Below are 55,505 nucleotides of genomic sequence, written 5' to 3' on the forward strand. Positions count from 1 at the left end.
AGCCCATAGGCAATGTGCCGCCCGCAGAAGCCGAAGCCGCATTCCACGCTGCGCTGGAAACGCGCGATGTGGCCGCGTAGCTAACGAACATCGGCCTCCGGCAGACCCGGAGCGGTTCAGTCCGACCCGGCACGTCCTTCTCAGCAGTTCCCCCGGTGTCGGTCATCGCGGCCTCCTGTCGGAAGGGGTAAGGGGATGTTTCACATCATGTCTGGTCTAGGTCGGCGACAGCTGTCGGAGACGGTGTCGCGACACTGTCCGTCACTGTCGTGACGACAGTTCTCAGCGCGCTTCCCGGCGCCTCCGTTCCTCTTCGATGTCGGTGATTTCGGCGCCGATCATCTCGGCGTAGCCCAGGAAGATCAGCGCTGAGCGTACCGCCTTCCGGGTGATGTCGCTGCCGTTGCCCTGCACATGCTCCAGCACGCGCATCTGGAGGCCCTGGTCGGCGATGACGCGACCCGGCAGTTTGTTCCAAGCCATCTGCTTGCGGACGCGCTCCAGGTGCTTGGAAAGAACCCCTTCCTGAGCGCGGCTCTTCCGCTTCTCGATCCCCTCGACCGCCGCGACCACCGCCGCGGTGAGCTTCGGGTGATGGAGACGCACCTCCCAGCCCAGGTCGATGAAGCCGGGGTCCGCGCAGCACAGCACCGGCTCCCACCCGCGAAGGGCGCCCCGCTCTCGGTAGACGAGCCATGCCTCCAGCGTCGAGGCGCTGCGGGCGGGTCCGATGCCGGCGAGTTCGCCCAGTTGAGCGTCGTTGTCAGGCAGCGTGCCGGCCGTGTCCTGCGCCGCAGCCTTGCCCCAAAGCAGATGGCCGAAGAACCCGGCAGCGGGATCGACTTCGCCGCGCCAGCTCGACTCGTTCAACTCGTGGAAGTCGAACTTGATCCACGAGCCGCTGAGCCTCTGGCCGAGGGGAAGAGGGTAGACGGCCAGCCCGGGCGGCGGATCGAGGTAAGCGCCGTCATGCTCAGCCATCGGATCGGCCCTCCCGCCCCTGCAGCAGCTGCACCGCGGCGCGCGCGACCTCGACCCGCGCGCGTTCCCAGTCGCCGGTCTGGTGGGGCGAGCGGATCGCCTGCAGGACGTCGTTCGGGTGCAGGCCGGCGGAGGCCGCCCAGATCACGTGCTCGACCGCCAACGACTGCGCGCGCTGGAACAGGCCGGCGTCCGCAGGCCCGTCGAGCGCCACGGGGCGGCGCAGATGCGCCGCCGCCGATAGGGCCGTGACCTCGCTCGCCAGGGCCATCGCCGGGGCCCTCAGGCGCGCGACGCGACGCGGCCGCGGTGGATCGGCATGTCCGGCAGGTCCACGGCCACCGAGTCGACCAGCCGGTCGAACTCGGCGTCGAGCAGCTCCTCGAGGCGGATGATCTGGACGCGGAAGGTCAGCTTCCCGCCCTCGCCGATGTTGTAGGCCAGCCGCGCCGCCCATTCGACCGGATCGCAGCCGGTGAAGACCGGGGTGCGCAGCCGGATCAGCTTCGGGCAGGTGACGGCGCCCTTGGTCTGGTCCGTCTCCTCGAACTTGAACTGGCGCTCGCCCGTCGAGAGGTTCACCGCGGACTTGAACTTCACGTCGCGGATGACGTCGAAGTTCTGCGCGACCTCCATCAGGTCGGCCGCCTCCGGCTCGATCGCGTCGAAGCACCGATCCTGCAGGAACTCGGCGAACTCCCGCTGGCCCATCGGCTTGTCGTGGACGTCGTGCCAGCCGGCGAACGCGGGCGTCAGGGTGGCCGGCCAGGTCGCGCGGTGCGTGGCCCAGGAGGCGCCGCCCGCGCCGGGCCCGTGCCAGTCGATGTGCGCGACGACCTCCCGTTTCTCCAGCGACGCCATGACCCGCGTCCGGCCGGCGTCGGCGAAGTCCTTCACGTAGGCGACGAAGCTCGACGGCGTTTCATGCACGACGTCGGCGCGGACGCGCTTCGGCTGGGCGCGGAACTTCTCCAGATCCTCGAACCGGACCGTGGCGCCTTCGGGCGTGATGATCGCCAGCGCCTCGTCGGGCGCGGCGACGGTCTGCAGCTCGGCTTTCGGCAGGTGCTCCCGGGCGGCGTCCAGCAGCGTGCGGGTTTCGGTGTTCATGGGCGGGCTCCTCGGCTCGCGATGACAGGGGAACGGGAACGACGACGATCAGGCCTTCGCCATGCCGCCGGGGATCGACCGCGGGCCGAACTCCAGTTCGTCCTTCGGCGGGGTGCGGGTGAGGTCGTGATCTTCGGTCGGCCAGTAGAAGGCTTCGCCCTGGGGCCGCTTCGGCAGCGTCGCCTTGACGTCCGCCTTGACCTTGAGCGCGCTCTCGCCGTTCGGCTCGACGGTCAGGGTCACCACGACCTTGCCGGACTTGCCGTAGCGGGTGACGTCGCGCACCACCTCGCGGAGCATCTCGTCGGCGTTCTCGACCAGCGAGCCGCCGTCATGGCGGCCGAGCGCCATCAGGAAGGAACTGTTCACGGGGTCGTCTCCTCTGCTGAAACGGAAAGGGCGGCCGAGGCGGCGGCCTCGCCGGCGAGGGCGAAATAGGCGGCGCCGTCGACGAAGCTGTCGGCCCGGTGCGCGCCCTGTTGGGAGCGCACGGCCTTCAGCATCACCATGAACAGCCAGCCCTGCGTCTCGGTCAGCCGAAGGCCGGTGACGGCGGCGAAGGCCGCCACGGTCGCGGCCATCGACCGCTCGCCCTCGGGCCGGTCATAGGTGCGGGCGCGGTCGGCCATCTCGGCTGCGGCCTGGGCGAGGATGTCGGGCGCGCTCATGCCGCCGCCCTCAGTTCGGCCGCCTGCGCGATCAGCCTCTCCAGCCCTTCGTCTCCGACATGCATCCCGATCGCGAGCGCCGCCTCGGCCTCGGTGCGGGGCTCAGCCGCGACGCGCTCGCCGAGCTGCTTGGCCACTCGCGACCAGATCCACAGGCAGGGCGTCTCGTCGAAGGTGACACGCTTCGGGGTGTGGTCCGGCGCCGGCGGGGCGAGGCGTGCCGCGACGCCGGCTTTCGATTGCGCGACCAGCTTGCCCACCTGCGCCGCCCGACCGCGCTGGACGAGCGCCGCGCGCAGATCCGGGTCGAAGTGCGCCAGGACGCGCGAGACGACGCCCTCGGAGGAGCCCATCATCTTCGCCACCTCGCGGACGCCGGAAGCCTCTCGCGCGAGGTCGAGGATCATGAAGATCCGCTCCGCGGTGATGCCATGGCTGCTGCGCCCCGCGACGAAGTCCGCGACCCGCTGGGCGATGTCGCCGCCGCCGTCAGCCTTCCGCGCCAGCGCCATCCGCATGTCGGAAATGTCCGCCATCGCCAGTTCCCTCTCGGCTTCCAATGTCCGTGCCTGCCGACTCGCCTCCTCGAGCGCGGCCCGCAGCTGGGCGCGGTCGCGCTCCAGCCGCCGGCACTCGGCCGATCGGGACGCCTCCGCCTCCCGCGCCACCTCGACGGCGCGCTCCAGCTCGGCGAAGTGCTCGGCCGACGATCCATCGGTCCCAGGCGCAAGGCGCTCCTCGGCGTCCCGCGCGGCGGTCTGCGCGGCCTCGGGACCCGCAGGCCGGTCGGTCGCCGGCGCGTGTCGGCAGGAGGAACAGAAGCCGCGCCGGTCGATCTCGCCCGAGGCGAAGGTCCGCTCGCAGCGGCGACAGGTCTTCACCCAGGCCATAGCCTCACTCCGAAAGGGCCCGCCGGCGCGCGGCCGGCGGGCAGGTCAGGGAGGAAACGTCCAGGCGGTGAATCCCGACGCCGCCCGCCCGCTGCGATCCCTCGCGGCAGGCAGACCTGGTGGCCGGGGCGCGCCCGGCGACTTCGCAACGCGTGGAAGGTGTCGTCGAACTGAGAGTGCGACGAAGCCCCGAATGGGAAGGTTGGGCGGCCCGAGCCGACGCTGCACCGCTGGGACGGGCCGCCCTCAGGGCGGCGATGCCGGCCCTGCGCGGACGCGGCCATGGAGTGCGAGGGAGAGGGAGGCCACGCCGTCCCTGACGGTTGCGCAGCGCATTACCGAGAGCAATCCCGATCAATAGCCATCGGCTGAAAGACTGTCCCGCAGACCGGTGGCCGACGATGCATTGGATGCCTGCGGCCGGCGCCGCGTCCGCCGCGCGCAAGCGGCCGACCGGCGAAAGAAACCGCCAGCTGGCCCAAAGCCAGCTGGCGGCCAAGTCCAACAGGAAGTGTACCTTATCATCCCCGGGCGAGATTGCTAGCGCGTCGGGGTCAGGGCGGACCACGCCGAAAAACCGGAAAGCGCGGCCGAGCCGAGGGAGGTCGGCCCGGCCGCAGTCGCCCCGCGACCGTTTCACGAGCTTGACAGACAGGTGGATGCCGAGGCCGCGGGGATTGGAATGGATGCCGGGCGTCTCGCCCCCGGCCGGCGCCGCGTGGCCGCATTCGACGCTTGATCGCTGCCCCGCCGAGCCACCCTGCGCGCGCCGTTGATCCCGAAGGGCATGCGAACCTGCGCCGGAGCGGAACCCGGTCAAACCCGCGCAGGGATCGAAGACGCGCCCCGCCCGAGAACCGGTTCGAGATGACCGGGCGGGACGCTGGCCGGCAGGCGCCGAGGGGGAAGGCGCCGGCCGGATGGGATGGGCGAGCGGGAGGGCGATCACGACGTCGCTTCCCGGGTCAGGCGGGAACGCGCGACGGCGATGCTCTCGGCCGCGAGGTCCAGGTCGAACTGGAGGCGTCGTCGCTCGGCGGGCGTGATTTCCGCGCCGCCGGGGCCGTGGGGGTCGGTCGCCTCCAGCATGTGCGCGCCGATCTCGCCGGCAGCACGGGCGATCGCGGCGACGGCCGTCGACAGCGTCCGATCTTCGCCGGCCAGCTCCCGCACTTCGGCGCCCGCGAGCGCGGCGAAGTGCCGGGCAGCGACCAGGGCGGCGGCTGGGGAGAACCCGGCGACCTCATGCAGGGCCGAGACCGGCATCCGCCGCCCGTTCGTCTCGGAAGGGTCGCACCAGTGCGAGAGGGTAGCGGCGTCGAAGCCCAGCTCTGCCTGCACCGCCCTCCGCCGGGCGGCGTCGAGCGCGTCCGAGATCATCGCGGTGGCGGAGCCGGCCGACTGGATGCGAGGGGCGCCCATCGTCAAACCCCGGCCGAGTTGTTGCGTTGCGGCGGGACGCGACGCGCCGCAGGGTTCAGGCCACGCGCCCCGCACCAGTGTTGGGCGAGGTTGAACGAAGGGACTCGATCAATGCAGCCGAGGGGGCCACAATGCCGACGGATTTCAGAGGGGGACCTATTATGCTCCGGTTTTTGATCTGGCCGGCCGTCGCGGGAGCCTGCGCCGGTGCAAGCTTTGCCATGGCGGAAGCTGCCGACTGCGCCTCCATCAGCCAGGACCTCGACCGTCTCGCCTGCTACGATCAGGAGTCCGGGCGAACCCCGACGCCCTCGACCGCAATGGCCGGGGCATGGCGCGTCGATACGTCTGTCTCCAAGTTCGACGACCGAACCGATGTATTCCTTACAGTCGCGTCCGAAGAAATTCCGCATTGCAGCTGGAACCGCGAAGGCGAACCGGTCTTCTTGACGATTCGCTGCCTTGAGAACACCACCGCCTTGGTTGTCGATACGCCGTGCCACGTTACCGACAACCGCAACTATGGCGAAGTCGACATGCGCGCGGACGATGAGCCCACAAGCACGGTTAGGATGCGCGCCAGCACGAACAACCAGGCACTCGGCCTTTGGACCGGAGGTCGAGCGATCCCTGTGGTTAAGCGCCTCATCGGCAAGTCCACGCTTCTGGTGCGGTTCACGCCCTACAGCCACAGCGCGGAGACGCTGACCTTCAACATCTCCGGTCTGGACACCGCCATCCCGCGCCTTCGCGAGTCTTGTGGATGGTAGCGGCGCGGGATCCGGACTGGCCAACGTGACCTGCGCGATCATGCGGCCTCCGCCTCCTCGCCGTCAGCGCGGGGGAGACTTGCGAGCGCTCTTTCCGCCGTTTCATCGCGGCGCATGTGAGCCAGAAGCATCCACTCGGCCGTGATCTCGGCGAAGCCGCGTTTCTGCGCTGCGGCGACAACGGCAGCCTGATGCTGCGACGGGATCCGACCGGACCGGGCCCACTTGTGGACTGCGGCCTCCTTTGCGCCGACCTCATCCGACATCGCTCGGCGGGTAGGCCAGCGATCGATCAGGTCGCGAATATGGTTCTCGCTGCTCATGGTCAGCCACCCTAATGGAAAAAACGTCCATCGGTCAATCGTGGGAAAACCTTAGATTGGAAAAAACATCCATAGAGACATCATGCGCGCATGAAGAATGATGGCGACCGACAGCCCCAGGAGCTTGATCTCGTTGCCGAGCGCCTCGTGGCACTGCGAGAGGCGCTCGGCATGAAGAGCGCGCATTTCGCCGATGTCATCGGCGTCGATCGGTCGAGCTATTCGAAGATCGAGAGCGGCAAGAAACCGCTGCTACCGCCTGTGGCGCTCAAAATCTGGAAGCTATTTGGCGTGGATATGAACTTCATCTACCTGGGTCAGATCCGCGGCCTCCCCGAGAGCTTGTCCAGCACGGTCACCCAGAAACTCACGAAACGTAGTTGATACAGTTCGTGAACCCCGAGCCCAGATAGTCGGCTTGCGGCGAACAGCATCCGTGTGCCGAATGGGTATGCGTCCATCTAATCCCCCCAAGTTTGTTCTCTATGCGTTCATGATGGGCCGCATCGACGGCTACAGCAATGATGGAAGTTTTATCCACAATCCGAGTTGACTTTGGAAGAAATGTCCATCAACTTCTCCTCCGTCACCCCCGACGGAGGACCCCATGCCCGCCCCCAACCGCAAAGCCATCGCAACCGCCGTCACGCCGCGTATGGCCGAAGCCGGCGCCCGCGCCCTGCGCGATCTCCTGATCGACGGCGATCTCGCGCCGGCCTGCGCCGCCATCTACTCCGCGATGGAGGACGAGCGCCTCTCCGAGCATGCCTTTTCCGGGGCCCGGCCCGGTTATGACGAGGCCCCCGCGCCCGCCGCCCACGCCATCGTCGACGCGCTGGTGCGCCTCGAGGCCGCGATCCTCACGTTCATCGCCAACGACAGCGACGCCGACATCTTCGACGCCTTGGTAGAGGAGATCGCGCACGCGCGCCGCGCCCGGCTCGAGTTCGCCGCCGCGGGGGCGCGGACATGACCGACGCTGCCTCGCCCGTCACCACCACCATCTTTAAAGTGGTCGAGGCCACCGGCCTCACGCCCCGCACTCTGCGCCATTGGGAGAGCGAGGGTCTGATCACCTCAAGCCGCACCGGCCGCACGTCGCCCCGCACCTATGACGCCGACCAGGTCGCCCGAATTCGTCGGGTGATGGACGTGCGCCGCATGGGCTTCTCGATCCGCGAGGTGCGCGACCTGCTGGCGCTGGAAGCCGCCGGCGACGACGGCGCCCCGCTCGCCACCCGCATGCGGATGTTCAACGCCCGCGCCGCCGCGATCACCGAGGCGCAGGAGGAGCTTCGCCGCGCCGCGTGCATGGTTGCCGAAGAGCGTCTGACGCTGCATCGGCGGGAGGCGGCGGGCGTTTGTAAGGTTCGGTCATCGTTGTCTGCTTCGCTCGTCGGAGAGGCGCGCGCATGACCCGCTCTCCCCTATTCTCGAGGCTGACGCTGCGGCTCAGCTTGCTAGGCCTAGTGACCTCGAACGTGAGGAAACGGCATCAGCTTCGAGAGCTTGTCGACGCGCAGCGTGCTGCGACGATACAGCTCCCACTCGCGGCGAGACGCATCCCGATGCCTCGCTCGCAACGGGCGGCGCAACCGCCATTCCTCCAGCGGGCGAGGCGTGTGGTCTTGGTCGAGCCGTCGCTCGAACTCGTCGACCAAAGAAGAGGAAATGCGCTCCGGCAGCAGCACAACGTCAATCACGGCACAGAGCATCGCAAGCCGGAGACGTCCCACGGTCGGCTCGACCTCGAGCCAGGCGTCGACAACGTCAAGAATGTCGTCCGGATCTGTATCGGCCGCCGTCGTCGGGCCAAGTATCGCGCAGGCGATATCCGCCAACACATCGTAGGCAATGGTCGTGGGCAGGCTGGCGAGGAAACCCAGTATCGTGGCTTTCGCTTCGAGCCAGGCGAAATCAGCCTCGTCGGGCATGAGCTCGCCTCCTTTCTAGATTCGCGCCGCGAAATCATGCCGCGCAGATCCGTCTGCCGCACGCATTTCCGTCTGACGGATCAGGATTCCGCAGTCTCTTCATCTCGTTGGCGACGTCGCGGGTGTGGTCGCAATTTGCACCCGACCGCGGTGCAACTGCAAACGCATCTCCCGGCGCAGAGCTTTGGCTTCGACGCCTGCAGCGCGACGGAGCCGGTCCGATGAGACCAGTTGCGCGAGAGGCCGAAAGCCAAGATCCGCCGTGTGCACGGCTCCATCTCGACGATCTCCGCTTCGCCGCAACCCTGATCGCCACGCTCGCGCGCCAGGTCGAGACGGCGGCTAGCCACGCGGAACTGCGCAAGGCGCTGGAAGCGATCCCCGCCGCCCGCGACGCGCTGGAGGCCGCCATCGCCACGATCGAAGCGGGCGAGCCAATCCAACCCCGCAAGCCGACGCTCTGCGCCGAATGCTTCCGAACCGAGGGCGACGCGCATCGCCCCTGGTGCCCCCACGCCTGAGCCGAGAGAGGAGACCGCCGACATGACGAAGACGACGAACGATTTCGGTCCGCTAATCGCCCGCTTCGACGTGCGCGCGTTCCGCTTCATCACCCATTTCGTCGGGGCCGAGACGACGCGCTATTACCTCGAGGCGGTCCACGTCGAGCCGGTCGCCGCGGAGCTCGGCGGCGGCGTGGTGCTGGTCGCCACCGACGGCCACCGCCTCGGCGCCTACTGGGATGCGAACGGCAAGGCCGCGCGTCCCGTCTCGATCTCGGTCCCCAATCACGCCGGCTTCGAGCACATGGTCCACCGCTGGCGCCTGGGCGACCTCGCCATGCACGAAGGCATGGGACCTGACGCGCGGGTGTTCACCGCGCATCACTCCGCGGAGGACGCCTTCGCCGAGATCGTGCTGGGCTGCGAGAACGCAGGCTCCGAGCATTTCCCCAACTGGCGGAAGGTGGTGCCCTGGGGCCTGATGAAGGTCCAAGGCGGCACGCGCGCCGAGTTCAACTGGCGCGTGGTCGAATCCTTCGCGGCGGCCTTCGCCGACGACGTGATCGACGACTACGACGGCGGGACGATACCGGCGGCCCGCATCCCGATGATCTTCGGCGACGACCTCACGGGACCGCAGCTCGTGCTGCGCGATGACGTGCCGGACTTCGTCGGCGTGATGATGCCCGTGGGCAAGCCCAAGCTGACCAAGGACAAGCCCGCGGGGCAGCTCTCCACAAAGCAGGTCAAGCGCCTGCTGAAGCTGGCTCCCGCGCCGGAGGCCGCGGCGTGACCGGGTCCGCGCGCAGCTTCGCTCCGCCCAGCCTCGACGGCCGCGTAAGGGCCGTCGAGGCGCTTGCGGCCGATGCGAGGGGCATGGCCGCCGGCAGTTCCCCGTCGGCCGCCGAGGGGCGTCTCGCCCGCAGCAAGGCCGCCGCCGCCATGCAGGAGGCCGAGGCGGCCCTCCTGGCGCTCGACGCCCTGCGCGAGCGTCTGCTCTCCGCACATGACCTCGCTGCCGAGATCGTGCGCCAATCCGAGGAGAAGGCCGCATGAACGTCATCCCCTTCGCCGGCGCCGAGGCGAGGCTCGCCCGGCTGGCGGCCTCGGCCTACGCGGTGGCCACATGCAACGGCTCGCCGACCCTCTACGTCGAAGAGCCCACGTTCGCATCCATCCAGACGCTGCGGGACGCCTGGGCGACGCTCGTCAAGGTTCGCCGCGACCGCGAGCTCGCGCGCCGGGCGATCGAGGCCGCTCGCGCCCCGGGCGGGGGAGACGCGGCATGAACGGGATAGAGAGCATCGCCGCCGAGCGTCTTCGCCAGTTTCAGGTCGAAGGCTTCACGCGCGAGCACGACGACGAGCATGCGTCCGGAGAGATCGCCAATGCAGCGCTCTGCTACGTCTGGTCGGCGATGACGGGCGCCCACCAGATGACGCCGCCACGTCCTCCGGTCTGGTGGCCGTGGGCGCATAGGTGGTGGAAGCCCAAGGACCGGCGCGCCGACCTCGTGCGCGCCGGCGCCCTCATCGCTGCGGAGATCGATCGGCTCGACCGAGCCGCCCTCCGAGACGGAGCGGCCCGATGACCCGCCTCGCGTCCGGCTGGTGGATCGTCCCGGGCGTCCTGCTGGGCGCCGCCGGCTGGTCGTGGATCGCTTCCTTTTTCATCGCCGCATTCGGAGGCTGATCTTGAACGACCTCTCAGGCCTCTTCGACCTCGCCGCCCAGGCCGACGCCGCGCCGCAGCGCGAGCTGATCGTCGACAGCTTCGCCGGCGGCGGCGGCGCCTCGACCGGGATCGAGATGGCGCTCGGCCGCTCTCCCGACTTCGCGATCAACCACGACCCCGAGGCGCTGGCGCTGCACGCGGCCAACCACCCCCAGACGGTGCACCTTTCGAAGAACGTCTGGCAGGTGGACCCGCTGGAGGTCGTCGGCCGACGGCCGGTCGGGCTCGCCTGGTTCAGCCCGGACTGCAAGCATTTCTCGAAGGCCAAGGGCGGCCGCCCCCTGTCGAAGGGCGTTCGCGACCTCGCGTGGGTCGTGGTGCTCTGGGCGAAGCGCGTCCGGCCCCGGGTGATCATCCTCGAGAACGTCGAGGAGTTCCGCACCTGGGGGCCCCTGACCGCGGACGGGATGCCGTGTCCCGAGCGTCGCGGCCAGACGTTCGAGCGCTGGTGCGCCGAGCTGAAGCGCCTGGGCTACCGGGTCGAGTGGCGCGAGCTCCGCGCCTGCGGCTATGGCGCCCCGACGATCCGCAAGCGGTTCTTCCTGATTGCCCGGCGCGACGGCCGCCCCATCGTCTGGCCCGAGCCGACCCACGGCGCGCCCGACTCCGAAGACGTCGAGGCCGGCCGCCGGAAGCCTTGGCGCACCGCGGCCGAGATCATCGACTGGTCGCTGCCGTGCCCGTCGATCTTCGACACGGCCGAGGAGATCAAGGCGAAGCACGGCCTGCGCGCGATCCGGCCGTTGGCCGACGCGACGCTGCGCCGGATCGCGCGAGGCGTGATGCGCTACGTGGTCGAGAACCCGCGGCCCTTCATCATCCCGGTTACGCACCAGGGCGACCTGCGGACCCACGACAGCCGCGACCCGCTCCCCACGCTGACGGCAGCCAACCGGGGCGAGCACGCGCTCGTGACCCCGTTCGTCAGCTACGGCCAGCAGGGGGGGATGAACCGCTCGGCCGAGGATCCGCTCCACACGATTACCGCCAGCGCGAAGGACACCAACGGGCTGGTCGCCGCGACGCTCATCCAGACCGGGCAGGGCGAGCGCCCCGGCCAGGCGCCGCGCGTCCCGGGCATTGACAAGCCCATCGGCACCCAGGTGGCCGCCGGCGGCCGGCATGCGCTGGTCGCGGCGTTCCTCGCCAAGCACACCACCGGCGCCACCGGCGCGCCGCTGACCGACCCGGCCCCGACGATCACGGCGAACGGCTACGTGAAGCGTCCAGGCGGCGCCGCGCCGGTCGGCGTGGTCGCCGCCTACCTCGCCCAGCACAACGGCGGCGAGGTCGGGCGACCGGCCGACGCCCCCGTCTCGACGCTCACGACCGCAGGATCCCACCAGCAGCTCGTCGCCGCATCCATGGTCACTCTAAGGGGCAGCGACCGCCGCGCCGCCGCGGTCGACGCGCCCGTGCGCACGATCTCGGCCGGGGGCACGCATGCCGGCCTGATCGGGGCCTTCCTGACCAAGTATTACGGCACCGGCGACGGCGCCCAGGTCGACGGCCCCGCGCCCACCGACACGACCCGCGACCGCTTCGGGCTGGTCACCGTCGAGATCGACGGGGCGACCTACGCGATCGCCGACATCGGCATGCGGATGCTCACCCCGCGCGAGCGCTTCCGCGCCCAGGGCTTCCCCGACAGCTACCAGATCGAGATCGGCCGGGGCCCGGACGGCGAGCCGGTGAAGCTGACCAGCACCGCGCAGGGCCGAATGTGCGGAAACAGCGTCTCCCCGCCGATGGCCGAGGCGCTGGCGCGGGCAAACGTGCCGGAGATGGCCGAGGGGCGGGAGGCCGCAGCATGAGCCTTGTCCCGTCCACCCAAACGTTGCGCAAACCTGAGGTCGAGCCTCAGAAAGTAGCCCGACTGCAAATCGGCGCCGCGTCGGACGGTCGTTCTCTGGGGCGTCGAACGGATCGCTCGGCCGGGACCTGGCTCTGTTCGCCTTGGGTATCGATCCGGAGGCAACCTCGCATAAGTGAACAATTTCACGTGAAGTGGGAAAGGTTTGCTTCCTGCAGGCAACGAATTTTTGGAGCTGCACTCAAGTTCGTGGATTTCTATGTGATATCAATCGGCGGGGTTAACTGGGGAGTTGCCCTCGCTGCGCTGGAAGCCGCGATTGAGATTTTGGAGTCGCGCTTGGCGGTGACGCGTCGCCTGCTGTCCATAGCTGGGGAGAGGCTGCAGGCGACGCTGATCCACCGTCTTCTGATTGCGATCACTGAGTCTGTGGATCACGCCCTGCAGGACCGCGCCGCCTCCGGCTTCGATCGCATCGGCCTCAATCTCGACCATCTCCTGACGATCGCCCGCCTCGCCGGGACAGTGACGGTTTCGGCCAGGAGCAAGGGCGACCCCGCTCGTCTCGTCGGCGACGATCCCGACGCGTTGTGGATCGTCATGCCGATGCGGCTCTGAGGGCGCGGCGTGTCGCTCCCCGTTAGACAGGGAGCCGTCAGCGAGCCGCTGACGGGCTGGCGCGAGGATCGCGGCCTTGCGCACCCGCGGATCGCGGGGCGCGCCTACGGCTGCGCCTGGTGCGGCGAGCGCTTCCGGGCCCGTCGCGCGAACGCCCGATATTGCGGCCCCGCCTGCAGCTCGGCCGCCCGCGCTCTCGCAGCAGCGCACGGCCCGGAGCTGGTCGAGGCGCTGCTCGCGCATGTCGCCGCCCGCGGCCGCAAGGCGGGGACGCCGGAGCGGCTGCGCGCCGCCCAGGTCGCGGCCTTGCGCGCCGAACGCGAAGGGGGCGACGCCGCATGACGAGCCCGCGCCTCCCCGTTCCGCCCCTGCAGATGGACGCCGATCTCGCCGCCGCCTATGTCGGCGAGCGGTCGAGGGCGACGTTCCTTTCGCGCGTCGGCGAGGTCTATCCTCGTCCGACGGCGCGACTCGGGAGGCGGGACCTATGGCTGCGGACGGACCTGGAATCGGCGGTCGACCGTCTGCACGGACGAGGGCCCTCCCGCCTCGCCGACGAACTATGACCGGCCTGCCCCGCTACCTTCGCGAACGTCGCACGAAGTCCGGCGTCGCCTACTACTGGATCCCGCGCAGCGCGGACGTCGCCTCCGGCTGGATGATCTCCTCGGTTCCGCTCGGCCGCGACCTCGCGGCGGCGATCGTCCGCGCCGAGGCGCTGAACGGGGATCTCGACGCGTGGCGCGCCGGCCTCGACACCTCGACCACCGCGGCCGCGCGGCCCGGCTCGCTCGACTGGATGCTGACGACCTATCAGGCGTCGCCGCGCTTCCGTCAGCTCGCCGTACGCTCGCGCGACGAATACCGCCGGCACATGGCGCACGTCAGCGACCGGAAGACGAAGCGCGGCCGCCGGGTCGGCGACCTCGCCGTCGCCGACTTCGACGGCGCTGCGGCGGACACGCTCTATCTGCGGCTGCAGACGGTCGAGGAGGAGGATGGAACGATCCGCCATCGCATCCGCCAGGCGGATTTCGAGATCGTGATCCTCAAGGCCGCGTGGGACGTCGTCCAGCGGCTGCACCCGGAAGCGTTCCCGAAGGGGAACCCGTTCCGAGGCGTGACCCCGGTCAAGCGCCGCAAAGCGACCAAGACGCCGGCTACGCGCGCCCAGGCCTATGCGCTCGCCGAGGCGCTGCGCGGCCTCGGGCATCCCGGCCTGGGGGCCGCGGCGCTGATCTGTTTCGAGTGGCTGCAGCGGCCCGAGAACGTCCTCGACGGGGCGCTCGCCTGGACGGACTACAGGCCCGGCGCTTCGGTTCGGATCGACCACTGGAAGACGGGAGAGACGATCGACCTCGCGCTCGCCTCGGGCGGGGTCGCGCTGTTCCCCGAGATCGAGGCCTATCTCGCGACGGTCCCGAAGCTCGGCGCGCCGGTCGTCTGCTGGACGGGCGACCATGCGAGGCGGCCGGGCCGCCGCGCCGAGGCCCCGGTCGCCCGCCCCTACACCCACCGGCACGCGCATTCGGTCGTGGCGCGGGCGCGCAAGGCCGCGGGCCTGCCGGATCACGTCACGCTCGCCGCGTGCCGGCATGGCGGCTTCACCGAATTGGGGGAGGCCGAATTGACGGACGGCCAGATTCGCGCGCTGGGCGGACACCGCTCGCCGACCATGCCTGCGGTCTACGCGAAGCGGACCGACAAGGTCCGCGAAGGCGCGGCCAGGCGACGATTCGAGATGCGCCAGGCGGAGGCCGGCGCGGGGTCGGATGGGACTGGATCGGGAACCAGAGTTGAAACGAGCCTCAGAAACCGAGTTGAAACGGGAGGCTCGAAACAGGGCTAAGGTATTGGCGCACCGGGGAGGATTCGAACCCCCGACCCCCAGATTCGTAGTCTGGTGCTCTATCCAGCTGAGCTACCGGTGCGAGGCGCTGCGGGTCGTCTCCGCGGCGCTGCGGGGCTTCTAGCGGGGGGGCGGGGGGAGTGCAAGAGGGGTTTTCGCATAACCGACGCAACGTCGTGCAGGAAAACGGATCGGGAGTGCTGCGGCGAGGGGTGAAGAGGGGCGTCGGTCGCGACGGGAGGGTTCCGCGCCCGCAAGGGCGCGTCGCGACGGCGCCCCTGCCCCCTCCCCTCAAGCCAGGTCCCGCCAGGCGGGGCGGCCGTTGGGGAGGGCGGTCGCGGCGTGGACGGCGCGGGCGACGGAGCGGGCGACGCAGTCGGCGGCGGCCGAGCCGACCGCCGCGAGGCGCAGGGCGCGGCCGCGGGCGTCGCCGGCGGGAATCGCCTCGGTCGAGAGGGAGAAGATCGTGTCGCCGTCCATCGGCGTGTGCGCAGGGCGGATCGCGCGGGCGAGACCGTCCTGCGCCATCATCGCGAGCCGGCGGCACTCGGCCGAGGTCAGGGCGAGGTCAGTGGCGGCGAGGCCGATGGCGGTCGCCCGGCCGGGCTCGGCGGCGGGCGCGTCGGCGGGGGCGAGGGAGAGGCGGCCCTCCTCGGGCAGCGGGTCGGGGGCGCGGGGGGCGTGGGGGTCGGGGCGCAGGCCGCCGAACTCCCAGCCCTCGGGGCCCTCCATCTCAAAGGGCCAGGCCCAGAAGGCGCGCGAGCCGGGGATCAGGACCGAGCCCACGGGGTTCGCGGCCACCAGGGCGGCGACCGTGACGTCGCGGCCGTCCGCGCCCAGCCCCGGCAGCACCACGGAGGCGGAGCCGAGGCCGCCCTTGATCCGGCCGGCATGGGCGCCGGTCCCCGCCCCGACGGTGCCGAGCGCGAAGTCGGGGCCGGCGGCCGCCAGCGCCTCGCGCGCGAGGCGGGGGTGGGGCGGGCCGCCCTCGGCCGCGAAGGTCTCGGCGAAGCCGGGGGCGAGGTCGAAGAGGATCGCCGAGGGCACGATGGGCACCGGCGGCAGGCCCGGCGCCATGGGCAGGCCCTCGCCCCGGGCGGAAAGGGCGGCGGCCACCGCGTCCCCCGCGCCCAGGCCCAGCGCCGAGCCGCCGGAGAGGACCAGCGCATGCAGGCCGCCCACGAGGTTCTCGGCCGAGAGCGCCTCGATCTCCCGCGTGCCGGGGCCGCCGCCGCGAACGTCGGCGCCGGCGGGGACGCGGCCGGGGGCGAGGATCACGGTGACGCCGGTCGCCAGGGTCGCGTGGCGCGCGTGGCCCACGGAGAGGCCGGCGACGTCGGTCAGCAGGTTGCGGGGGCCGGGACGGATGGCGCGGGACATCGGGGCTCCGGGGGCTTGGGGGACGGATCGGGCGACCATAGGCGGCGGCGGGTCGGAGGCAAAGGGCGAGGGCGTGGCGCCCTGCCCGGCCGGCTGCCGGAGAAGGCGCGAGGGGCTGGATTGCTGATGCGCAGGGGGAGGCGCTCTTGGCCCTCGAGGACGCGCCGCGTCGGGCGGGGCGCCGTCGGCCCGGGCGCGCTCGCGGCGCGGGGCGGGCGATGGCGACTGGGGCGGGCGGAGCGTTCCGGCGAGGGGGAGAGAAGGCGCAGGGGCGGGGAGCCTCCGGCGGGCTCCTGACTCACCCAAGAACAAAGCGCCCGCGCCTGTTCTCCGGAGCCGTCTCTCGCTGATGGATGCCTGAGCGACTCGGCCCCCGGGGTCAAGGACAAGCCCCGCTTCGCGGGGTCGCTCCGCGATCCTTGACCCCGGGGGCCGAGTCGCTCTTTCCGGCATCCGCGAGAGACGGCTCCGGAGAACAGGCGCTTGGCGGCCCGGGCGGGCGGTGCGCCATGGCGCCTGGATCGCAGGTGGAGAAACGGGGGCGCGGGCGCGTCGGCCGGGGGGCGCCGCGGGCGGGGCGACCGGCGCGACGGGGGACGCGGCGCCTGGGGCGGCGGGGAGAGGGGGTGCGGCAGGCGTGGAACGGGGCGCGGGGGGGGAGCGCCCGTGTGGCGGGAACGGGCCTAGGGCCTGGCCCCATAAACGGGATTCCCCTGACGGCTCAGATTTGATTCAACTTCCGCAAGGAGGAGGTTTCGATGCGCCGTCACGAACTGAGCGACCAGGAATGGGCGATCATCCAGCCGCTGCTGCCGCAGGAGTCGCGCGGCGTGCCACGGGTGGACGACCGGCGGGTGATCAACGGCATCCTGTGGCGGTTCCGGGCCGGAACGCCATGGCGGGACGTGCCCGAGCGCTATGGCCCGCGCACCACGCTCTGCAACCGCTTCACGCGGTGGCGGGCGGCCGGGGTCTGGGACCGAATTCTGGAAGCGATCTCAGAAGCCTATGACGGCGACATCGTGATGATCGACAGCTCCTGCGTCCGCGTCCACCAGCACGGAGCCGCAGGAAAAAGGGGGGCGACGACCATGGCTGCATGGGACATTCCCGCGGCGGCCTGACCACGAAGATCCATGCCCTGGTCGATGCCGAGGGCCGCCCCATCCGTCTGAAGCTCACCCCCGGCCAGGCGGGCGACGCGCCCGTGGGGACGGCGTTCGTCGCCGATCTCGTTCCCGGCTCGACCCTGATCGCGGACCGCGCCTACGACACCAACCCGATCCGCGAGGTCGCGGCGGCCCGCGGCGTCTGGGCCAACATCCCGCCCCGCATGATCCGAAAACAGGCCTTCAGCTTCAGCCCCTGGGTCTATCGTCAGCGCAATCGGGTCGAGCGCTTCTTCAACCGCATCAAACAGTTCCGCGGCCTCGCCACCCGCTACGACCGCAGGCCCGACAACTACCTAGCCGCCCTCAAGCTCGCTGCGATCCGCTTCTGGATTGCGAACATATGAGTCCGCGCCCTAGGCCAGGACGGGGAGCTCCGCAGGAGTTGGGAGGCGCTCTGGGGCCGGGTCGGCGGCGGAGGGCCGTCCAGGATGGCGCGCGCCGGGAGGGCGCGGCATCAGGCGGCGTGGTCGCGGGAGGGGCGGCCGCGGGGGACGAGGCGGGGGCGGGAGGGAAGGCTGACGCGGAAGGCGGCGCCCTCGGTGGTGGAGGCGGCGAGCTCCACCCGCCCGCCGTGGGCGCGGGCGAGCTCGGCGGCGATCGCGAGGCCCAGGCCCGCGCCGCCGCGGGTGGCGCCGCCCTTGAACGGGGTGAAGAGATTGGCGCGCGCCTGCTCGGGCAGGCCCGGGCCCTGGTCGGAGACCTCGATCACCACCGTCTCGTCCTCCCTGCTCGCCGACAGGCGCACCTCGCCCGAGCGCGAGGCGTTCTCCATCGCCTGGCGGGCGTTGCGCGCGAGGTTCACCAGGACCCGGTGCAGCTGGTCGGGATCGGCGGGCACCGTCAGCCCCTCGGGCGCGGCGTTCACGAAGCGCACGCCCGCGGCGCCGGCGCCGGCGGGGGGCGCCTCGGGGGCGTTGCGGTCGGGGAAGACCACGTCGCCCACCTCCTCGGCCAGCGCCCGCAGGGCCACCGTGCGGATCACCGGCGCGGGCTCCTCGGCCTTGCCGAAGTCGAGCGTCGAGGCGCAGAGCGCGGCCGCCCGGTCCAGCGAGCGGATGATCTTGGGGCCCACCCGCGCCACGCGGGGATCGGCGGAGCCTTCCAGCCGGTCGGCCAGAAGCTGGGCGGTGGTCAGCAGGTTGCGCAGGTCGTGGGAGACCTTGGCGAGCGCCTCGCCCATCGCCGCCAGCCGCGCCTTGTGGCGCAGGGCCGAGCGCAGCTCGGTCTCGAGCCCCGCGAGGGTCTTCTCGGCCTCGGCGATCTCGGCGATGGAGCTGTCGGGGCGGATCACCCGCTCGGGATCCTCGGGGTCCTCGGAGAAGCGGCGCATGTTCTCGATCACCCGGGTCATCGGGCGCACCAGGAAGCGGCGCAGCGCCAGCCAGATCAGGCAGCCGGTCAGCAGCGCGATCACCGCCGACATCGCCAGGATCCGCAGCGCGTAGGCGACCATGGCCTGGTGCAGGCGCGATTCCTCGACCGTCGCCTCGATCGCGTCGCCGCCGCCGTTCACCGGCAGGCCGATCACCCGGATCACCCGGTCGCCGCCGAGCAGCAGCGCCCGCCCCGCGTGGCGCCATTGCGCGAGCAGCCCCTCGGAGCGCAGGTCGTAGGTGGCGTCGACCGGGCGCGGCATCGGCTGGGCGAGGATCAGCACGCGGGCCTCGTCGCGCTGGAGCACGATGTTGAGGACCTCGGCGGTCTTCAGGAGCTCGGCCTCCAGCTCCGGCGTCACCATGTCGTCAGGGGTCGCGAGCAGCGCCAGCGAGGCGATCTGCGCCCGCTCCAGCCGCTCGTCCAGCCAGGCCTCGCGGAAGGCGACGACGGTGGGCGCGAAGAACAGGCCCTCGATCAGCATGACGAAGGCGGCGGTCAGCAGCAGCAGCCGGCCGGACAGGCTTCGGATCAGCATGGCGGCGCGCAGGCTCCCATCGCGCTCCTCCTCGCGCAGGCCCGGGGATGCGGAGCTGCGGGGGTCGACGCCGCCGTCGCGGCGCCGAGTTGCCCCAATTGTAGGGCTGAGGTAGGAGGCGCGCCAGTGGCCGCGGCGACCCGTCCCGTTTCGGGACGCAGCCGCGGTTTCCCCGCGGGAGGCGCGGGAGGGGAGGATCAGCCGATGCCCGAGACCCTCGAGGTCATGCTGAAGGGAAAGCGTCTGCGGGTGCAGGCGCGCACCGAGATCGAGCGCGCCTTCTGGACGCCCTTCGCCAAGGGCGCCGAGCATGTCGGCTGGGAGGACGAGACGCTGGATTTCGTGGCCGCCCGGGCCGCGCGCGGCGTGGTCTTCGTCGACATCGGCGCCTGGATCGGGCCGGTCAGCCTGCTCGCCGCCTCGAAGGGCGCGCGGGTGCTGGCGCTGGAGCCCGACCCGGTGGCGCGCGCCTCGCTGGAGGAGAACCTGGCGCTGAACGGGCTGCGGGCCGAGATCGTGCCCGCCGCCCTGCACGCGGACGGGGGCGGGCTGACGCTGTTCGGCGGACGGCGGGGGCTGGGCGGCTCGATGACCTCGGCGCTCGGCGTGCACAAGGGCGAGCCGGTGCATGTGCCCACCGTGACGGTCGAGGAGGTCGCCGACCGCGCGGGCGAGGGGCCGGCGCTGATGAAGGTGGACATCGAGGGGCACGAATATTCGCTGGGCCCGGAGCTGTCGCGGCTGCGCGCCCGGCTGGGCGGACGGCCCGAGGGGGCGGCGCTGCACCTGTCGCTGCACCCGCGGCTGCTGGTGAAGAAGCTGCGCCGGTCGTGGACGCTGTTCGCCACGAAGCGCGCCTTCGAGGCGACGCGCGACCTGCTGGCCTGCTTCGGGGACGCGCCGGTCGCCGTCTCGGGCGAGGGGGGCGGGCCGCTCGACGAGGCGGCCCTGCGCGCGCGGTTCGAGCGCAAGGGCGGCGTGCGCAACTTCGCGGTCGAGATCGGCGGCTGAGGCCCCCTGCCCCGCGGCGCGGGGCGGTTTCGCATGAAATTATCCAATGACGTCAGGGCGCCCCGGCTTTCCGCCGGGGCGCCTTTCGCGTTCCGGGCGAGCGTTCCGGGCGGGCGGAACGCCCCGCTCCGCGCAGAGATCGCCTGCGCTTTGCGCAACTGCGCCTGTCGAAAAGGCGCCCGGCATCGTCGGTGCACGAATGAACCGGGCGGCGGACCGCTTCGCTTGACAGCCACGTAAGGCGAGTCGCAGCGTGGAGGGGCTCCGTCCCGTGGATGGCGCGCGAACCGTACATGCAGGCCCAGTCTCCGGCCGCCTTCAACGACCCGAGTCCCGCAGCACTCTTCCGAACACCGAGAGGACCGCATGAAACGCCAGTTGCTCGCGAGCGCTTCGCTCTGCGCCTTCGCGACCGTCTTCGCGACCGCCGCCGCGGCGAACTGCCCGGCCGTCACCGTCGCCGATCCGATGGGGGTCGCCGCCGGCGCCTATCCCCAGCAGTACGACCTGGCGGAGTTCCAGGAGCTGGCCTCCTGCGAGCTGGGCTTCCAGGAGAACCCCGCGATCGGGGAGCTGAACGCCCGCATCACCGGCAACCCCGCCGAGCTGCCCCCGGTGGCCGAGCGCCTGCCGGAGGAGCCCCTCGTCGTCGCCCCCTACACCAAGATCGGCGTCTACGGCGGCGTTCTGGACGGGCTGTCGAACGCGACCGAGGCCGGCACCTCGGACCTGCTGTCGGTGCGCCACGTGAACCTGGTGCGCTTCTCGGACGACCTGCAGACGATCGTGCCGAACGTCGCCAAGTCGTGGGAGTGGAACGCGGACTTCACCGAGCTGACCTTCACCCTGCGCAAGGGGCACAAGTGGTCGGACGGATCGCCCTTCACCGCCGAGGACGTGGCGTTCTGGTACAACGACGTCACCATGAATAAGAACCTGGTCGAGAAGCCGCGCGACCTGTGGTTCGCGGGCGGCGAGCCCTTCAAGGTCGAGGTCGTGGACGAGGTCACGGTGAAGTTCACCATGGCCGCGCCGAAGCCGGGCCTGCTGGCGAGCTTCGCCACCGACTTCGCCCAGCCGTTCCTGCCCAAGCGCTTCTTCGGCCCGTTCCACCCCGACGTCTCGGCGGACGCGGACGAGAAGGCCAAGGCGCTCGGGTTCGAGAGCGGCTATGAGCTGATCAACTTCTACTACGGCGCCTCGGACTGGAAGGACGTGCCCTCGCCTTATCTGAAGGACCCGGCGAAGATCCCCTCCCTCCCCGCAGCGGTGGCGCCGACGCTCGAGAGCCACATCACCGTCGAGGACACCACCGAGGGGCGGCGCGTGGTCGCCAACCCCTACTTCCACATGGTGGACACGGCGGGCAACCAGCTCCCCTACTTCAACGAGATGGCCGAGCTCTACGTCAACGAGAACGAGGTCCGGATCCTGAAGATGGTCAACGGGGAGATCGACTACAAATCCCAGTCGATCACCCTGCCCGACGCGCCCACGCTGCTCGATGGGCAGGAGGCCGGCGGCTACGTGGTGGACCTGCGCCCGCAGATCGCCTCGCCCACCATCACCTTCAACCTGACCGACGCCGACGAGGGCAAGCGGGCGCTGTTCAACGAGAAGGACTGGCGCCTGGCGATGTCGACCGCGATCAATCGCGACGAGATCAACTCGGTCGCCTATTTCGATCTCGGCGAGCCGAAGCAGATGCTGACCTTCGCGCCCACCCCCTCCTTCGCCACCGAGGAGCAGGCGACCTTCGCGACCGAGTACGATCCCGACGGCGCCAAGGCCAAGCTCGACGCGCTGGGGGTGGTGGACAAGGACGGCGACGGCTGGCGCGACCTGCCCGACGGCGCGCCGCTCACGCTCAACATCCAGTTCGCGACGCAGGGCGTGGCCACGGCGGTGATCGAGCTGGTGGCCCAGCACTGGCAGGACGTGGGCGTGAACGCCACCATCAAGGAAGTGACGCCCGACGAGTATCGCGCCGCGCAATCGGCCAACGAGCTCTCGGTCCACGTCTGGCTGCACGGCGCGCCGATCCCGGTGCTGCTGGGCGACCCGCAGCCCTTCATCGCGCCCTTCGGCAGCTACTTCTTCCTGCGCAACGGCATGCTGTGGGCGCAGTACATCGAGACCGAGGGCAAGGAGGGCGTCGAGCCCCCCGCCTGGGTCGGCGAGTGGAAGGACCTGGTCCTGTCCTGGCAGCAGCACCTGCCCGGCAGCGCGGAGTCCGACGAGATCGGCGCGAAGCTGATCGAGGCGCAGCTCGACCAGTTCATCTTCATCGGCCTCGTCGAGGCGCCGAACCCGATCTACCACTCCACCAAGCTCGAGAACTTCGAGACGCCCAAGACCTGGTCCTACGAGTATTACCGCGTCTATCCCTACCGCCCGCAGCAGTGGTCGCTGGCGGACTGACGCGCCCGGCGTGAGACCTGCGCGCGGCCGGCCGGACCGGCCGCGCGGCCCCCTCTTCCCGCCCGGCGAGATCGCCGCACCCGAGCCCGCGCGGCCCCGTCCGCGCCCATGCGCCAGGAGCCGTCGCGCCGCATGGCCTTCGTCCGATTCATCGCGGTGCGCCTGGTCAGCTCCCTGGCCACGCTGCTGCTGATCTCGTTCATCGTGTTCTCGTTGATGGAGCTGGTGCCGGGGAACTGCGCCGAGCGCTACATCGCCTACAAGAACACCCAGGGGCAGACGATCACCGAGGCCGACATCAAGGCCATGGAGGTGACCATGGGCCTGGACCGCCCCTTCGTGGAGCGCTGGGGCGGCTGGGTCTGGGACGTGTTCGCCAACGGGGATTTCGGCACCTCGTGTCTGATCCGCGCGGACGTGACCACCATCGTGGGCGACAAGTTCTGGCTTTCGCTGGCCATCTGCCTGGGCGCCCTGCTGCTGGCCTACCTGATCGCGGTGCCGGTGGGGATCCTCTCGGCGCGGGTGCGGGGCGGCTGGTCGGATTCGATCCTGCGCTTCGTGAGCTACCTGGGCCTCGCCCTGCCCAACTTCCTGCTGGCGCTGATGATCCTGCTGGCGGCGACGGTGTTCTGGAAGGTGGACCTGACCGGCCTGTTCTCGGCCCCCTACCGCGAGGCGCCGTGGAGCTGGGACCGCTTCGTGGACATGCTGAGCCACGCCTGGGTGCCCATCGTCATCCTGGGCTGGTCGGCCACCGCCTTCGCGCTGCAGACGGTGCGGGCGCTGGTGTCGGACGAGCTCGACAAGCTCTACGTCACCGCCGCGATGGCCCGCGGCGTCACCGGGCGGCGTCTGCTGTGGCGCTATCCGGCGCGGCATGCGCTGGGGCCGCTGGTGAACTCGGTCGGCTTCGACCTCAACCGGGTGTTCAACGAGCTGCCCATCGTCGCCGTGGTGCTGATCCTGACGGATGCGGGGAAGCTGCTGTTCGACGCGCTGGCGCGCTCCAACGACCAGGAGCTGGCGGGGGCGATCATCTTCATGCTGACCGCGTCCATCGTGGGGCTGAACTTCCTGACCGACATCCTGCTGGCGGTGATCGACCCGCGCGTGCGCAAGGGGCTGTTCAAATGATCGCGCGGGTGTTCGGGCGCGGGGCGGCCCAGTCGAAGGAAGACTATTTCACCGCCTCGCAGAGCCAGCTGATCTGGGCGCGGTTCAAGCGCAAGCGCTCCTCGATGGTGGCGGCCGCGATCCTGCTGGTCTTCGTGCTGTGCGGGGTCTTCGCCGATTTCCTGTCGCCCTACGACCCGAGCTCGGCCGGGCGCAACGCGGACTACACCAACGGCGCGCCGCAGATCCCGCAGTTCTGCGACGACCGGGGCTGCTCGGCCGTGCCCTTCATCAAGGGGGTGGAGCGCTATCGCGGGGCGGACACCAACTTCCGCTGGGTGACGCGGGAGACGGACGAGCGCAAGCATGTCGAGCTCTTCGTCGAGGGCTGGACCTACCACTGGTTCCGGCTGGACTGGACCGTGCCGGGGCTGGGGCGGATCTTCGTCCCCGGCATCGAGATGAACACCCACCTCTTCGGGCTGGAGGGGGGCGGCTTCATCCACATCGCGGGGACCGACGCGCAGGGGAAGGACATCTTCTCGCGCACGCTGCACGCCATCGGGGTCAGCCTGGCGGTGGGGACCATCGGGGTGGTGATCTCCTTCGTGCTGGCGCTCGTGATCGGGGGGACGGCGGGGTATTTCGGCGGGGCCTACGACACCGGCGTGCAGATGGTGACGGACGCGATCCGCACGGTGCCCACGATCCCGCTGTTCATGGCGCTGGCGGCCTTCGTGCCCGACGAATGGTCGGCGGAGACGCGGTTCTTCTTCATCTCGATGATCATCGGCCTGATCAACTGGCCCACGCTGGCGCGGCGGGTGCGCACCCACATCCTGGCGGAGCGGCATGCCGACTACGTGCTGGCGGCGGAGCTGTGCGGCGCGCGCCCGGGGCACGTGATCCGCCGCCACCTGCTGCCGAGCTTCGCCAGCTACATCATCGTCGATCTGGTGATCTCGTTTCCCTACATGGTGCTGTCGGAGACCGCGCTGAGCTTCATCGGGCTGGGGCTGAAGGACCCGGTGAACAGCCTCGGCGTGATGCTGCAGAACACCACCAAGGTCGACGTGCTGCTGAACTACCAGTGGTATTTCATTCCCGTGCCGGTGTTCGTGTGCCTGGTGCTGGCCTTCGTCTTCGTGGGCGACGGGCTGCGCGACGCAGCCGACCCTTATTCGGAGCGCAAATGACCCTGCTTTCGGTCCGCGACCTGACGGTGCGCTTCGCCACCGACGAGGGGCTGGTGACGGCGGTCGACCAGGTCTCCTTCGATCTCGAGCCCGGGGAGGTGATGGGCCTCGTGGGGGAGAGCGGATCGGGCAAGTCGGTGACGGCCAAGTCGATCATGCAGCTGAACTTCGGCGGCATCCGCTACGGCGAGGACAGCCGGATCCTGCTGAACGTCGACGGCCAGGAGACCGACGCCCTGAAGCTCAAGCGCCCGAAGGACCTGCGCCTGGTGCGGGGCGGGTCCGTGTCGATGATCTTCCAGGAGCCGATGGCGAGCTTCGCCCCCGCCATCACCATCGGCGACCAGATGGTCGAGCAGCTGGTGCTGCACAAGCGCGTGTCGAAGGCGGAGGCCAAGAAGACCTCGATCGAGTTCCTCGAGCGGGTCGGCATCTCCGACGCGCCGCGGCGCTTCGACCAGTATGCGTTCGAGCTCTCGGGCGGCATGCGCCAGCGGGCGATGATCGCCATGGCGCTCTCCACCCGCCCGCGGCTGCTGATCGCGGACGAGCCGACCACGGCGCTGGACGTGACCATCCAGGCGCAGGTGATCGACCTGATGAAGGAGATCGTGGCCGAGTTCGGCATGGCGATCATCTTCATCACCCACGACCTGGGCGTGATCGCGCAGACCGCGGACAAGGTGGCGGTGATGTATCTCGGCCGGATGGTCGAGACGGGGCCGGTGCGCGAGGTGATCCGCACCGCGGCGCATCCCTACACGCAGGGGCTGCTGAACGCCCTGCCCGATCTCGGCGACCTCGACAGCCCGCTCAAGCCCGTGCCGGGCGACATCCCCAGCCCGCTGGAGCGGCCCTCGGGCTGCGTCTTCCACACCCGCTGCCCCGAGCGGATCCCCGGGCGCTGCGAGGCGGCCGTGCCGGCGATGGAGGCGCTGCGCCCCGGCCACGCCTGCGCCTGCTTCGCGCGCGAGACGGAGGGCGCGGCATGAGCCGGCCGCTGATCGACGTCCAGGGCCTCTCGGTCCACTACCACCTGAAGGGCGGGGTGTTCGGCGCGCCGGTGGTGCTGCGCGCGGTCGACCGGGTGAGCCTGGAGATCCCGAGGGGATCCTTCTTCGGGCTGGTGGGGGAGAGCGGCTCGGGCAAGACCACGCTGGGGCGGGCGATCCTGAAGGCGGCGCCGATCTCGGAAGGAAAGATCGAGTACGACGACGGCGAGGGGCGCCACGACGTCGGCGCGATGAGCAACAAGGGCGAGATCCGGGACTTCCGCCGCCGCGCCCAGCTGATCTTCCAGGATCCCTACGCCGCCCTCTCCCCCCGCATGACCGTGCGCGACATCATCGCCGAGCCGCTGGAGGTGATGGGGATCACCAAGTCCCGCGCCGAGACGGACGCGCGGGTGCGCGAGATCGCGGCCCGCTGCCGGCTGAACGTCGAGCATCTGCGCCGCTTCCCGCACGCGTTCTCGGGCGGCCAGCGCCAGCGGATCTCGATCGCCCGCGCGCTGGCGCCGACGCCGCGGTTCCTGGTGGCGGACGAGAGCGTGGCGGCGCTGGACGTCTCGATCCAGGCCGACATCCTCAACCTGCTGAAGGGGCTGCAGCGAGACCTCGGCCTGACCTTCCTGTTCATCAGCCACGACCTCTCGGTGGTGGCGCATGTCTGCGACCACGTGGCGGTGATGTACCTGGGCCGGCTGGTCGAGACGGCGCCCACGCGGGCGTTGTTCGCGCGGCCCCTGCACCCCTACACGCGGGCGCTGCTGTCGGCGATCCCCTCGCTCGACCCCGACGACCGGGGCCGGGCGTGGAAGCTGCAGGGCGAGATCCCCTCCCCCGCCGATCCGCCCTCGGGCTGCCGCTTCCGCACCCGCTGCCCCTTCGCCAAGGAGCGCTGCGCGGCCGAGGAGCCGGCCCTGCGCCCGATGGCGAGCGGCCACGAGGTCGCCTGCCACTACGCCGAGGAGCTGGAGGGCGCGGTTCCCGCCTGAGCGGGGCGGCGGCGGGGCCCGGAACGGCGAACGCCCCGGCGCGGGGGCCGGGGCGTCTGCGGATCGTCGGCTCGGGCCGCGGTCAGGCGGCGGCGTCGCGGGGGACGCCGAAGACGCGTTCGGCGAACTCCGGGTAGGGGTTCGCGATCTTGGCCGCGATCTCGGTGCGGATGGTCGCGAGGGTCTCGGCCGAGGGCAGGTCCGTGACGGGGACCGACTCGGGCACGTCGAAGTCGAAGCCGGTGTTGTCGCGCACCTCCTCGACCGTGACGCCGGGGTGGACCGACTTCAGGGTGAAGCGGACCCGCTGCCGGTCGAAGCTCATCACGCAGAGCCCGGTGACGAGCGCGTGGGCGCCGCCGGGACGGAACACCCCGGGCTCGGAGGCGCCGGGGGCGGAGATGAAGTCCACCTTCGGCACGAAGACGCGGCGGGTGTGCTCCTCGCGGAACAGGATCACCTTGGGGACCTGGAAGTAGAGGAAGGCCGAGCCGAAGGCGCCCGACCAGCGCACGTCGCCGCGGGGATAGTCGCCCGCGCCGGTGAGGTTGATGTTGGCCTGCCCGTCGATCTGCCCGCCCGACAGGAAGAACCCGTCAACGCGGCCCTGGGCGGCCATGTCGAAGAGCTCGACGCCCCCGTCCATGCGATGCGCCGGCAGGTCGGAGCCGATGATCGTCACCCGCCCGCCCGAGCGCGAGGCGCCCAGCAGGGCCCCCGCGCCGGGGATCGGCGACAGCGCGCCGACCGCCACGTGCCGCGCGCCGGCCAGAAGCTCGGAGATGACGGAGATCAGCAGCTCTTCGCGCTTCACGTCTCCCATCGCGGCGGCCATGTCCGCAGCCCCGCTCATTCCGCCGCCTCCGCGTGGGAGGGCGTGAGCACCGCGAGCCATTCCTCGCCGCCGCCGGAGCGGGCGGACTGGCGGGCGGCGGAGGCGTAGGCGCGCACCGCGCCGGGGTCGAGCGCGTAGTCCGGCGGGCAGGCCAGCGGCCAGGAGCCGCCGGGCGCCTCGGCCAGCGCGTCGACGTAGATCGGGGTGATGAGGTTCGCGGACTTCGCCTCGTCCTCGCGCAGGTCGTGGTCGACGATGCGCTCGGCGGTGACGATGGTGCGGTGGGCGGCGTGGGCCATGGTCTTCAGCTCATGCCGGTCGCCGATCCAGGCGTTGCCGAAGCGGTCGGCGACCGAGACGTGGACCACCGCCACGTCGGGACGGATGGCGGGGATCAGCACGATCGGGTCGCCCGACGCCTCGAACGGGTTGTCGATCACCTTCCAGTCCGGCCGGTTGGCGAGCACGTCCGAGCCGATGATGCCGCGGATCGGCATGAAGGGGATGCCCTTCTCGCCGGCCTGAAGGCCGGTGTAGACGGCGGGACAGGTGGCGTCGCGGATCTCGACCGCGCCGGACTTCACCGCCTCGGCGAAGAAGGGGGCGGGGCCGAACTCGCCCAGCGAGATGCCCGAGGTCTCGACGATCTTCACGCAGCCCGCGCCGATCAGCGCGTCGGCGAAGACGCCGGCGGTGGGCAGCGTGACGAGGTGCAGGTTCTTCGTGCCCCGCCGGATCAGCTCGCGCGCCAGCGCCATGGGGGCGTTGGGCTCCTTGGCCACCGAGAGGAGGGCGCCGTCGGGGATCCGGGCGGCGAGGTCGGCGAGGTCGATCACGGGCGGGCGCATGGGGTCTCCTCCGGGAGGGCCGTCTTCGCGGCGAAAGGGCCGGCGGCCGCGGGCCGGAGCCCGGGCGTCGGGGCGCGGGAGCGGAATCCCCACGCTTCGGCCGTAAAATCGACCTTGCCTGTCGGGCGGTCAACCCTTCGTCGTCAGGTCGCCTTCGCAAATCGACGCGAGGGGGGCGCCGCGCCCGCGGCTAGCGCGAGGACGGCGCCCGCTCGGTCCCCGGCCCGGGCTTGGGCTCGGGCGCCGGCTCGGTCTCGGGTTCGGGCGTCGGCCCGGTTCCGGGCGGGGGCGTGTCGGCGACCTCGGCCCCGCGCTCGCCCATCGGGCGGTCGGGGCCCTTGGTCGAGTCGACGCGGGTCTGCAGCTCGCTCTCGGCGTTCAGGGCGGCGCCGACCAGCACGGCGTAGGCCGAGATCCACAGCCACATCAGCAGGATCACCACGCCCGCGATGGCGCCGAAGCTCTCGTTGTAGCTGGCGAAGTTGGAGACGTAGGCCGAGAAGCCGACCGAGGCCGCCAGCCACAGCCCGCAGGCCAGCACCGCGCCGGGCGTCAGCCAGCGCCACTTGGCCGCCCGGCGGGAGGGGCCGAAGCGGTAGAGGAACGACAGGCCCAGGATGGTCATCAGCGTCAGCAGGATCCAGCGCGCGCCGCGCAGCAGGATCTCGGCGGTCACGCCCAGGTCGATGATGGCGAAGATCGTGGGCAGGACCAGCGCCGCGCTGAGCCCCGCGAGGAGCCCCACGATCAGGCACATCGTCAGCGCCAGGGTGACCAGGATGCGGAGGAAGAAGCCGCGCTTCTCGCGCTCGCCATAGGCGACGTTGAGCCCCTCGATCAGGCTGCCGACCCCGCGCGAGGCCGACCACAGCGCCAGGGCGACGCCCAGGAGGGCGGTCAGCTGGAGCCCCTCGGACCGCGAGCCGGTGACCTCGTTCACCTGGGCGAGCACGATGTCGGCGGCCTGCTGGGGCAGGACGCCGGCGAACTTCTGCAGCTCCTGCGCGACCTCGGGCGGGTTCAGCACGATGCCGCCGATGGCCATCGAGGCGGTGATCGCGGGGAACAGCGCCAGCAGGCCGTAGAAGGCGACGCCCGCGGCGATCAGGCCGATGTGGTCCACGTTCATCGCCCGCCAGACCCGGCCCAGCACGGCGATCCAGGCGCGCCGCGGGATCTCGGAGGGGGCGTCGGCGTGGTGGCCGAGCTCGGCGGAGCCCTGCGGGGCGGGATCGGAGGCGGGATCGCGGGCGGCGGTCATCGGCGGCTTTCGAAATCGGCGGCGGGAAACGGGCGGAGGCAGGGGCGAGCGGCGGCTGCGACAAGCCTCCCGCCCGCAGGTGGCGGCGGCGAGGCGGAACGGCGCCGGGCGCGGAACGCCGCCGGCGCGCGCCGCCCTGCGTTCGGCGCCGCCCGCGGCGCCGGCGCGTGGGGCGCCGTTGCGTGGGGCGCCGGCGCGTGGAGCGCACGGGACGCGGCGAGGCTCATCGGCCCGCGGCCGCGTCGGCGGCGGCGGAGGACGGCTCGGCGGGGGGCGGCGGCTCGTTGCGCGCGGCGCGGCGCTGCTCGGCGGGGCCGGCGCCGTGGACGGCGGCGGCGAAGGCGCGGAACAGGCGGCGGTGGGGGCGGCGCCACAGCAGGAACTCGGGGTGCCACTGCACGCCGAAGCGGAAACGGGCCGAGGCGTCCTCGATCGCCTGCACCACGCCCCACTCGTCGCGCGCGGCGATGCGCAGCCCCTCGCCCAGGCGGTCGATGGCCTGGTGGTGGAGGCTGTTCACGCGGAAGGTCTCGCGCCCGATCACCTCGCGCAGGCGCACGCCGGGCTCGGTGGTGACGGTCTTCACCGGCAGGGGGGTCCACATCTCGGGCACGTCGACATAGGCCTCGCGCACCTCCTGGTGGATGTCGCCGCCGCGGTGGATGTTGAGCATCTGGGCGCCGCGGCAGATGCCCAGCACCGGCAGGTCGAGGGGCAGCGCGTGGTCGAGCACGCGCAGCTCCATCGCGTCGCGCTCGGCGTCGATGCGCACGTCCATCAGGGGGCGGGCGCCGTAGAGGTCGGCGCCGATGTCGTCCCCGCCCCCGATCAGGAAGCCGTCGAAACCCGAGAGGTCGAGCGCGTCGTCCATCGGCGGGCGCAGGCGCACGGGATCGAGCCCCATCACCCGCAGGCCCAGCCAGGAGAGCCACCACATCCAGCGTCCCCCCTTGGCCGAGGAGGTCACCCCGATGCGCGGCCGGCCGTTCCTGCGCCGCGGCCCGCCGCCGGGCGCCCCGGGCCCCGCGCGCGACGGCGCCTGCGCCGCGGGGCGCGACGGCGCGTCCGGCGCGCCCTGCTCCGCGGCGCCCGCGCCGGAGGGCGCAGCCGGGGCGGAGGCCTCGCCCGGCGCCGGGACTGCGCGCCGCGGCGAGGGGGCGTCCGGCGCGCGGTCCTGCGCCGACGCGCCGGGCGCTGTCTCGCGCGCCGGGACGTCGGGCGCGGCGGGGGGCGTCGCGCCGGCGGGGCCGGTTTCGTGCCGTGCGCCGCTCATTCCAGCAGCATCCACTCGGTGGCCAGCACCGCCCAGGAGGCGGGGAAGGTCCGGTTGGCGTTCGCCTGCCAGGCGCGGCCCATGGCCTCCAGCCGCTCGGGGCGCTCGGCCATCTTCTCGACCATCCGCCAGCGGTTCCACTCGACCGAGACGTTCCAGCCCTCGCGGCCGAGGTCGGCGTTGGGCAGGCGGTAGTGGAAGGTGGGGCGGGCGTGGATCTTCTCGTCCGGCAGGGCCGAGCGCACCCGCTCCTCGTCCAGCCAGCAGAACAGCGGCAGCATGTCGAGCTCGCGGTTCCGGGTGGGGTTGTCGGCGAGGTAGTCGTCGATCAGCGCGGGCAGGTCGGGGGCGTAGCCGGGCTCGACGATCCGCTCGACGTATTCCTTGGGGAACGGGTCGGCGAAGGCCGCGATGCGGCGGGTGGCGTCGAGCTCGGTCACCTCGCGCAGCCAGTCCGAGAGCAGCACGTAGGCGCGCAGCATGTCGGTCAGCCAGGCGGGGTCGTCGGTGGCGATCTCGGGGTTGAGCTGGGCGCCGAAGGCGTGCAGCGGGCTGTCGGCGGTGCCCACCGCCCCCGCCCCGCGCAGCGCGTCGACCAGCCCGTCGATGCGCGGCAGCGAGGTCAGGGGGATCGGCGGGCAGACGATCTCGCAGGGCACCAGCAGCGAGGAGACGTCGCCGTAGAGGCTGCGCAGCTCCTCCTCCATCTCGTCGAAGAAGCGCTCGAGCCCCTTGCGGGAGGCCTTCTCGGGCGAGCTGGAGCTGTGGGCGTGGCGGGTGTCGAGCTCCACGGTGAAGTCGCCGAGCTCGGCCTCCTTCACGTGGAAGCGGTGGGGATCCTCCTCGTAGATGTCGCCGCCGAAGAGCTCGCGCACCAGGCGCGCGCCGTCGCGGGCGGAGATCGCGGCGAACTCCAGCTCGACGCCCACGCGCCGCTCCTCCCCCTGCGCGTTGGTCAAGCGGGGGGGCGGGAGGAACTCGGTTCCGGGGAGCGTCGGGCGGGTCATGCGTCTCCTGGCGGGCTGGCTGCGGCGCGGCGGCGGGTCGGCCGTTCACCTATGGCGATGGGACGGTTCGTCCACCCCTCGGCGGAGGCTTCCGAGGGGCGGCGAGGGAGGGACGGAGGCGCCCTGCGGGCGGGCTTGGGCCTGCGGCGAAGGGTGCGCGGGGTTGTGGAAGGGCGCTCGGCGCGGGGAGGTCGGAACCTCCGGCGGGCTCCTGACTCACCAAAGAACAGGGCCGCGCCTGTCCTCCGGATCCGTCTCTCGCTGATGGATGCCTGAGCGAGTCGGGGGGAGGGGTCAAGGACAAGCCCGCGCAAGCGCGGGTCGCTTCGCGATCCCTGACCCCTCCCCCCGACTCGCTCTTTCCGGCATCCGCGAGAGACGGCTCCGGAGAACAGGCGCTTCGTGGGCCCGGGCGGGCGTCGCGCCGGGGCGCCAGGGGGCGGGCGGTCAGGCGAAGCAGGCGGCGGCGGAGAGGATGGCGCGCAGCTGGGAGGGGAGGTCGGCGGGCGCGCCCTGGAAGGCGCCGTCGAGGGCGGCGGTGCCCACCGTGAAGCCCGCGCAGCCGGCGCGGGCCATCGCCTCGACCCGCGCGGGGCGGTCGATGGAGCCGGCGGCGATCACCGGCTTGCCGGCGGCGGCGCAGACCCGGGCGGCCAACGCTTCGGCCGGGACCGAGCCGCGGTAGGCGAGCAGGTCGAGCCCCGCCACCTCCGGGCGCGCGGCGAGCGCGCGGGCGGAGGCGGCGATCTCCTCGACGTCGCCTTCCAGCACGCTGGGATGGCCGGTGATGCGGCCGGGGAACGGGTAGTAGCCGATGCCGGTTCCGGCCAGCAGGGGCGCCGCCACCTCGGGGCGGCAGCCGCCGAGCAGGCGGTCGACGCCGATCTCGACCCCCGCGCGGACCGAGGCGGCCTCGGACGCGGCGTCGAGCGAGACCACCTCCAGCCAGCAGGTCCCGCCCGCCGCCCGGATGCGGGCCGCGAGCGCGCGCAGATCCTCCACCGGCAGGCCCACGTCCTTGAAGCCGACCTGGCGCACGCCGGCGGCGAGCGCCGTCTCGAGGTGATGGGGCGCGTCGGGGACCGTCAGGTCGTTGCGGGTGAGCATGAAGATGAAGCCGGGGCGCATGGCGGGCGTTCCTTGGCGACGACGCGGCGGAGGCAGAGCATAGGCCGGAACCCGCGGGGGACGCGATGGGTTTCGGGGACGCGGGAGGCGCGCCGAGGGCGGCTCGCCCGGGACGGGGAGAAGGGCGGTCGAGGGCCTGCGCCCGGCCCGACGGGTCGGGCGCGGCGGCGGGGCGCGCCGTCGCTGCGGTAGGGGGGCGGCGCGCGCGCGGCTCCGGCGGCGCCGGCCCGCCCTGCCCGTCCCGGCGCGCCGGCGGGGCCGGGGCGCAGTCCGCCCGGAGCCGGCGCCGGCGCCTCGCCCGGCCGCCGGGGACGCGGCGCGGCCGTCCCGGCGCCCCGGCCGGTCCTGCGCGGCGGCCTGCCGCTCTGGTCCCCGGCGCGGGGGCATGGCAAACTGACCGGACGGCCGGTCGCGTCCTGACGCGGGCGGCCGGGCGCGTCGCGGGCCTCCGGCCTCGTCGGAGAGGACGAGGCCGGCCAGGCCCTGCGCGCGGCAGACGGAACACAGCCGGCATCTGAACGCCGGCGCGGGAGGATGCATGACCGAAGACGCCGGAGGCCGCACGGGCTTCCTCGCCCCCTATCGCGCCCTGGACCTGAGCGACCGCCGCGGGCAGCTCGCGGGGCGGATGCTCGCCCAGATGGGCTGCGACGTGCTGCAGATCGAACCGCCCGAGGGCTCGAACGGCCGCCGCGTCGGCCCGTTCGACGACGCCGGGCGCTCGATGCACTGGGCGGCCTACGCCGCGGGCAAGCGCAGCCTGGCGCTGGACCCGCAGGACGCCGGCGACCGCGAGACGCTGAAGGCCCTCGTCGCCAAGGCCGATTTCGTGATCGAGAGCCGCGGCCCGGGCGAGCCCGCGCGGCTGACGCCCGAGGAGATCGCCGCGATCAACCCGCGCGCCATCCACATGCTGATCACGCCCTGGGGCGAGACCGGGCCGAAGGCGGAGTGGGCCGAGAGCGACCTGGTGCTGTGGGCCGCGGGCGGCCCGCTGGCGCCGACCGCGATGGCCGGCGGCACGCCGACCCGGATCTCGGTCCCGCAGGCCTGGCATTTCGCGGCCTCCGACGCCGTGTGCGGGGCGATGGTGGCGCTGTTCCACCGCCACGCGACGGGCGAGGGGCAGAAGGTCTCGACCTCGGTGCAGCGTTCGTCGACCTCGGCGACGCTGTCGGGCAGCCTCGCGGCGGTGGTCGGACATCCCGACTTCTCGCTGCGCCCGCGCTACACCGGATCGAAGAAGCCGCTGGACCTCTCGGGCTCGGGCGCGCGCACGGCGCGCTCCAAGTGGGAGGGCAAGGACGGGCTGCTGGAGATCCACCTCGCCATGGGTCCCGCCACCGGGCGCTTCACCAACAACTTCATGAAGGTGATGAAGGAGAAGGGCGCGCTGTCCGAGCGCTTCCACGGCTGGGACTGGTCCACGATCCATGAGCGGATCATGGCCGACGAGATCGACGACGACGACCTCGAGGACTGCCGGACCGAGGTGGGCGCCTTCCTGCGCACCGTGAGCCAGGACGAGGCGGTGGAGCTCGCCATCGCCAACCGCCTGCTGCTGGCGCCGGTGACCACCGCCGACAGCCTCTACAAGAGCCCGCACGAGACCGCCCGCGGCTTCTTCCGCACGGTGACCGACACGGAGGGGCGCGAGACCCTGCTGCCCGGGCCCTTCGCGATGACCGCGGCCCCGGCCTTCGCCCCCGACGCCCCCGCGCCCGCGCTGGGCGAGGGCGGCGAGGCGGCGGTCGAGGACTGGCTGGGCTCCCGCGCGGCCGCGAAGCAGACGATCACGGAAGGAGCGGCGGAATGAGCGGGCCTCTCGCGGACATCAAGGTCCTGGACCTCGCCTGGGTCGTGGCCGGCCCGATGATCGGGCGGAGCCTCGCGGACTTCGGCGCGACGGTGGTGCGGGTGGAGCATCCCAAGCGCACCGACACCGCGCGCGCGATCGGCCCCTACTACGGCGGCGGCTACGACGTGCAGCGCTCGGCCTGCTACGCCAACGGCAACGCCGGCAAGCTGGGCCTCGCGCTCGACCTGCAGAACGAGGACGCGCGCGACGTGGTGCGCGAGCTCGCCGCCTGGGCGGACGTGGTGGTCGAGAGCTTCGCGCCCGGCCAGGTGAACCGCTGGGGCCTGGACTACGAGTCCCTGAAGGCGATCAACCCGAAGATCATCATGGTCTCGACCTCGCTGATGGGCCAGTCGGGGCCGTGGAAGGCGCTGGCGGGCTTCGGCAACATCGGCGCGGCCATGTCGGGCTACCAGGGCCTGGTGGGCCCGGAGGAGGGGCTGCCGACCGGCCCGTTCGGGCCCTACACCGACTATGTCGCGCCCCGCTTCGGCATCCCGATGGTGCTGGCCGCGATCGACTGGCGCAACCGCTCGGGCGAGGGCTGCTACATCGACCTCGGGCAGGCCGAGACCGGCATGCAGTTCCTGGCCTCGGCCTTCGCGGACTACGGCGCCACCGGTCGAGTGGCCAAGGCCGAGGGCAACCGCGACCCCGACATGGCGCCGCACAACGTCTACCCCGCCCTGACCAAGGAGGGGGAGGACCCGCGCTGGATCGCGATCGTGGCGCAGGACGACGCGGCCTGGAAGGCGCTGGCGGCGGAGATCGGGGGCGACGCGCTGGACGACCGGTTCGTCTCGCTCGAGGGGCGCAAGGCCAACGAGGCGGCGCTGGACGCCATCGTCGCGGCCTGGGCCGCGCCGCTCGATCCGACGGCGACGGCCGAGAAGCTGCAGGGGCTGGGCGTCGCGGCCTCGGTCGTGGCGACGGCGATGGACCTCGCCGAGGATCCGCAGCTCGAGCATCTGGGCCACTGGGAGCGCGTGCCCCATCCCCAGATCGGCGCCGCCACGGTGGAGGCGAGCCGCTTCGTGCTGTCGCGCACGCCCGCCCACGTGGAGCGGCCCGCGCCGGAGTACGGGCGCGACCAGGACGCGGTGCTGAAAGGCATCCTCGGCTACGACGCCGACCGGATGGAGGCGCTGCGGGCCGCGGGCGCGATGCCCTGAGGCCAGGACGCCCCCGCCCGCGCCCGCTCCTGAGGCGGCGCGAGGGCGCGGCGGCGATGCGACGACGATCACGCCCCGTCCGCGGTTCCGCGGGCGGGGCGTTCTCGTTCGCGGAGGGGCGCTGGAGGGCCGGGCCGGCGGCGGCAGATCTTGAATCGGAGGGGCCCTCCGTTAAATGCCCACATGGTCGTTGACGGATGCTGCGGCGCGGGATATCCAACCGCTTGGTCGGATAAACCATCAGACGACAGGACTTTCCTTGGGACGAAAACGGGCCGTCGCGGACGGCGCCCTTCTGGACGCGGCCGAGGCGGTCGTCCGGCGCGACGGCGCGGCGCGCCTGACGCTCGACGCCGTGGCCGCGGAGGCGGGGATCTCGAAGTCGAGCGTGCTCTACGCCGTGGGCTCCAAGCGGGGCCTGATCCGCGCGATCATCGAGCGGCGTATAGACGACTGGCGCTGCGGCTGCGCGGGACGGGAGGCGGAGCTGGCCGACCGCCCCAACCGCACGGTGGAGGCGGTGCTGGAGATGATCGCCGAGCCGATCCCGCAGGCCGACCGCTCGGTCGCGGTGTCCCTGGCGGCGGCGGTGTTCGCGGACGAGGCGCTGCGCGAGCCGATCCGCAAGGACATCGCCGACCGTTTCGCGCGGGCCGAGCGCGACGCCCCCGCCCCCACCGGGGCGCTGTGCGCGCTCTTGGCCATCGAGGGTCTGCTGTCGCTCGAGCGGCTGGACCTTCACCAGTTCGAGCCGGCGCGTCGCGACCGGCTCCTGTCCGCGATCGCCTGGATCGCGCAGACTGAACCCGGCGAGGGGCGCGTCGCCCCCCCCGCCGCCACGGACGAAGACGACGGCGGCGCGCCGTCGGGGGGGGCCTGCGCCCTGCCCGGCTGCCGCGGCCAGGGCTGAGGAGCCTTGCGATGATCGAACTTTCCCGACGCGGCGCGGCCGCGCCCGCGGCGCCTCGCCGCCTCCGCCGGGGCGGCGCGCCCCGGACCCTCGCCGCGCTCCTCTCCACCGCGCTGCTGCTGGGCGCGCCGGGCGGCGCGCTGGCGCAGGGCGCGGGGGGCCAGGCGCCGCCGCCGCAGGCCGTCTCGATCGTCACCGCCACGCCCGAGGCGATCCCGGTGGTCAACGAGCTGCCGGGCCGCATCGCCGCCACCCGCATCGCCGAGGTGCGCCCGCGCGTGTCGGGCATCATCGAGGAGCGGGTGTTCACCCAGGGCGCGCTGGTCGAGGCGGACGACGTGCTCTACCGGATCGATTCCGCGCCCTTCAAGGTGCAGGTCGACCGCGCCAAGGCCGCCGTCGCCCAGGCCGAGGCCGCGCGCAAGCGCGCCGAGCAGGCCGCCGCCCGGCAAGAGGAGCTGCGCGACCGCCGGGTCGTCTCGGCCCAGCAGTTCGACGACGCGGCCGCCGAGCTCGCCCAGTCCACCGCCGCCGTGGCCCAGGCCGAGGCGGAGCTGCGCGCGGCCGAGCTGAACCTGCATTACTCCGAGGTGCGCGCCCCGATCTCCGGCCGCATCGGCCGGGCGCGGATCACCGAGGGCGCGCTGGTCTCGGCCCAGGGGGACAACCTGGCGACGATCCAGCAGCTCGACCCGGTCTACGCCGACTTCACCCAGTCGGCGACCGAGCTGCTGGCCCTGCGCAAGGCGTTCAAGGCGGGGGCGCTGACGCGCTCGGCCTCGGGCGACGTGGCGGTGAGGCTGATGTTCGACGACGGCGCCCCCTACGCCGAGGAGGGGCGGCTGCTGTTCTCGGAGTCCACCGTGGACGAGACGACCGGCCAGGTGACCCTGCGCGCCGAGTTCCCCAATCCCGACGACGACCTGCTGCCGGGCATGTACGTGCGCGTGCAGATCGAGCAGGGCGTGGAGCCTGACGCGCTGGCGGTGCCGGTGCAGGCGATCCAGCGGGGCTCGGACGGCCAGGCGATCCTCTACATCGTGGGCGAGGGCGACAAGATCGAGGCGCGCCCGGTGGTCACCAACCGCATCGTCGACGACCGCTGGGTGATCGAGAGCGGCCTGAACCCCGGCGACCGCGTGGTGGTCGAGGGCTTCCAGAAGATCCGCCCCGGCGCCCCGGTGACCCCGCAGCCCTGGGCCAAGGCCAAGGCGCCCGAGGCCGCGGCCGCGGCCGCGGACGGCGCGGCGCCGGCCGACGGCGCCAAGCCCGCCGACGCACCCGCCGAGGCCCCCGCCGACGCCCCGGCCGGCTCCCCGTCGGACAAGGCCGCGGCCCCGGCGGACAAGGGCTGAGGGAGGACCGATGCCCAGCTTCTTCATCGACCGGCCGATCTTCGCCTGGGTCGTCGCGATCTTCATCATGATCGGCGGCGCCCTGGCGATCCCGCAGCTTCCCATCGCGCAGTATCCCAACGTCGCCCCGCCCAGCGTGCAGATCCGCGCGGTCTACCCGGGCGCGGCGCCCGAGGACCTCTACCAGACCGTCACCCGGCCCATCGAGGACGAGCTGAACGGCATCGAGGGGCTGCTCTATTTCGAATCCACCTCCGAGGCCTCGGGCTCGGTCCAGATCACGGCGACCTTCCAGCCCGGCACCTCGCTCGACCAGGCGCAGGTGGACGTGCAGAACCGCATCCGGCGCGTGGAATCCCGCCTGCCGGAGACGGTGACGCGGCTGGGCATCGACGTCGAGACCTCGGCCTCGGGCTTCCTGATGGTGGTCTCGCTGACCTCGACCGACGGCTCGGTGTCGCCGGTGGGGCTGGGCGACTACCTCAGCCGCAACGTGGCGGGCGAGATCCGGCGCATCGAAGGGGTCGGCGGCGCCACCGTCTTCTCGGCCGAGCGCGCCATGCGCATCTGGCTCGACCCCGACAAGATGCTGGGGCTGGGCCTGACCACCAACGACGTGCTGGCCGCGATCCGCGCGCAGAACGCGCAGGTGGCCGCGGGCAAGATCGGCGCGGCCCCCAACCCCGAGGACCAGTCGATCACCGCCTCGGTCGTGGTGCGCGGCCAGCTCGACAGCGTCGAGGCCTTCGAGCAGATCCTGCTGCGCGCCAACGCCGACGGCGCGGTGGTGCGCCTGAAGGACGTGGCGCGCGTCGAGATCGGGGCCGAGGACTACAACTTCTCCTCCCGCCTCAACGGGCAGTCGTCGGCCGCGCTGGGCGTGCAGCTCGCCCCCGCGGGCAACGCCATCGCCACCTCCGAGGCGGTGCGCGCGAAGATGGAGGAGCTGTCGCGCTACTTCCCAGAGGGGATCGAGTACTCGGTGCCCTACGACACCTCGCCCTTCGTGGCGCTGTCGATCGAGAAGGTGCTGCACACGCTGCTCGAGGCGGTGGGCCTGGTGTTCCTGGTGATGCTGCTGTTCCTGCAGAGCTTCCGCTACACCGTCATCCCCACCATCGTGGTCCCCGTGGCCCTGCTGGGCGCCTGCGCGGTGATGCTTCTGGCGGGCTTCTCGATCAACGTGCTGACCATGTTCGCCATGGTGCTGGCCATCGGCATCCTGGTCGACGACGCCATCGTGGTGGTCGAGAACGTCGAGCGCATCATGTCCGAGGAGGGGCTGCCCCCGCGCGAGGCGACCCGCAAGGCGATGGGCCAGATCTCGGGCGCCATCGTGGGCATCACGCTGGTGCTCTCGGCGGTGTTCATCCCCATGGCCTTCTTCCCGGGCGCGGTGGGCGTGATCTACCGGCAGTTCTCGCTGACCATGGTGGTCTCGATCCTGTTCTCGGGGTTCCTCGCGCTGTCGCTGACGCCGGCGCTGTGCGCGAGCTTCCTCAAGCCCGTCAAGGCCGGTCACCAGATGACCAAGAAGGGGCCGCTGGGCTGGTTCAACCGCGGCTTCGACCGCACCACCAACGGCTATTCGCGCCTCGCGCGGCTGGCGGCCCGGCGGGCGGGGATCATGATGGTCCTCTACCTCGGGCTGGTGGGCTTCCTGGGCTGGAGCTGGACCAACCTGCCCTCCTCGTTCCTTCCGAACGAGGACCAGGGCTTCCTGATCGTCGACATGCAGACCCCGCCCGAGGCGAGCGTCAACCGCACCCTGGACTTCGTGAAGACGGTCGAGGGCGTGGCGAGCTCGCAGGAGGGGGTGCAGGACATCGTGGCGATCCTGGGCTTCTCCTTCTCCGGCGGCGGGCAGAACGCGGCGCTGGCCTTCATCACCCTTAAGGACTGGTCCGAGCGCGGGCCCGACCAGTCGGCGCAGGCGATCGCGGGTCGGGTCACGGGGATGCTGTGGCCGCAGAAGGACGGCTTCGCCTTCGCCCTCTCGCCCCCGCCGATCCAGGGGCTGGGCACCAGCTCGGGCTTCGACTTCCGCCTGCAGGACCGCAACGGGGCGGGGATCGCGGCGCTCTACGAGGCGCGGGACCAGCTGATGGCGGCGGCCTCGCAGAGCGAGATCGTGACCGGGCTGCGCGTGTCGGGCCTGCCGGACGCGGCGCAGCTGCGGGTGACGCTGGACCGCGAGAAGGCGAACACCTTCGGCGTCGCCTTCTCCGACATCAACGCCACGCTGACCTCGTTCCTCGGCTCGGCCTACGCCAACGACTTCCCCAACTCCGGGCGCATGCAGCGGGTGGTGGTGATGGCCGAGGACGCGGCCCGCATGACCCCCGACGACGTGCTGTCGCTGAACGTGCGGAACTCGCTGGGGGGGATGGTGCCGCTGTCGGCCTTCGCGACGGTGGACTGGATCCGCGGGCCGCTGCAGATCGTGGGCTACAACGGCTATCCCTCGATCCGCATCTCGGGCTCGGCGGCGGAGGGCTTCTCCTCCGGCCAGGCCATCGACGAGATGGAGCGGCTGATGGGCGAGCTGCCGGCGGGCTTCGGCTACGAGTGGACCGGCCAGTCGCTGCAGGAGATCCAGTCGGGCAGCCAGGCGCCGTTCCTGATCGCGCTGTCGGGCGTGTTCGTGTTCCTGCTGCTGGCGGCCCTCTACGAAAGCTGGGCGATCCCGCTGTCGGTGATGCTCGTGGTGCCGCTGGGCGCGATCGGCGCGGTGCTGGGGGTGACCTGGCACGGCATGTCGAACGACGTCTACTTCAAGGTCGGCCTGATCGCGATCATGGGCCTGTCGGCGAAGAACGCGATCCTGATCGTGGAGTTCGCCAAGGACCTGCGCGACGAGGGGATGGACCTGCTGGAGGCCACCGTCGAGGCCGCCAAGCTGCGCTTCCGCCCGATCATCATGACCTCGCTCGCCTTCACCCTGGGCGTGACGCCGCTGGCGATCGCGACGGGGGCGTCCTCGGCCTCCCAGAACGCGATCGGCGTGGCGGTGCTGGGGGGCATGATCTCGGCCACCCTGCTGGCGGTGATCTTCGTGCCGGCCTTCTTCGCCTTCGTGATGAAGCGCATGGGACGCAAGCCGCCGCCGCCGAGGCCGGCGCCCCCCGCGGAGGAGGAGGGCAACCTCTTCACCGGCTGACGAACCGACGGCCGCCTCCCAGGGGGCGGCCGTTTCGCTTCGCGAGGGACGGAGGCGCCCTGCGGGCGGGCTTGGGCCTGTGGGGGCCGGCGCGCCCGGATTGCAGGGGCAGGGAGCCTCCGGCGGGCTCCTGACTCACCAAAGAACAGGGCCGCGCCTGTTCTCCGGAGCCGTCTCTCGCTGATGGATGCCTGAGCGAGTCGGGGGGAGGGGTCAAGGACAAGCCCCGCGCAGAGCGCGGGGTCGCTTCGCGATCCCTGACCCCTCCCCCCGACTCGCTCTTTCCGGCATCCGCGAGAGACGGCTCCGGAGAACAGGCGCTTCGCGGCCCCTGCGGGCGTCGCGACCCGGCGCCTGGAGGGGCCGACGGGGCGCGGTCAGTAGCCGGCGAGCTCCATCCAGCCCTCGCCGGAATGGGTGCCGCGGAAGACGATGGGCCCCTCCCACCAGGGCGGCTCGGCGGGGGTCCAGGCCTGGGGGTTGAGGGGGGTCGTGGTGACGTCGAGGGCCCGGGAGGGGATCTGCAGGCGCCAGGAGACGGGGATCTCGCGCCCGGCGACGGGGGCGGTCGCGACGGGGGTCATCGTGAACTGGGCGGGGGAGAGCGTCTCGACCGCGCCGTCGGGGGCGATCAGGGCGCAGCTCTGCAACGGGTCGCCGCCGTCGCGGCGCAGGCGCTGGACGGTCAGCTTCCCGCCCTCGGGCAGGTGCAGGGCGAACCCGTCCCAGCCGGACGCAGGCGCGCCGGGGGCGGGGCTCGACCATTCGCGCTCGAGCCAGGCGCGGCCGCTGACCGCGAGGCTCTCGCCGCCCATCTCGATGCGCCCGCTCGCCTCGAGGAAGGGCAGCGCGTAGCGCCGGGGCGCGGGGCCTGCGCCGCCGGGGCGCGCGGGCTCGGCCGCCTGCGGCGCGACGACCGGGCCGGCGGCGACGAGGCGCAGGTCGTAGGCGAAGCCGGGGCCGCGGGCGGTCAGGCGCAGGGGCGGGATCGGCGCGTCGGGGGCGGCGGGACCCACGCTCTGCAGCCGCCAGTCGTCGATCCAGGCCCGGAACGGAACGGCGGTCGCGCCCGCCCGCCCCACGCCGCCGCGGCCCGGCTTCTCGGCCGTCAGATGGGCGGCGGCGGAAGTCAGCGCGGCGCGCGCGATCCACAGCTGGGGGGCCGACCAGCCCTCGGCCGCCGGGTCGAGGGAGAGGGACTGGCGCACCAGCGACCACTGCACCCCGAAGGCGCGGCCGTCGGGCGCCTCGAGGTTCGCGGCCACGTGCCACCCCTCGAGGCGGTGGTCGGGATGGGCGCCGTGGTCGGCGGGGAAGGCGAGGGCCGCGTCGGGCAGGACCGCGGCGGGCGGGCGGTCGACCGGCGCGGGGGCCGGCGCCGGGGCCGCGTCGCCCCGCCCCGTCAGTCCGGAGAGGCCCGACGGGCCCTGCCCCTGCCCCGCGGCGCCGCCGGCGAGGCCGAGCGCGAGGACGGCGGCCAGAGCCGGGGCCGCGAGGCGGCGGAGGAGGCCGCGCAGGACGGCGGAGCGCTCAGCGTTCATCGGCGAAGACCTTGGCGAGGCGGGCGGGCGGGGTCCGCACCAGCCGCAGGAGCGGGATCGCCGCCGCGATCCCCGCGACGGCCACGGCCAGCAGCGCGAGCCGCGCCCACTGGCCGGGGAAGAGATGCAGCGGCAGGCGCCAGCCGAAGGCCTCGACGTTGACCACCGCGGTCAACGCCCAGGCCACCCCCACCCCCAGCGGCACCGCCAGCGCCGCGGTGAGGGCGGCGAGCGCCAGGATGCGGGAGAGCTCGATCCCCGCCAGGCGCCGCCGGCGCACGCCCATCGCCCACAGCGGCGCGACCTGCGGCAGGCGGGTCTCGGCGAGGGTGAGCAGCGCGGTCAGGAGCGCGATGGCGGCCACCCCCAGGGTCAGCGCGTTGAGGGCGGCGGTGACGGCGAAGGTCCGCTCGAACACCGCGCGGCTGAGCGCGCGGATGCGGCCCTGGTCCAGCGCCTCGGCCGCGCCGGCCCGGGGCGCGCGGGCGAGGTCGGAGAGCAGGCCGGGCACCGCCGCTGGGTCGAGGCGCAGGGCGAAGCGGCCCTGCTCGACCTCGGGCCAGCGGGCGACGAGGGCGGGGGCGGCGAGGCGCAGCTCCCCCTTCGCGTTGCCGTAGTCGGCGTAGACCCCCGCCACCGTCAGCGGCCAGGGGCCGGTGGGGGTGTCGAGCGCGAAGGACGCGCCGGGGGCGAGGTCGAAGCGGCGGGCGAACTGCTCGGAGACCAGCGTCGCCTCGCCGGCGGCGACCCGGTCCCAGGCGTCGGGCAGCGAGGCGAGCAAAGGCCAGGAGGCGCGCAGGCCCGGGTGGTCGGTCACGCCCGCGAGCTGCACGGGCCAGCCGTCGACCACGGTTTCGGCGCGCGGCTCGGGCAGCACGGCCTCGATCTCGGGGCGGGCGGAGAGCCAGGATTCGAGCCGGTCGGCGGCGCCGGGGTCGGCGCGCACGTAGGCCTCGGCCACCAGGCGCTGGTCGAGCCAGTCGAGGAAGGTCAGGCGGAAGCCGTCGACCATGGTCCCCACGCCGATGTTGGCCGAGAGCGCGAGGAGGAGGGAGGCGAGCGCCAGCGACAGGCCCGGGAGCTGCTGGCGCCCGTCCGCCGCCGCCCAGCGCCAGAGCGGCGCGGAGGAGAGGCGCGCGGCGCCGGCGAGCGCGAGGCCCAGCAGCGGCGGCAGGCCCAGCGCCGCGGCGCCCAGGATCGCGCCCAGCAGGGCGAAGCCGGCGACGAGCCCCGTGCCGAAAAGGCCCAGCGCCAGCGCCGCGAGGGCCAGCGCCGCGGCGGCCAGGGCCTGGCGGCGGGCGGCGCGGGCGTGGGCGGCGCGCCAGGCCTCGGGGCGGGCGCTCTCCAGGGGCGGGGTCCGCGCGGCGCGGAGGAGGGCGGGGCCGGCGGCGGCGGCGGCGCCCAGCAGGCTCATGCCCAGGCCCGCGGCCCACCAGGCGGGAGAGAGCGACAGCGCGCCCGGCACCCGCGCGCCGTAGAGGCCGCGCAGGCTCGCCGCCACGTCGGGCAGCAAGGCCGCGGCGACGAGGTAGCCCAGCGCCACGCCCGCGAGCCCCGCCAGCAGCGCCCCCGCCCCCAGCTCGATCGCCAGCGCCGCGCCCAGCGCCCGGGCCGAGAGGCCGCAGGCGCGCAGGGTGCGGAACAGGGGGCGGCGCTGCTCCACCGCCAGCCCCACCGCGCCGTGGACGATGAACAGGCCGACGATGAAGCTGAGCCCGCCGAAGGCGGTGAGGTTGAGGTGGAAGGACCCGGCGAGGCGGCCGGGGTCCACCCGCGGCTCGGGCGCCGTGCGCCGCCAGCCCTCGGGCGCGCCGGGGGGCGCGCGCTCGGGGTCGAGCAGGAGGCGGGAGAGGCGGCCCTCCATCCCCAGCAGCGCCTGGGCGTAGGCGATGTCGGCGAGGGCGACGCCGGGCGCGGGGGCGTCGGAGGCGACGAGCGGCGGCAGCGGGCCGCGCGGGGTGGCGGGGCGCTCGCCCTCCGCCCAGCCGTTGGCGCTCAGGGTCTGGGGGGAAAGCAGCAGGCGGCCGGGCGGCAGGATGAAGTCGGCGACGGCGCGGGAGGGGTCTGCGCCCGCCTCGGCGCCGGGGTCGGCGCCCGGTTCTGCGCCGGAGGCGAGGGCGAGGCCGGCGGCGGGGGGGAGTGTCGCGGGCTCGACCCCCAGAAGGCGCAGGCGGTCGGGGGCCTCGGGCGGGCCGGCCTCGATCCAGCCCTCGATGAGGGGGGAGACGGGCCAGCCGGCGCGGCGCAGCTCGGCGAAGGCGGCCTCGGGGATCGGGCCGCCGTCGAGGGGGACCAGCGCGGGGACCTGCGCGCCGGAGAAGGCGGAGGCCGCGCGGGCGTAGCTGTCGCGGGCCTGGGCGTTGAGGGCCTGGACGCCGGACCAGAGCGCCGTGGCGGCCGCGAGGCCCACCAGAAGCGCCAGGAGCTGGAGGGGGCGGCGGCGCCAGTGGCTGGTCAGGACGCGCAGCGTCCACAGGAGCGCCGCGAGGCGCAGGCCCCCGCCGTCGGGCGCCGAGGCGACGGGCGCGGCGCCCTGCCCTGCGGCGCCGGCGCTTGCAGCGGGGACGGTCACGGGGCCTCGGGCGGCGCGACGAGGCGGCCGGCCTGGAGGTGCAGGCGGTGCGAGAGGCGCGCGGCGAGGCGGGGGGAGTGGGTGACCATCATCAGCGCCCCGCCCGCCTCGGCCGTCAGCTCCAGCAGCAGGTCGAGGGCGGCGTCGGCGGCGGTCTCGTCGAGGGCGCCGGTGGGCTCGTCGGCGAGGATCAGCGCCGGGCGCGCGGCCAGCGCCCGGCCGATGGCCACCCGCTGCTGCTGGCCGCCGGAGAGCTGCTCGGGCCAGCGGGAGAGGAGGTCGGCGATGCCGAGGCGCTCGGCCAGCATGGCGGTCCAGTCGGGGTCCTCGCGCCGGGCGAGGCGGGCCTGGAAGGCGAGGTTGTCGGCGACCGAGAGGCTGGGGACCAGGTTGAACTGCTGGAAGACCAGGCCCACCCGGTCCCGGCGCAGCGCCGCCCGGCCCCCGTCGTCGAGGCCGGAGGCGGTGCGGCCGGCGACCCGGATCTCGCCCCCGTCGGGCGTGTCGAGCCCGCCGGCGAGGTGGAGGAGCGTGCTCTTGCCCGACCCGCTCTCGCCGGTCAGGGCCAGGCTCCCGCCCGCCGGGATCTTCAGCGAGACGCCGCGCAGCACCTCGAGCCGGCCCTGAGGGGTGGCGTAGCCCTTGCGGACCCCGGTCAGGGCGAGGGCGGGGGGCGGATCGGCGGGCGTGGTCATGGCGCGGACCCTGCGCCGGCGCCGCGCCGCGGGCAAGCCGGCGCGGTCGCGCAGGGCGGGGGGCGGCGCGTCAGCTGCGCGCCATGCCCAGCGCCTGGATGATGGCGACGCCGGCGGCGGCGGAGGCCGCGGTCAGGACCCCGCCCCAGATCGTGTCGAGGATCACGGTCTGCCAGCTCCAGCCCTTGAGGGTCGCCATGTTGACGAACTCGTAGGTGGCGTAGGCGAGCAGGCCCAGGATCGCGCCGTTGAGCGCGGCCGAGCGCCAACCTCCGCCCTCGGGCGCGAGCGCGGGCCAGCTCGCGAACCACAGGATGCCGGCGACGTAGCCGAGGTAGAACACCCCCGCGACGGCGAACTTGGGATCTTCGAGCATGATCGCGCCGTAGTGGCGGTCGAACAGGGGCTTCATCACGCGGGTGAGCATCAGCGCGTCGAGCGCGAGGAACACCGCGAAGGTGGCGAGGTAGAGCGCGCCGAGGGTCATCCGACCTTCCCCTGTTTGGATCGATGCAAGGGGATACGCGGGCGGGGGCGGATCGGATCAGTCGCAGCCCGGGTCGTGGCGCGGGTCCTGGCGCGGAGCGCGGGCGGCGGAGGCCCCGGGTCGGGCCCGGGGCGCCCTGCGCCGGCCGGCGGGGCGAGCGCCTGGGGCCCCGGCGCGCCGGGGGTCACTCGGCGGCGAAGAGGTTGCCCTGCGCGGGCGCGGGGCGGGACGGAAGCGCGGCGAGGGCGGGGCGCGCGGCCTCCGGCTCGGGCGGCACGGGGGCGCCCTGCCCCGCGGGCGTCGCGCGGCGGGCGACGAGGGCGAACATCGGCGGCGTGAAGTAGAAACTGACGACCGTGGACAGCAGCACGCCGCCGGCGATCGACATCGCGAAGGGGGGCCAGAAGCCGCCGCCGCCGAGGATCAGCGGCAGGAAGCCGCCGAAGGTGGTGACGGTGGTCGAGACGATGTGGCGCGACGCGCCCAGCACCACCTCGGCCATCGCGTCGCGGTCGCCGGCCGCGGCCCGCGGATCCTCCTGCAAGGCCGTGAGGATGATGATGCAGGCGTTCACCGAGACGCCGATCGAGCCGATCACGCCGACCACCGCGGTGATCCCGAACGGGTAGCCGCAGATCGCCAGCGACAGGATCGAGAGCCCGGCCGAGAGGACCATCACGACGGTCGCCACCGCGCCGAGGCGGAAGCTGTTGAAGGTCAGCACCACGGTGGCGATCGAGAGGGTCACGATCAGGCCCAGCGGCGCCATCAGGTTCTGGATCACCTCGTTGCGCGCGTCCGCGTCGCCGCCGACCTCGAGGCGCACGCCCTGGGGCGGCTCGAACCCCGCCTCGTCCAGCAGCCGCTGGGCCTGGGCGAGCGCGGCCTCGGGCAGGACGCCGTAGCGCACGAAGGCGGCGACCGTGTTCACCCGCTCCCCGTCGCGGCGCGAGATCGCGCTGTCGGAGGGGACCACGCGCATCTCGCCCAGGGTCGAGAGGGGGACGAGGCGGCCGTCGGGGGCCACGACCTCGAAGGTCTCGACGAAGGCGGCGTCGGCGCGGCGCGCGGCGCCGACGCGGACCCGGACGGGCAGCTCCTCGGAGCCCTCGACCAGGCTGCCGCCGACCACGCCCTCGAGCGCCGCGTCGAGCTGGCGGGCGACGGAGACGAGGTCGAGCCCGGCGAGGCGCGCCTTGTCCTCGTCCAGCGCGAAGTCGAGCTTCGGCGCGCCGCCCTCCATGGTGGTCTGGACGGAGGCGATGTCGGGGCTGCTCTCGATGATCCCGCGGATCGCGTCGCCGGTGGCGCGCAGCAGCGCGAGGTCGTCGCCGTGCAGGCGCAGCTCCACCGGGGCCTGCACCGGCGGGCCCTGCACCAGGTCGCGCACCAGGATGCGGGCGCCGGGGGCGACCGCGGGGAGGGTGCGTTGGAGGTGGGGGACGAGGCGCGCGGTGGCGGCGTTCGACTCGGTGGTGACCAGGGCGCGGGCGAAGCCGGGGACGCCCACCTTGTTCATGGTCATGTTGTAGTAGAAGGAGGGCGCGCTCTCCCCGATCACCCAGGCGACCTGGCGGATGCCGTCCTCGCTCGCCAGCGCCTGCGAGATCGCCTCGGACGTCGCCTCGGTGGCGGCGACGGCGGCGCCCGACGGCATCTCGACGTCGATGTAGAACTGGTCGCGGTCGACGCCGGGGAAGAACTGCGGGGTGAGGGAGGGGAAGGCGAGGAAGCCCATCACCGGCAGGACCAGCGCCCAGGCGACGGCGGGGACCGGGTTGCGGGTGGCGAGGCGCAGGGAGCCCGCGAAGAGCCGCCCGAAGGCCGCGCCCGAGATGCCGTTCGCCACGATCCCCCCGCCCTTCGAGGGGTCGGGCAGCAGCCAGCCCGAAAGGGCGGGCGTGACGGTCATGGCGATGACGAAGGACCACGCCAGCATCGCCACCACCGAGATCGCGACCGTGCCCACAAAGTCCCCCGCCGGGCCCGGCAGCAGGATCATCGGCATGAAGGTCAGCGCGGTGGTGACGGTGGAGGCGAGGAGCGGCGCGGCCAGCCGCCCGACCGCGTCGCCCACCGCCTCGACCCGCGGCATCCCGGCGGCGAGGCGGCGGCGGATCTCGTCGGTCATCACGATGGCGGCGTCCACCAGCAGGCCCAGCGCCACGATCATGCCGGTGACCGACATCTGGTGGATGGGGATGCCCATGAAGTTCAGCGTCGCCAGCGTCGCCAGCCCCACCAGCGGCAGCACCGCGGCCACCACCAGGGCGGCGCGGAAGCCGAGCGTCAGGAACAGCACCGCCACGACCAGGCCCACGCCCACGGCCATGTTCATCGCGACCTCGGAGAGGCGGTCGGCGGTGTAGCCGGACTGGTCGAAGATCAGCCGATGCTCCAGCCCGCCCGGCAGGCTCGCCTCGTAGTCGGCGAGCGCGGCCTTCACCGTACGGATCCAGGCGTCGACCTGGCGGCCCTCCTCCATCTTCGCGGCGACGAGCACGGCGGGACGGCCGTCGACGCGGGCCAGCGAGGGGGCGGGGACGCGCGCGGTCTTCTCGACCGTGGCGACGTCGCCGACGCGGACCGAGAAGCCCTCGGCGTTGGTGGCGAGCGGGATCTCGCGCACCCGGTCCAGCGAGCGGATCTCTCCCGACACCTCGATCAGCAGGTCGGTCGCCGCGCCGCGCAGTCGGCCGGCCGAGACCTTGGGATCGGCCTGGGAGATGGCGGCGGCGACCTGCGCGGCCGAGAGGCCCAGCGGCCCCAGCGCGTCGGGATCGACGGTGACCAGAACCTCCTCCTCCGGCATCCCGTAGGAGCTGACCAGCGACACGCCGGAGAGGGCGCGCAGGCGATCCTCCAGCATCTCGGCATGGCGGGCGAGGATGGCGGGGGGCACGTCCGCGTCGCGGGGCATCAGGGCCGAGATGGCCGAGAAGGCGCCGGTGCGGTCGTCGTCGAACTCGGGCTCGGGCACGCCCTCGGGCAGCTCGCGGGCCACGTCGCGCAGGGCCTGGCGGATGTCGGACCAGGCGATGTCGATGGCGGCGTCGTCGAGGAACTCGGAGAGCTCGACGTTCAGCACCGACATGCCGGTCGAGGAGGTGGAGGTGATGCGCTTGATCTCGGGAATCTCGCGCAGTTCGGCCTCGATCTTCTCGGTCACCAGCGCCTCGACCCGGGCGGGGTCGGCGCCGGGATAGGGGGTGAAGATGTTGGCGAAGAGGTTGGTGATCGTGGGGTCTTCCTGCCGGCCGATGGTCAGGAAGGCGGAGGCGCCGGCGGCGACCAGGACCAGGATCACCAGCGCGGTCAGGCGGGCCTGGCGGAAGAACAGCGTGCGCATGGCGGGCTCCGTGATCGGGTCCGGGCGGCGGGAGGGCGGAAGGGTCGGGGGCGCCCCGGGCCTGGCCCGGAGCCTCCCGGGGCCGGGGTCAGTCGGCGGAGGCGAGGGTGGCGGGCGCATCCTCGCCCAGCGCCTCGGAGAGCGGGATCTCGGCCGCGTCGAGGCGCAGGCCGGGGGCGAGCTTGTGGGCGCCCGCGGCCACCACCCGGTCGCCGGGGGCGAGGCTGCCGCGCACGAAGGCGCGCTCGCCCTCGACATGCAGGAGTTCGACCGATTCCACGCCCGCGACCGCGCCGCCGGGGCGCTCCTCGACCGTCAGCACGGTCCACAGGCCCTTGCCGCCCTCGCGCAGCGCGGCGACGGGGAGCCAGAAGCCGCTTTCGTCGCGGGTGCGCTCCAGGATCACCGAGACGGCGGCGCCGAAGGCGACGGGAAACTCGGGGGGCGCCAGCAGGTCGAGCAGCGCCGCCCGGGTGCGGGTGGCGGGGTCCACGTCGGGGCGCACCGCGGCGACGGCGGCGGTCAGGCGGCGGCCGTCGATCTCCACCGTCATCAGCGTGCCGGGTTCGAGCCGCGCGGCGGCGTCGGCGGGCAGGCCCACGCGCACCTGGGGGCGGTCGGCCTCGATCAGCTCCAGGATCGGCTGGCCGGCGGAGACCACCGCGCCCTCGTCGGCGGAGCGGGCGGCGATCTCCCCGGCGAAGGGGGCGCGCAGCTCGGAATGGTCGAGGTCGATGCGCGCGGCGCGCAGGCCGGCGTCGCTCTGGCGAAGGGCGGCGGCGATGCGGTCGGCCTCGAGCCGCGCCTCGTCCCAGCGCTGGTCGGAGGCGAAGCCGCGGTCGCGCAGCGCCGCCTGGCGCTCCAGCGTGCGGCGGGCGAGCTCGGCCTGCGCCTCCTGCGCCGCGCGCTGGGCCTCGAGCTCGGCGATGCGGGCGCGGATGCGGGCGGCGTCGAGACGGGCGAGGAGCTGGCCCGCCTGCACGCGGTCCCCTTCCTGCACCGCCACCGTCTCGACCGTGCCGGCGAGGTCGAAGGCCGCCTGGATGCGGCGGGCGGGCTCGACCACGCCCAGGCGCCGGGTCTCGACGCGCAGGCCGTCGGCGCGCGCGACCGTGACCACCGGCGCGGTGGTGGGCGCGGAGGCGGCGTGGGGCGCGAGGTCGGGGGCGTTGCGCTCCTGCAGGGCCTGGGCGCCCAGCACGGCGGCGACGCCCGCGGCGGCGGCGAGACCGGTGGAGAGGGTCAGCCGGCCCGCCCGGCGGGCGATCCGGCGGCCGAGGGACGGCGCGGCGGGGGACGACGCGGCTGGGGACGGCGCGGCGGGGGCGGGGCCCGATCCGGCCGGGGCGCCGTCTGCGGCGGAACGCTGGGGCGTCATCGACTCTCTCCACGCGATGTTAGCGTTGCTAACTTATGTTAGAGACACTAACTTGCATTGCAACCCCCGACCAGCGAAAATCGGCGGAAGATGATCGGCGGGCGACCCTCGCCCCCACCCGAACAGCAATCGACCGGACCGCCCATGGCTCAAGCCTCCCCTCCGTCCCCGCCCGCGGACGCCGACCCGGCGTCCGGCGCGGCCTGCTGCCGACGCGCGAGCTACCACCACGGAGACCTGGCGCAGGCCCTGCTGGCGGCGGTGCGCGAGCTGGTGGAGCGGGACGGGGCGGACCGCATGTCCGTCTCGAAGGCCTGCCGGATGGCGGGCGTCTCGACCGCGGCGCCCTACAAGCATTTCCGCGACCGCAACGACATCCTGCGCACGCTGTGCGACCACGGCTTCGACGAGATGCGCGAGACGATGCACGCCTCGCGCGCGGTGGTCCCCGAGCCGGGGGCGGAGCGGATCGCGGCCATCGGCAAGGCCTACGTGGCCTTCGCCGCCGCCAACCCGGGCCTGTTCCGGGTGATGTTCGGCATGAAGCGGGAGCTGACGGACCCCTCGGACGAGGACTACGGGCTCGAGGCGAAGAAGTGCTTCGAGGTGGTGATCTCGGACGTCGCCGCGGCCTCGGGGCTGGAGCCGGGGACCGAGCCGGCGATGCGCCTCGCGATCATGCTGTGGACCTTCGTGCATGGGGTGGCGACGCTGCTGATCGACGGCGACTACGAGGTGACCGAGGTGCCGGTGAACACCGACGCCCTGATCGAGGCCGCCGCCCGCGGCCTGCTGCAGGGCGGCCCCCCGCGGGCGGACTGAGCGCAGGCGCGCGCCGTCCACCTCGTCTCTCTCCCCGGCCCTTGCGCCCGGCGTCTGCGTGGCAGGCGCCGCGTGAACCCGCCCGCCCCTGGCCGGCCTCGCGCCCGCGGCGCATCCCGGCCGGGGGGCGGGGGACGACCGTTTCCCGCGGCGGGCCGCGCGGCGTCCGCCCGGCGCCGGGGCCTCCGGGCGACGGGATCGGCCCCGGGCGGCGCCCGCCCCGAGCGCCGACGCCGGGGCGCGCCGCGGGCGGGGCCTCGGCCCCCGGCGCGGGGGTCCACGCGGCGCATTCGCTGCGCATGCGGCTCCCTCCCGCCCCTCGTCTTCCCTTCCTCCGGGCCCGGGTCTATCGTCCGGCGCCCAGGGAGGACCTCATGACCATCCAGACCGCGATCGCCGAGCTCAGGACCCTCCTGGGCGAGCGCCTGTCCACCGCCGATTCCGTGCGCGACCTGCACGGCCGGGACGAAAGCTGGCACCCCGACGTGCTCCCCGACGCCGTCGCCTTCCCCGAGACCACGCAGGAGGTCTCGGAGATCGTGAAGATCTGCGCGGCGAACGGCTGCCCGATCGTGCCCTGGGGCGTGGGCACCTCGCTCGAGGGGCACGCGCTGGCGGTGCAGGGGGGGCTCAGCCTCGACATGACCCGCATGGACAAGGTCCTGGAGGTGCATGCCGAGGACATGGACGCCGTCGTGCAGCCCGGCATCACCCGCGAGGCGCTGAACGAGCACCTGCGCGCCACGGGCCTGTTCTTCTCGGTCGATCCCGGCGCCAACGCCACGCTGGGCGGCATGGCCGCCACCCGCGCCTCGGGCACCAACGCGGTGCGCTACGGCACCATGCGCGAGAACGTGCTGGCGCTGGAGGCGGTTCTGGCCGACGGGCGGATCATCCGCGCCGGCTCCCGCGCGCGCAAATCCTCCACCGGCTACGACCTCAAGAGCCTGCTGGTCGGCTCCGAGGGGACGCTGGGCATCATCACCGAGCTGACCGTGCGCCTGTGGGGCACGCCCGAGGGGATCTCGGCCGCCACCTGCGCCTTCGAGAGCCCCGAGGGCGCGGTCGCCGCCGTGATCCAGACCATCCAGATGGGCGTGCCGATGGCGCGCATCGAATACGTGGACGAATGGTCGATCGCCGCGGTGAACGCCTGGGCGAAGATGTCCCTGCCCGAGACGCCGCACCTGTTCGTCGAGTTCCACGGCACGCCCGAGGGCGTGAAGGAGCAGGCCGAGATTTTCGGCGAGATCGCCGCCGAGCACGGCGGCGGCGACTTCAAGTGGACCACCAACGCCGAGGAGCGCGCGAAGCTCTGGCACGCGCGGCACAACTTCTACTATGCGGGCCGGGCGCTGCGGCCGGGCTGCAAGGGCATCTCGACCGACGTCTGCGTGCCGATCTCGCGCCTCGCCGAGGCGGTGATCGAGGCGCGCCGCGACATCCGCGAGGCGGGCCTGCAGGGCGGCATCATCGGCCACGTGGGCGACGGCAACTTCCACTGCGGCCTCTACTTCGATCCCGACAGCCCCGAGGAGCTGGCCAACGTCAAGACGGTCGCCGCGAAGCTCGCGCAGACCGCGCTGCGCCTGGGCGGCACCGTCTCGGGCGAGCACGGCATCGGGGTCGGCAAGAAGGGCTACATGGCCGCCGAGCATGGCGAGGCGCTGGGGGTGATGGCCCAGATCAAGCGGACGCTGGACCCGCAGGGCATCCTCAACCCCGGCAAGATGCTGGACCTGAACTGATGGAGGGCGAGGCGGAGGGGGAGGCCGCGCAGGGGGAGGCCGCGCGCCTCGCCCGCGGCTTCCTCGCCGCCTGGTCGGCCCATGACGCGGCCGCGCTGGGGGCGCTGTTCGCCACGGACGCGGATTTCGTGAACGTGACCGGCCTGTGGTGGCACGGGGCCGAGCGGATCGCGCGCGTGCACGGCGTCGCCTTCAAGACCTACTTCGCCGGCGCCGTCCTGACCGAGGAGCGCCTGGAGACCCGGGCGCTGGGCCCCGGCGCGGCGCTGGCCCGGGTGCGCGTGCGGATGGAGGGCCAGCGCGGCCCCGACGGCGCGCCCGGCGGCCCCCGGCGCGCGATGCTGCTGCTGGTCGCCCAGGCCCGGCCCGAGGGCTGGCGGCTGGTCGCCGCCCAGAACACCGACCTGGTGGAGGGGGCGGAGACGCTGCTCGCCGGCCCCGACGGCCTGGGCGGCGCGCGCTACGCCTGAGGGCGGCGGGCGGCTCGCGTCGCCCGGCCGCGGAGGGTAGGAAGGACCCCGACGACGGGCCGAAGCGCCCGCGATGGGAGGAGAGACCCGATGACCGACGCCCCCTGCCCCGATTTCTGCGTGGACCCCGAGCGCGCCCAGTGGGAGGCCTTCAAGGCCCTGCCCCGCGACGAGCCGGTGGAGATGCTGAACCTGGTGCGCTTCCGCGAGACGGCCGCCTACCCCGAGGGCCACGCGCTGGCCGGGGCCGGCCTGACCGGCGCGCAGGCCTACGAGAATTACGGGCGCGAGAGCGGGCCGGTCTTCTCCGGCCTCGGCGGAAGGATCATCTGGCGGGGCGAGTTCCGCACCGTCCTGATCGGCCCAGCCGGCGAGCGCTGGGACGAGGCCTTCATCGCCCGCTATCCCACCGCCTCGGCCTTCATCGAGATGCTGATGACGCCGGCCTACCAGCAGGCGGTGGTGCATCGCCAGGCGGCGGTGCTGACCTCCCGCCTGATCCGCAACGCGCCGGCGGAGGCGGGCGACGGGTTCGCCTTCGGCTGAAGCGGGGGGCGGAGGCGCCCTGCGGGCGGGCTTGGGCCCGTGGGGTCGGGCGCGCCTGGGACGGCGAGGACGGGAGCCTCCGGCGGGCTCCTGACTCACCGAAGAACAGGGCCGCGCCTGTTCTCCGGAGCCATCTCTCGCTGATGGATGCCTGAGCGACTCGGCCCCCGGGGTCAAGGACGAGCCGGCTTCGCCGGTCGCCTGCGGCGATCCTTGACCCCGGGGGCCGAGTCGCTCTTTCCGGCATCCGCGAGAGACGGCTCCGGAGAAC

51 protein-coding genes, 1 tRNA gene and 1 pseudogene are annotated in these 55,505 nt (G+C 72.9%); 29 read left to right on the plus strand and 24 right to left on the minus strand.

Annotated elements, in window-relative coordinates:
* Positions 1–282: 282 nt before the first annotated feature.
* The 7 genes from P2H44_RS19940 to P2H44_RS19970 form a co-directional block, all read right to left on the minus strand.
* A complete protein-coding gene (locus P2H44_RS19940; protein ID WP_275766371.1) occupies positions 283–981 on the minus strand; it encodes a hypothetical protein in 699 nt (232 codons plus the stop codon).
* Positions 974–1,252 (minus strand): hypothetical protein, encoded by a 279-nt coding sequence (locus P2H44_RS19945; RefSeq protein WP_275766373.1) that lies wholly within the window; start codon positions 1,250–1,252, stop codon positions 974–976. The genes P2H44_RS19940 and P2H44_RS19945 overlap by 8 nt, the downstream gene beginning before the upstream one ends.
* 11 nt (positions 1,253–1,263) lie before the next feature.
* A complete protein-coding gene (locus P2H44_RS19950) occupies positions 1,264–2,091 on the minus strand; it encodes a DUF2303 family protein (RefSeq protein WP_275766375.1) in 828 nt (275 codons plus the stop codon).
* A 48-nt stretch (positions 2,092–2,139) separates the two neighbouring features.
* On the minus strand, positions 2,140–2,460 hold the full coding sequence (locus P2H44_RS19955) for a hypothetical protein (RefSeq protein ID WP_275766377.1): 321 nt from the start codon (positions 2,458–2,460) through the stop codon (positions 2,140–2,142).
* Positions 2,457–2,759: a DUF6378 domain-containing protein gene (locus P2H44_RS19960; protein WP_275766380.1), complete on the minus strand. Its 303-nt coding sequence runs from the start codon at positions 2,757–2,759 to the stop codon at positions 2,457–2,459. The genes P2H44_RS19955 and P2H44_RS19960 overlap by 4 nt, the downstream gene beginning before the upstream one ends.
* Positions 2,756–3,649 carry a hypothetical protein gene (locus P2H44_RS19965; protein ID WP_275766382.1) on the minus strand — a complete coding sequence of 298 codons (894 nt, stop codon included), beginning with the start codon at positions 3,647–3,649 and terminating at the stop codon, positions 2,756–2,758. The genes P2H44_RS19960 and P2H44_RS19965 overlap by 4 nt, the downstream gene beginning before the upstream one ends.
* Before the next feature lie 945 nt (positions 3,650–4,594).
* A complete protein-coding gene (locus tag P2H44_RS19970; protein ID WP_275766385.1) occupies positions 4,595–5,029 on the minus strand; it encodes a hypothetical protein in 435 nt (144 codons plus the stop codon).
* Between the two features lie 203 nt (positions 5,030–5,232).
* On the opposite strand from P2H44_RS19970, the gene P2H44_RS19975 reads away from it, so the two are divergent.
* A complete protein-coding gene (locus P2H44_RS19975; protein ID WP_275766388.1) occupies positions 5,233–5,841 on the plus strand; it encodes a type VI secretion system-associated protein TagO in 609 nt (202 codons plus the stop codon).
* Between the two features lie 38 nt (positions 5,842–5,879).
* On the opposite strand, the gene P2H44_RS19980 is transcribed toward P2H44_RS19975, so the two are convergent.
* The gene (locus P2H44_RS19980; RefSeq protein ID WP_275766389.1) at positions 5,880–6,164 is read right to left on the minus strand and encodes a carph-isopro domain-containing protein; all 285 of its coding nucleotides are present in this window, start codon (positions 6,162–6,164) and stop codon (positions 5,880–5,882) included.
* 90 nt (positions 6,165–6,254) lie between these two features.
* On the opposite strand from P2H44_RS19980, the gene P2H44_RS19985 reads away from it, so the two are divergent.
* The 3 genes from P2H44_RS19985 to P2H44_RS19995 all read left to right on the plus strand — a co-directional run bounded on the left by P2H44_RS19985 (position 6,255) and on the right by P2H44_RS19995 (position 7,580).
* Positions 6,255–6,548 carry a helix-turn-helix domain-containing protein gene (locus P2H44_RS19985; protein WP_275766390.1) on the plus strand — a complete coding sequence of 98 codons (294 nt, stop codon included), beginning with the start codon at positions 6,255–6,257 and terminating at the stop codon, positions 6,546–6,548.
* A gap of 223 nt (positions 6,549–6,771) precedes the next feature.
* Positions 6,772–7,137 carry a hypothetical protein gene (locus P2H44_RS19990; protein ID WP_275766392.1) on the plus strand — a complete coding sequence of 122 codons (366 nt, stop codon included), beginning with the start codon at positions 6,772–6,774 and terminating at the stop codon, positions 7,135–7,137.
* Positions 7,134–7,580: a MerR family transcriptional regulator gene (locus P2H44_RS19995; protein ID WP_275766394.1), complete on the plus strand. Its 447-nt coding sequence runs from the start codon at positions 7,134–7,136 to the stop codon at positions 7,578–7,580. Before P2H44_RS19990 ends, P2H44_RS19995 begins: the two co-directional genes overlap by 4 nt.
* Before the next feature lie 50 nt (positions 7,581–7,630).
* On the opposite strand, the gene P2H44_RS20000 is transcribed toward P2H44_RS19995, so the two are convergent.
* Positions 7,631–8,098, minus strand: a complete 468-nt coding sequence (locus P2H44_RS20000) for a hypothetical protein (RefSeq protein WP_275766395.1) — start codon at positions 8,096–8,098, stop codon at positions 7,631–7,633.
* 221 nt (positions 8,099–8,319) lie between these two features.
* Between P2H44_RS20000 and P2H44_RS20005 the strand changes: the two genes are divergently transcribed.
* From P2H44_RS20005 to P2H44_RS20045, 9 genes are all read left to right on the plus strand, one after another.
* The gene (locus P2H44_RS20005; RefSeq protein WP_275766398.1) at positions 8,320–8,619 is read left to right on the plus strand and encodes a hypothetical protein; all 300 of its coding nucleotides are present in this window, start codon (positions 8,320–8,322) and stop codon (positions 8,617–8,619) included.
* A gap of 22 nt (positions 8,620–8,641) precedes the next feature.
* Positions 8,642–9,394: a hypothetical protein gene (locus P2H44_RS20010; RefSeq protein WP_275766400.1), complete on the plus strand. Its 753-nt coding sequence runs from the start codon at positions 8,642–8,644 to the stop codon at positions 9,392–9,394.
* Positions 9,391–9,657 carry a hypothetical protein gene (locus P2H44_RS20015; RefSeq protein ID WP_275766402.1) on the plus strand — a complete coding sequence of 89 codons (267 nt, stop codon included), beginning with the start codon at positions 9,391–9,393 and terminating at the stop codon, positions 9,655–9,657. The genes P2H44_RS20010 and P2H44_RS20015 overlap by 4 nt, the downstream gene beginning before the upstream one ends.
* Entirely contained in the window at positions 9,654–9,890 is a 237-nt protein-coding gene (locus P2H44_RS20020) for a hypothetical protein (protein WP_275766403.1), read from the plus strand. Before P2H44_RS20015 ends, P2H44_RS20020 begins: the two co-directional genes overlap by 4 nt.
* Positions 9,887–10,192, plus strand: coding sequence for a hypothetical protein (locus P2H44_RS20025; protein WP_275766404.1), 306 nt, complete (start codon positions 9,887–9,889; stop codon positions 10,190–10,192). Before P2H44_RS20020 ends, P2H44_RS20025 begins: the two co-directional genes overlap by 4 nt.
* 103 nt (positions 10,193–10,295) lie before the next feature.
* Positions 10,296–12,149 carry a DNA cytosine methyltransferase gene (locus P2H44_RS20030; protein ID WP_275766405.1) on the plus strand — a complete coding sequence of 618 codons (1,854 nt, stop codon included), beginning with the start codon at positions 10,296–10,298 and terminating at the stop codon, positions 12,147–12,149.
* Positions 12,150–12,397: 248 nt separating this feature from the next.
* Positions 12,398–12,766, plus strand: a complete 369-nt coding sequence (locus tag P2H44_RS20035) for a hypothetical protein (RefSeq protein WP_275766407.1) — start codon at positions 12,398–12,400, stop codon at positions 12,764–12,766.
* Positions 12,767–12,775: 9 nt separating this feature from the next.
* Positions 12,776–13,108 (plus strand): hypothetical protein, encoded by a 333-nt coding sequence (locus P2H44_RS20040; RefSeq protein ID WP_275766410.1) that lies wholly within the window; start codon positions 12,776–12,778, stop codon positions 13,106–13,108.
* A gap of 220 nt (positions 13,109–13,328) precedes the next feature.
* Positions 13,329–14,615: a site-specific integrase gene (locus P2H44_RS20045; RefSeq protein ID WP_275766412.1), complete on the plus strand. Its 1,287-nt coding sequence runs from the start codon at positions 13,329–13,331 to the stop codon at positions 14,613–14,615.
* A gap of 5 nt (positions 14,616–14,620) precedes the next feature.
* Here P2H44_RS20045 and P2H44_RS20050 read toward each other — a convergent pair.
* A tRNA-Arg gene (locus P2H44_RS20050) sits at positions 14,621–14,697 on the minus strand.
* Between the two features lie 209 nt (positions 14,698–14,906).
* The gene (locus P2H44_RS20055; protein ID WP_275766415.1) at positions 14,907–15,995 is read right to left on the minus strand and encodes a P1 family peptidase; all 1,089 of its coding nucleotides are present in this window, start codon (positions 15,993–15,995) and stop codon (positions 14,907–14,909) included.
* Positions 15,996–16,753: 758 nt separating this feature from the next.
* Here P2H44_RS20055 and P2H44_RS20060 point away from each other — a divergent pair.
* A pseudogene (locus tag P2H44_RS20060) lies at positions 16,754–17,511 on the plus strand (IS5 family transposase).
* Positions 17,512–17,621: 110 nt separating this feature from the next.
* Here P2H44_RS20060 and P2H44_RS20065 read toward each other — a convergent pair.
* Positions 17,622–19,079, minus strand: coding sequence for a sensor histidine kinase (locus P2H44_RS20065; protein WP_345799008.1), 1,458 nt, complete (start codon positions 19,077–19,079; stop codon positions 17,622–17,624).
* A gap of 204 nt (positions 19,080–19,283) precedes the next feature.
* Between P2H44_RS20065 and P2H44_RS20070 the strand changes: the two genes are divergently transcribed.
* The 6 genes from P2H44_RS20070 (at position 19,284) to P2H44_RS20095 (ending at position 26,819) form a co-directional block, all read left to right on the plus strand.
* Positions 19,284–20,090 carry an FkbM family methyltransferase gene (locus tag P2H44_RS20070; RefSeq protein WP_275766417.1) on the plus strand — a complete coding sequence of 269 codons (807 nt, stop codon included), beginning with the start codon at positions 19,284–19,286 and terminating at the stop codon, positions 20,088–20,090.
* 366 nt (positions 20,091–20,456) lie between these two features.
* Complete coding sequence (locus tag P2H44_RS20075; RefSeq protein ID WP_275766419.1) at positions 20,457–22,511, plus strand: ABC transporter substrate-binding protein; 2,055 nt, start codon at positions 20,457–20,459, stop codon at positions 22,509–22,511.
* A 132-nt stretch (positions 22,512–22,643) separates the two neighbouring features.
* A complete protein-coding gene (locus tag P2H44_RS20080) occupies positions 22,644–23,648 on the plus strand; it encodes an ABC transporter permease (RefSeq protein ID WP_275766420.1) in 1,005 nt (334 codons plus the stop codon).
* Entirely contained in the window at positions 23,645–24,823 is a 1,179-nt protein-coding gene (locus P2H44_RS20085) for an ABC transporter permease (RefSeq protein WP_275766421.1), read from the plus strand. Before P2H44_RS20080 ends, P2H44_RS20085 begins: the two co-directional genes overlap by 4 nt.
* Positions 24,820–25,815 (plus strand): ABC transporter ATP-binding protein, encoded by a 996-nt coding sequence (locus P2H44_RS20090; protein ID WP_275766423.1) that lies wholly within the window; start codon positions 24,820–24,822, stop codon positions 25,813–25,815. Before P2H44_RS20085 ends, P2H44_RS20090 begins: the two co-directional genes overlap by 4 nt.
* The gene (locus P2H44_RS20095) at positions 25,812–26,819 is read left to right on the plus strand and encodes an ABC transporter ATP-binding protein (RefSeq protein WP_275766425.1); all 1,008 of its coding nucleotides are present in this window, start codon (positions 25,812–25,814) and stop codon (positions 26,817–26,819) included. Before P2H44_RS20090 ends, P2H44_RS20095 begins: the two co-directional genes overlap by 4 nt.
* Before the next feature lie 82 nt (positions 26,820–26,901).
* Here P2H44_RS20095 and P2H44_RS20100 read toward each other — a convergent pair whose 3' ends face one another.
* The 6 genes from P2H44_RS20100 to P2H44_RS20125 all read right to left on the minus strand — a co-directional run bounded on the left by P2H44_RS20100 (position 26,902) and on the right by P2H44_RS20125 (position 33,171).
* Positions 26,902–27,672, minus strand: a complete 771-nt coding sequence (locus P2H44_RS20100; protein WP_275766427.1) for a CoA-transferase — start codon at positions 27,670–27,672, stop codon at positions 26,902–26,904.
* The gene (locus tag P2H44_RS20105) at positions 27,669–28,502 is read right to left on the minus strand and encodes a CoA transferase subunit A (RefSeq protein WP_275766428.1); all 834 of its coding nucleotides are present in this window, start codon (positions 28,500–28,502) and stop codon (positions 27,669–27,671) included. Before P2H44_RS20105 ends, P2H44_RS20100 begins: the two co-directional genes overlap by 4 nt.
* Before the next feature lie 190 nt (positions 28,503–28,692).
* Positions 28,693–29,763: a YihY/virulence factor BrkB family protein gene (locus tag P2H44_RS20110; protein WP_275766430.1), complete on the minus strand. Its 1,071-nt coding sequence runs from the start codon at positions 29,761–29,763 to the stop codon at positions 28,693–28,695.
* A 223-nt stretch (positions 29,764–29,986) separates the two neighbouring features.
* Positions 29,987–30,700, minus strand: a complete 714-nt coding sequence (locus P2H44_RS20115) for a gamma-glutamyl-gamma-aminobutyrate hydrolase family protein (protein WP_275766433.1) — start codon at positions 30,698–30,700, stop codon at positions 29,987–29,989.
* A gap of 332 nt (positions 30,701–31,032) precedes the next feature.
* On the minus strand, positions 31,033–32,043 hold the full coding sequence (locus P2H44_RS20120; RefSeq protein WP_275766434.1) for an amidoligase family protein: 1,011 nt from the start codon (positions 32,041–32,043) through the stop codon (positions 31,033–31,035).
* A 447-nt stretch (positions 32,044–32,490) separates the two neighbouring features.
* Positions 32,491–33,171: a hypothetical protein gene (locus tag P2H44_RS20125; RefSeq protein WP_275766437.1), complete on the minus strand. Its 681-nt coding sequence runs from the start codon at positions 33,169–33,171 to the stop codon at positions 32,491–32,493.
* Positions 33,172–33,709: 538 nt separating this feature from the next.
* Between P2H44_RS20125 and P2H44_RS20130 the strand changes: the two genes are divergently transcribed.
* From P2H44_RS20130 to P2H44_RS20150, 5 genes are all read left to right on the plus strand, one after another.
* Complete coding sequence (locus P2H44_RS20130; RefSeq protein WP_275766438.1) at positions 33,710–34,987, plus strand: CoA transferase; 1,278 nt, start codon at positions 33,710–33,712, stop codon at positions 34,985–34,987.
* A complete protein-coding gene (locus tag P2H44_RS20135; protein WP_275766441.1) occupies positions 34,984–36,201 on the plus strand; it encodes a CaiB/BaiF CoA transferase family protein in 1,218 nt (405 codons plus the stop codon). Before P2H44_RS20130 ends, P2H44_RS20135 begins: the two co-directional genes overlap by 4 nt.
* 259 nt (positions 36,202–36,460) lie before the next feature.
* A complete protein-coding gene (locus tag P2H44_RS20140; protein ID WP_275766443.1) occupies positions 36,461–37,111 on the plus strand; it encodes a TetR/AcrR family transcriptional regulator in 651 nt (216 codons plus the stop codon).
* An 11-nt stretch (positions 37,112–37,122) separates the two neighbouring features.
* On the plus strand, positions 37,123–38,466 hold the full coding sequence (locus P2H44_RS20145; RefSeq protein WP_275766445.1) for an efflux RND transporter periplasmic adaptor subunit: 1,344 nt from the start codon (positions 37,123–37,125) through the stop codon (positions 38,464–38,466).
* 10 nt (positions 38,467–38,476) lie between these two features.
* The gene (locus tag P2H44_RS20150; RefSeq protein WP_275766447.1) at positions 38,477–41,626 is read left to right on the plus strand and encodes an efflux RND transporter permease subunit; all 3,150 of its coding nucleotides are present in this window, start codon (positions 38,477–38,479) and stop codon (positions 41,624–41,626) included.
* Between the two features lie 377 nt (positions 41,627–42,003).
* Here P2H44_RS20150 and P2H44_RS20155 read toward each other — a convergent pair whose 3' ends face one another.
* The 6 genes from P2H44_RS20155 to P2H44_RS20180 all read right to left on the minus strand — a co-directional run bounded on the left by P2H44_RS20155 (position 42,004) and on the right by P2H44_RS20180 (position 51,648).
* A complete protein-coding gene (locus tag P2H44_RS20155) occupies positions 42,004–43,167 on the minus strand; it encodes a lipocalin-like domain-containing protein (RefSeq protein WP_275766450.1) in 1,164 nt (387 codons plus the stop codon).
* Positions 43,157–45,739: an FtsX-like permease family protein gene (locus tag P2H44_RS20160; protein ID WP_345799009.1), complete on the minus strand. Its 2,583-nt coding sequence runs from the start codon at positions 45,737–45,739 to the stop codon at positions 43,157–43,159. Before P2H44_RS20160 ends, P2H44_RS20155 begins: the two co-directional genes overlap by 11 nt.
* Positions 45,736–46,434 carry an ABC transporter ATP-binding protein gene (locus P2H44_RS20165; protein ID WP_275766452.1) on the minus strand — a complete coding sequence of 233 codons (699 nt, stop codon included), beginning with the start codon at positions 46,432–46,434 and terminating at the stop codon, positions 45,736–45,738. Before P2H44_RS20165 ends, P2H44_RS20160 begins: the two co-directional genes overlap by 4 nt.
* Positions 46,435–46,504: 70 nt before the next feature.
* Positions 46,505–46,921: a DUF2177 family protein gene (locus tag P2H44_RS20170; RefSeq protein WP_275766455.1), complete on the minus strand. Its 417-nt coding sequence runs from the start codon at positions 46,919–46,921 to the stop codon at positions 46,505–46,507.
* Positions 46,922–47,105: 184 nt separating this feature from the next.
* Positions 47,106–50,270 (minus strand): efflux RND transporter permease subunit, encoded by a 3,165-nt coding sequence (locus tag P2H44_RS20175; RefSeq protein ID WP_275766457.1) that lies wholly within the window; start codon positions 50,268–50,270, stop codon positions 47,106–47,108.
* 88 nt (positions 50,271–50,358) lie between these two features.
* The gene (locus P2H44_RS20180) at positions 50,359–51,648 is read right to left on the minus strand and encodes an efflux RND transporter periplasmic adaptor subunit (protein ID WP_275766460.1); all 1,290 of its coding nucleotides are present in this window, start codon (positions 51,646–51,648) and stop codon (positions 50,359–50,361) included.
* Between the two features lie 144 nt (positions 51,649–51,792).
* Between P2H44_RS20180 and P2H44_RS20185 the strand changes: the two genes are divergently transcribed.
* From P2H44_RS20185 to P2H44_RS20200, 4 genes are all read left to right on the plus strand, one after another.
* On the plus strand, positions 51,793–52,470 hold the full coding sequence (locus P2H44_RS20185; protein ID WP_275766462.1) for a TetR/AcrR family transcriptional regulator: 678 nt from the start codon (positions 51,793–51,795) through the stop codon (positions 52,468–52,470).
* Positions 52,471–52,844: 374 nt separating this feature from the next.
* Complete coding sequence (locus tag P2H44_RS20190; protein ID WP_275766464.1) at positions 52,845–54,218, plus strand: FAD-binding oxidoreductase; 1,374 nt, start codon at positions 52,845–52,847, stop codon at positions 54,216–54,218.
* Positions 54,218–54,688: an SgcJ/EcaC family oxidoreductase gene (locus tag P2H44_RS20195; protein WP_275766467.1), complete on the plus strand. Its 471-nt coding sequence runs from the start codon at positions 54,218–54,220 to the stop codon at positions 54,686–54,688. Before P2H44_RS20190 ends, P2H44_RS20195 begins: the two co-directional genes overlap by 1 nt.
* Positions 54,689–54,778: 90 nt before the next feature.
* Positions 54,779–55,234: a DUF1330 domain-containing protein gene (locus P2H44_RS20200; protein ID WP_275766469.1), complete on the plus strand. Its 456-nt coding sequence runs from the start codon at positions 54,779–54,781 to the stop codon at positions 55,232–55,234.
* The last annotated feature ends 271 nt before the right edge of the window (positions 55,235–55,505 follow it).

It is taken from the genome of Albimonas marina, assembly GCF_029223255.1.
In the GTDB taxonomy this organism is placed as follows: Bacteria; Pseudomonadota; Alphaproteobacteria; order Rhodobacterales; family Rhodobacteraceae; genus Albimonas.

Bases quoted from the DNA above. Each gene is read 5' to 3' on its own strand.
- P2H44_RS20190 (WP_275766464.1), top strand. From the start codon at position 52,845: ATGACCATCCAGACCGCGATCGCCGAGCTCAGGACCCTCCTGGGCGAG.
- P2H44_RS20115 (WP_275766433.1), bottom strand. From the start codon at position 30,700: ATGTGGTGGCTCTCCTGGCTGGGCCTGCGGGTGATGGGGCTCGATCCC.
- P2H44_RS19960 (WP_275766380.1), bottom strand. From the start codon at position 2,759: ATGAGCGCGCCCGACATCCTCGCCCAGGCCGCAGCCGAGATGGCCGAC.
- P2H44_RS20170 (WP_275766455.1), bottom strand. From the start codon at position 46,921: ATGACCCTCGGCGCGCTCTACCTCGCCACCTTCGCGGTGTTCCTCGCG.
- P2H44_RS20110 (WP_275766430.1), bottom strand. From the start codon at position 29,763: ATGACCGCCGCCCGCGATCCCGCCTCCGATCCCGCCCCGCAGGGCTCC.
- P2H44_RS19980 (WP_275766389.1), bottom strand. From the start codon at position 6,164: ATGAGCAGCGAGAACCATATTCGCGACCTGATCGATCGCTGGCCTACC.
- P2H44_RS20055 (WP_275766415.1), bottom strand. From the start codon at position 15,995: ATGTCCCGCGCCATCCGTCCCGGCCCCCGCAACCTGCTGACCGACGTC.
- P2H44_RS19965 (WP_275766382.1), bottom strand. From the start codon at position 3,649: ATGGCCTGGGTGAAGACCTGTCGCCGCTGCGAGCGGACCTTCGCCTCG.
- P2H44_RS20005 (WP_275766398.1), top strand. From the start codon at position 8,320: ATGAGACCAGTTGCGCGAGAGGCCGAAAGCCAAGATCCGCCGTGTGCA.
- P2H44_RS20195 (WP_275766467.1), top strand. From the start codon at position 54,218: ATGGAGGGCGAGGCGGAGGGGGAGGCCGCGCAGGGGGAGGCCGCGCGC.
- P2H44_RS20175 (WP_275766457.1), bottom strand. From the start codon at position 50,270: ATGCGCACGCTGTTCTTCCGCCAGGCCCGCCTGACCGCGCTGGTGATC.
- P2H44_RS19940 (WP_275766371.1), bottom strand. From the start codon at position 981: ATGGCTGAGCATGACGGCGCTTACCTCGATCCGCCGCCCGGGCTGGCC.
- P2H44_RS19970 (WP_275766385.1), bottom strand. From the start codon at position 5,029: ATGATCTCGGACGCGCTCGACGCCGCCCGGCGGAGGGCGGTGCAGGCA.
- P2H44_RS20120 (WP_275766434.1), bottom strand. From the start codon at position 32,043: ATGACCCGCCCGACGCTCCCCGGAACCGAGTTCCTCCCGCCCCCCCGC.
- P2H44_RS20105 (WP_275766428.1), bottom strand. From the start codon at position 28,502: ATGCGCCCGCCCGTGATCGACCTCGCCGACCTCGCCGCCCGGATCCCC.
- P2H44_RS20100 (WP_275766427.1), bottom strand. From the start codon at position 27,672: ATGAGCGGGGCTGCGGACATGGCCGCCGCGATGGGAGACGTGAAGCGC.
- P2H44_RS20145 (WP_275766445.1), top strand. From the start codon at position 37,123: ATGATCGAACTTTCCCGACGCGGCGCGGCCGCGCCCGCGGCGCCTCGC.
- P2H44_RS20130 (WP_275766438.1), top strand. From the start codon at position 33,710: ATGACCGAAGACGCCGGAGGCCGCACGGGCTTCCTCGCCCCCTATCGC.
- P2H44_RS20080 (WP_275766420.1), top strand. From the start codon at position 22,644: ATGGCCTTCGTCCGATTCATCGCGGTGCGCCTGGTCAGCTCCCTGGCC.
- P2H44_RS20135 (WP_275766441.1), top strand. From the start codon at position 34,984: ATGAGCGGGCCTCTCGCGGACATCAAGGTCCTGGACCTCGCCTGGGTC.
- P2H44_RS20025 (WP_275766404.1), top strand. From the start codon at position 9,887: ATGAACGGGATAGAGAGCATCGCCGCCGAGCGTCTTCGCCAGTTTCAG.
- P2H44_RS20095 (WP_275766425.1), top strand. From the start codon at position 25,812: ATGAGCCGGCCGCTGATCGACGTCCAGGGCCTCTCGGTCCACTACCAC.
- P2H44_RS20000 (WP_275766395.1), bottom strand. From the start codon at position 8,098: ATGCCCGACGAGGCTGATTTCGCCTGGCTCGAAGCGAAAGCCACGATA.
- P2H44_RS19945 (WP_275766373.1), bottom strand. From the start codon at position 1,252: ATGGCCCTGGCGAGCGAGGTCACGGCCCTATCGGCGGCGGCGCATCTG.
- P2H44_RS20125 (WP_275766437.1), bottom strand. From the start codon at position 33,171: ATGCGCCCCGGCTTCATCTTCATGCTCACCCGCAACGACCTGACGGTC.
- P2H44_RS19990 (WP_275766392.1), top strand. From the start codon at position 6,772: ATGCCCGCCCCCAACCGCAAAGCCATCGCAACCGCCGTCACGCCGCGT.
- P2H44_RS20065 (WP_345799008.1), bottom strand. From the start codon at position 19,079: ATGCTGATCCGAAGCCTGTCCGGCCGGCTGCTGCTGCTGACCGCCGCC.
- P2H44_RS20200 (WP_275766469.1), top strand. From the start codon at position 54,779: ATGACCGACGCCCCCTGCCCCGATTTCTGCGTGGACCCCGAGCGCGCC.
- P2H44_RS19995 (WP_275766394.1), top strand. From the start codon at position 7,134: ATGACCGACGCTGCCTCGCCCGTCACCACCACCATCTTTAAAGTGGTC.
- P2H44_RS20010 (WP_275766400.1), top strand. From the start codon at position 8,642: ATGACGAAGACGACGAACGATTTCGGTCCGCTAATCGCCCGCTTCGAC.
- P2H44_RS19985 (WP_275766390.1), top strand. From the start codon at position 6,255: ATGAAGAATGATGGCGACCGACAGCCCCAGGAGCTTGATCTCGTTGCC.
- P2H44_RS20085 (WP_275766421.1), top strand. From the start codon at position 23,645: ATGATCGCGCGGGTGTTCGGGCGCGGGGCGGCCCAGTCGAAGGAAGAC.
- P2H44_RS20150 (WP_275766447.1), top strand. From the start codon at position 38,477: ATGCCCAGCTTCTTCATCGACCGGCCGATCTTCGCCTGGGTCGTCGCG.
- P2H44_RS19950 (WP_275766375.1), bottom strand. From the start codon at position 2,091: ATGAACACCGAAACCCGCACGCTGCTGGACGCCGCCCGGGAGCACCTG.
- P2H44_RS20020 (WP_275766403.1), top strand. From the start codon at position 9,654: ATGAACGTCATCCCCTTCGCCGGCGCCGAGGCGAGGCTCGCCCGGCTG.
- P2H44_RS19975 (WP_275766388.1), top strand. From the start codon at position 5,233: ATGCTCCGGTTTTTGATCTGGCCGGCCGTCGCGGGAGCCTGCGCCGGT.
- P2H44_RS20090 (WP_275766423.1), top strand. From the start codon at position 24,820: ATGACCCTGCTTTCGGTCCGCGACCTGACGGTGCGCTTCGCCACCGAC.
- P2H44_RS20045 (WP_275766412.1), top strand. From the start codon at position 13,329: ATGACCGGCCTGCCCCGCTACCTTCGCGAACGTCGCACGAAGTCCGGC.
- P2H44_RS20155 (WP_275766450.1), bottom strand. From the start codon at position 43,167: ATGAACGCTGAGCGCTCCGCCGTCCTGCGCGGCCTCCTCCGCCGCCTC.
- P2H44_RS20075 (WP_275766419.1), top strand. From the start codon at position 20,457: ATGAAACGCCAGTTGCTCGCGAGCGCTTCGCTCTGCGCCTTCGCGACC.
- P2H44_RS20070 (WP_275766417.1), top strand. From the start codon at position 19,284: ATGCCCGAGACCCTCGAGGTCATGCTGAAGGGAAAGCGTCTGCGGGTG.
- P2H44_RS20165 (WP_275766452.1), bottom strand. From the start codon at position 46,434: ATGACCACGCCCGCCGATCCGCCCCCCGCCCTCGCCCTGACCGGGGTC.
- P2H44_RS20180 (WP_275766460.1), bottom strand. From the start codon at position 51,648: ATGACGCCCCAGCGTTCCGCCGCAGACGGCGCCCCGGCCGGATCGGGC.
- P2H44_RS20185 (WP_275766462.1), top strand. From the start codon at position 51,793: ATGGCTCAAGCCTCCCCTCCGTCCCCGCCCGCGGACGCCGACCCGGCG.